The organism is Nonomuraea sp. NPDC049750 (genome assembly GCF_040659625.1).
Lineage (GTDB): Bacteria > Actinomycetota > Actinomycetes > Streptosporangiales > Streptosporangiaceae > Nonomuraea.
Window position 1 is genome coordinate 1 of sequence record NZ_JBFANB010000010.1, and the last position, 49676, is coordinate 49676.

The window sequence follows — 49676 nt, forward strand, 5'->3', positions numbered from 1 at the left end:
GGAGCATTCATCGGCTACAAGGCGGCCCGGGCCGGGATCGCCGTCATCCACGTCGACCCGGCCTTCACCTCCCAGCAATGCTCCTCATGCGGGCATGTGGACCGCAAGAACCGGCTCGATCAAGCCTGTTTCTCGTGTACGTCGTGCGGCTTCGCTGAGCACGCAGACGTCAACGCAGCCCGCAACATCGCCGCACGCGGTGAGACGGGCTGGGCGGTGAGTCACGCTGCCTGACGCGGACCGGACCGTCGAAGCCATCGACGGCGAGGAGCTGCAAGCTCAGTCGTTTACGGCCGAGAAGCTGACCGAATTCGACTACGCGGGAATCGAACGCGAACCCAGCCGTCATGTGCGGCCGTCCAGGGTGGCGGTCTCGCCCGTGGTCATGGAGTGCCGTTCGCACACGACCCTGCACATGGGCAATTCCACCCTGGTCTTCGGACGGGTGTTCCTCGCGTCAGTGCACGAGGACTACATCGTCAACGGCCGGCCCGACGCCGGGCGGCTGCGCCCGCTGACCAAGCTCGGCGGCGACGAGTGGGGGACGCTGGGCACGATCCTGCACCTGAGCCGCATCCCTTATGAAGAACCGGCGATGTGACGCGGCTGTTTCGTGGTTCTCGTCTGGGTAGGGGCCCGTAAGGTCTGACGGTTCTCATGAGGAGGAGAAATGCCTCGCGGATCGAGCCCGAAGCGGGAACGGCAATACGAGCACATCAAGGACAGCGCCAAGAAGCGGGGAGAAAGCACCAAGCGTGCGACCGAAATCGCCGCCCGTACCGTGAACAAGGAGCGGGCCAGGGCCGGTGAGTCCCGGACCGCGAGCCGTACATCCACCAAGGACATCTCGTCGAGCCGCCGGGGCGGGCTGCGCTCCCATTCCGGCGCGGGCGGCCGTACCAGGGATCAGCTGTACGCCGAAGCCAAGAGCCGCAACATCAAGGGCCGCTCGAAGATGAGCAAGGCACAGCTGGAAAAGGCCCTCGGCTGACCGGGTCGTACGGACGGCCGGGACCCCAGGGGTCCCTGCGACACAAGAGGCAAAATTATAGAATATATGTCCGTATAATCGCGTGATGACCATCGTCGCGAGCCGCTACCGACTCCTGGCACCGCTCGGTCAGGGTGGCATGGGCACGGTCTGGCGGGCCGTGGACGAGTTGCTCCGGCAGGAGGTCGCGGTCAAGGAGGTGCGCCTGCCGGCGGAGCTCGACCACGCGGCCCGAGCCGAGCTCACCGAGCGCACGCTGCGCGAGGCCAGGGCGGCGGCGCGGCTGCGCTCGCACCCCTCGATCGTCACCGTGCACGACGTGGTCATGGACGGAGGGCGGCCATGGATCGTGATGGAGCTGATCCACGGCCGCTCCCTCGATCAGATCGTGCGTACGGACGGCCCGCTGTCGCCGCGCCAGGCCGCCTGGGTGGGCCGGCACGTGCTCGACGCGCTCGGTGCCGCGCACGCGATGGGCGTGCTGCACCGCGACGTCAAGCCCGGCAACGTGCTGCTGACCGACGACGGCCGCGTACTGCTGACCGACTTCGGCATCGCCACGGTCGCCGGGGACGCCGCGCTGACCCAGACCGGCCTGCTCAACGGCTCGCCCGGCTACATCGCCCCAGAGCGGTTACGTGGCGAGGACGACGGTCCCGCCGCCGACTTATGGTCACTCGGCGCCACGCTCTACACGGCGGTGGAGGGCGGTCCCGGGTTCTCCGGCCCCAACGCGGCCGCGGTCATGGCCGCCGTGCTGATGCGCGATCCCGCCCCCGCCAGGTTGGCGGGTCCGCTCGCGCCCCTGCTCGCGGCCTTGCTGGAGAAGGATCCCCAGCGCCGGTGCACGGCCGAGCAGACGGCCCACTGGCTCCACGACATCGCCCAAGGCGACACCCCGTCCACGATCCCCGCACGCCGCGAAGCCCCCGTGAAGCGCCGCCGTACCCTCGTCGTGGCGGGCGCGCTGGCGGTGGCGGTGTGTGGCATGGCCGCCACGGCGATCTGGCTCAATCTGCCGCCCGCGACTCCTGACGCGAGCGCCGATCCGTCACCGAAATCCCCGAAGTCCGCGAAGCCGTCCCCGACGAAGAGCGTCGTGAAGCTGTTCGGCCAGGTGCCCGACGCCTGCAAGCTCCTGACCAACGTGCGGGCGCGCACGCTGCTCGGGGGCACGGCGCGACGCCAGGTCCTGTCCACCTCGCAGTGCCAGTGGCAGGGCGCCGGCAACGCCAGCGTGATGGTGACGACGTACCGTACCCCGACCGTCAAGAGTTGCGGGCTCAACCTCGATGGCATGGTCACCCGCGGGAAGGACGAGCGCGCCCGCCACCCCGACACCAAGCTGCGCTCGACGCGGGTCGTCGGCGACAGGACGGCCGCATACACCCGCCGCGACCCGGATGTGGCCGCGGGCTTCCACAACACCCAGGTGTCGTTCTGCCTGGCCAACCTGCTGGCGTACGTCAACTACCTGGGTCCACGGCCCGGCTACGGGACCGCCGACCAGGCGGCCAAGCACGTCGCCGCGGCGCTGAAGGCCCGCCGCTGAGTACCGGTCGCGGTCAGGGGACCCGGCCGACGCCGCCCAGGATGCCGCCCTTCTCCAGCCCGGGGACGATGAACGGATCGTCGTTGCGCCAGTCCTGCACCGGCACGACGCCGGGTTCGAGCAGCTCCAGCCCGTCGAAATAGCTGCGCACCATGTCGCGGTCGCGCCAGTGCAGCGCGCCGGAGGTCGTCCGCCGGTAGACGTCCTCGGTCTCGATCCGCCGGTCGCGGGTGCTCTGGCCCTGCTCCACGTACGCGTGGGAGATGATCAGGTGGCTCCCCCGAACCAGCGGCTCGCGCAGGGTCTGGACGATGCCGGCCACCTCGTCGTCACCGCTGAAGAAGTGGAACAGCGCGACGGCCAGGACCGCCACGGGCTGGCTGAAGTCGAGGTGCTGGGCGGCGGCGGCCAGCAGCCCCTTGGGGTCGTGCGCGTCGCCGTCAATGATCACCGTGTCGGGGTTGTCGGCCAGCAGCGCGCGGGCGTGGACCAGCACGATCGGGTCGTTGTCCGAGTAGACGACCTTGGCGTCGGGGATGATCCGGTGCGCGACCTGGTGCACGTTGTCCTGAGTGGGCAGACCGGTGCCGATGTCGAGGAACTGCCGGACACCGGCCCTGGCGACCGTCTCCACGGCGCGGATCAGGAAACCACGGTTCGCCCTGGCCATCTCCCGTACGTCCGCGCCGCCCGCGCGGCTCAGTTCGAGGACCCGCTCGGCCGCCTCGCGGTCAGCCGGGAAGTTGTCCTTCCCGCCGAGGAAATAGTCATACATTCGGGCGACGGTCGGGACGGTCGGATCCATCTTCCCCGTAGGCCGCTCAGGCTCGGTCACGCCACACCCTTCGTCATCTATGACGGCATCTTAGGGGGAATCTGTAGATATGTGAGCAGGACTCGTCAGGTGCCCGATATTCAAGACGATCTATCTGCGGCACACCCGGCTATCTGCGGCACACCCGGGCGTCTCGGATGTCGGCCGGGAGTACGGGCTTGCCGTCCACCGGAGGCGTGGGACCGTCCGGCTCCGGCTGGATGCCGCCGGCGGCGATGCGGTCGAGGACGGCGAGCCCGGCGGCGTCGACCGTGCCGAAGATCGTGTAGTTGGGCGCCAGCCCGGAATCACCGTAGACCAGGAAGAACTGGCTGCCGTTCGTGTTCGGGCCGGCGTTGGCCATGGCCAGCACCCCGCGCGCGTACGTCTTGCGCACCCCGGTCGAATCGCCCGGCCATGGCGGCAGGTCCGTGGGCAGCTCGTCCTTGTACTTGTAGCCTGGCCCGCCCTCACCGGTGAAACTGGGGTCGCCGCACTGCAACACCTTCAGCCGGTCGTACGCGGTGAGCCGGTGGCACGACGTGGCGTCATAGAACCGGTGCTGGATCAGGTGCACGAAGCTCTGCACGGTGCACGGCGCCTTGGCCGGGTCGAGGGCGAGCCCGATGTCGCCGTGGTTGGTCCGGAGCACCGCGGAGACCGGACGCGTGGGCGTGCGGCGCGGGTCCGGCGGCAGCGGCACGTCACGCACGGCCGGGTCATCGGGGGTTTCGGTGTACTGGCACGGCCCCTTGGTCGTTCGGGGCGGCTTGTCCAAGGCCGCCGCCGAGGCCGGCAGCGCACCGATCGCGATCAGCGAGCCTGTCGTGACCGCGGATAACGCGGCGCGGGCCGCGAGTCGTACCAATGCTCTGCCGGACATCTGTCCTCCACTGCGTGATGATCGCTGGGTTTCCTGAGGTCTAATCGATCTGACCAGCGCAGTCAAGGGTTCGGTACGAGCCTGTCCGCCCTGGGGCGTCACTCGGCGGCCGGCGTGATCGTCCCGATGCCGGTGACGGCTTGCCGTACCAGATCCGCCAGCTCGGTCCTGGAGGTGATGCCCAGCTTGGGAAAGGCGCGGTAGAGGTGGAAACCGACGGTCCGCGGGCTGAGGAAGAGCTGGGCGGCGATCTCCCGGTTGGACGATCCCTGCGCGGCGAGGAACACCACCTGCCGTTCCTGCGGCGTCAGCCCGCGCAGCGCTTCCGGCAACGGCCCCGCGGGGCTCGACTCCCCCGACGCGCTCAGCTCGGCCGCGGCGCGCTCCGCCCAGGGGGTCGCGCCCAGCTGCTCGAACGCGGCGCGCGCGGCCCGCAGATGAGAGCGGGCTTCGGACCTGCGCCGGATACGGCGGAGCCACTGCCCGTAGGCGAGCTCGGTCCTGGCCCGCTGGAAGGCGGTCAGGGACGGGCCGTGCAGGTCGAGCGCGCCGAGGAAGAGCGGCTCCGCCTCACCGTCCGGCGCGGTCAGCGCCCGGCAGCGCAGCGCCACCGCGCCCACCCAGCGCTGGCGCGTGTCCCCCGCCCACCGCTCCAGCAGGGCGAGCGGCTCGACGGTGGCGCCGGGCAGATCGGCCTGTACGGCCGCGTCCACCAGATCGGCCGCGCAGTGGACCGCGATCACCGGGTGGTGCGCGGGGCCCGCGACCACGCGCTCGAGGTGCGCCACAGCGGCGCCCGCCCGGCCCAGCCCCAGCTCCAGCAGGCCCAGCGCCCAGGTGGCCAGCGCCGCGCTGGCGGGCGCGTCGTGGTCGGCGCAGTAGTCCAGGCTCGATTCGGCGTAGGCCCGGCAGCGCTTCTCATCGCCGCTCAACGCGGCGATCAGCGCGACCAAGCCGCTCAGGTGCCCGACTCGGTGGGTCTGGCCGAGGTCACCGGCCAGCTTCAGTCCCTCGGTGGCCAGTCTGAGCGCTTCGGCGCTGCGGCCGCTCAGCATGAGGGCCTGGGCCTGGAGTTGCAGGGCGTACGGCAGGAGGCCCATCAGGTCCTGGTGGCGGCAGTCGGCCACCAGCGTGGAGGTCAGGCGCAGCGCCGAGCCCGCGTCGGCGGCCATCAGGCCCAACGAGGTGGCGGTGATGGCTTGCTGGGTCGCCAAGGCGGGCGTGTGCTCGACCAGCTCGCCGATGACGGCGAAGCCGCTGAACGGGTCACCGGCCATGATCTTCGCCAGCGTGGGCAGCGACCGGGCCAGCGGAGCGGACCAGGTGGGCTGGGCTCCTGATCGCACGACCTGCGAAGAAGCTGGTGACGAGGCTCGCGCGGAAGCTCGCGAAGAAGCCCGCGCGGAGGCTGGTGAAGACGCTTGCGTGGAAGTTCGCGCAGAACCTCGTGACGAAGCTTGCGAAGTCGCCGGCGCCGACCAGACGGCGGCGGCGATCTCGGCCGCGAGCCCCTCGTCGCCGCTGTAGCCGAACAGGCGGATCGCGTCGGCGATCATGACGATGGCCATGGCGTGGTCGTCGTCGCCGATCCTGGCCGCCGCGTCCAGCAGCATCCGCGCGGCCTTGGTCGGCGAGCCGATCTCGGACTCCACGGTGGCCAGCACGCGGGCGGCCGAGGCCAGCGTCGAGGGTTCGGCGCTCAGCTTGGTCGCGCACGTCGCCAGGTCCGCCGCGCGGCGCAGCTGACCGGCGTCGCACGCGGCGACCGCGGCGGCGGCATAGCGCCGGGCGCGGGGCTCGGGGTCGGTGGTCAGCTCGGCGGCGCGCTCCAGCGCTGACGACGTCCCGATGCCTTCCAGCTCACGCGCGATCTCCTCGTCCGGCCCCAGCACGGCGGCGGCGAGATGCCAGACCCGCCGCTCGGCCGACGTCTCAGTCAGGGCTCGGTGTGCGGCGATGCGGGCCGAGACCGGCGCGGACTGGTAGGCGGCGACCAGGATCAGCAGGTGGCGAGGGGTCAGCCTGTCCGGCCGCACCTCCACCAGCCGGGCGGTCTCGGCGGGCTCCAGATCAGTCGGAGTCGCTCCGGTGGCGGCGAGCAGTTCGGGCGGGGAGGCCGCGGGGTCGGCGGCGGCCAGCAGGAGGAGGAAGCGAGTGCGCTCAGGCAGGGCCCGTAAGCACGCGCCGTACAACTGATCGGCCCGCCGCGACCGTCCGGCCCAGCCGGTGTGCAGGCCCAGTGGCGACAGCCTGCCCTCGACCTGCGCGGGGCTGATCCCCGCGGCCAGCTCGCGCAGGGCCAGCGGATTGCCGCGGGCGTCCTCGACGATCCGCTCTCGCACCTGCGGGACGATGCCCGGCCGGCACTCGGCGACGATGTCCAGCGCCGCCTGCCTGTCGACACCGGGCAGGTCCAGCTCGTCTATCCCCTGGAGCGCGGGCACCTCGCCCTCGGCGGCCACCAGGATCACCACGCGCGCGGCGGCGAGGCGGCGGACGCAGAAGGACAGGACCGCCAGGCTCTCCCGGTCCAGCCAGTGCGCGTCGTCGATCAGGCAGAGCACCGGCCGCTTGCCCGCCAGGTGGCGCAGGAGGTTCCAGACAGGCAGGTACGGCGAGGCGGGTTCGCCGCACGATTGCGGCTCGCCCAGCTGGTCGAGGACGTCGCGCTGCTGGGCGGGCAGTTGTTTCCAGCGTGGGCGGGTGGTCGCCAGCAGCATGTGCAGCCCGCCGTACGGGAGGTGCGACTCCTCGGGGCTGCCGGAGGCGCGCAGCACGATTTGATCACTCGCGAGCTCGGCCGCGAAGGCGAGCAACGCGCTCTTGCCCGCCCCGGCTTCCCCGCGCACCATCAGCGCGCCGCTCTCACCAGCGAGAAGTCGCGTGATTCTGGCCTGCTCCGCGATGCGCCCGTGCAGCACCAGGCGAGAGTACCGGACTCGGAGTTGATCTCATACCTAACCGGGAACATTCCGACACCCTCGAACCAGGTCATCCGTACAGATGTGGTGCGGATAGGCGGCTACTACGGTCGCCGCCGGAGGTCGGCATGAGGAATCGTTGGGCCACTCGTCTTTGCTCGGCACTGACAGTGACCACCCTTGTCATCAGCATGGCAGGTCAGGGAGCCCACGCGGCTTCGAAGGAGCCGACGCTCCCCGAGCAGCGTCTGGGCTCGGCGGCGAACCGCGCGCACCAGGTGGCGGCGGAGTCGACCCGGGCGCAGACCGAGCCGCCGGAGAAGAAGGCCGCCAAGCTGCCCAAGGGGGTCGTGCCCCGGGAGGCCCAGCAGCCGCCCAAGCTGGTCTCCCATCTGTCGAACAAACCGCAGCTGGTGGGCAAGGCGACCGGCAAGCCGGGCAACGGGGAAGTGCACGGGTTCGACGCCAAGCAGAGCCGGGTGGCTCCCAAGCTGGGCGACGCGACGTCGAGGGTCTTCCAGAACCCCGATCAGACCTACACCGTGCGTACGTACTCCAGGCCAGTGAGGTACCGGACGGCCACCGGTGAGTGGGCCGACATCGACCTCAACCTGACCGGCGCCAACGGACGCTGGCGTCCGGCGGCCAACGACGTCGCGGCCGAGCTGGCCGACGACGCCGCCGACCCCAGGCTCCAGTCGCTCACCTTGGACAACGAGCACAGCCTGTCCTTCGCCCTCCAGGGGGCAAAAAGCACAAAAGCCAATATTTCGGGAAATATCGCGAAGTACGGTGAGGTGCTGCCGGAGACGGACCTCCAGGTCGAGGCCGCCTGGAACGGGATCAAGGAGTCGCTCGTCCTGACCTCGCGCCAGGCCCCGACGGGACCCTGGGACTTCCCCTTCCAGGCCAAGGGCCTGACACCGCGAAGCACGCCGCAGGGCGTGGAGTTCGTCGACGAGCGGAGCGCGGTGCGCATCACCGTCCCCGCCGGGTTCATGAGCGACGCCAAGGGCGCCCGCTCCGACGCGGTGCGCTACACCCTCGTCGGCGACGTCCTGCGGGTCAGCGCCGACCAGAAGTGGCTGCACGCCAAGGACCGCGCGTTCCCGGTGGTCATCGACCCCTCCTCCTACGTACGCACCACCAGCGGCGCCTCCTCCGACACCTACGTCGACAACCACTCCGGCGCCAATCACTCCGGCAGCGACCAGCTCCTGGTCGGCTCCCAGGACGGCACCAAGCGCAACAACGCCTACATCAACTTCAACCTCGCCTCGCAGATCCCCCACGCGTACGTGACCGGCGCCGCGCTCTTCCTCTACAACACCCTGTCGAACTCCTGCGCGGCCAACCCCGTCACGGTGAAGCAGATCACCAGCAGCTGGAACGTCGGCACGATCTCCTCCTATCCCGGCGTGAGTCTCGGCGACACCTGGGGGTCGGCCAGCTTCAGCGGCGGCGTGACCTGCGGCGGAGCCGGCTGGGCGTGGATCGGGATCAACAGCGCGGGCCTGTCGGCCCTGTCGGACTGGTCCAACGGCGCGGGCAACAACGGCCTGGCGCTGACCGCCGACAGCTTCAAGGAGTTCGCCAGCGCCAACTCGGCCAACCCGCCGTACCTGCAGGTGGACTACAGCCCCTGGCGGGCGCTGTACGCGATCGACTCCGGTGCCACGATCGACCCGCCGGTGACGGCCAACAGCTTCGGCAGGCTCCCCGTCACGGTGATCAACAACGGGATGAACTCCTGGTCTCCCGGCTCGGTGAAGCTGGGCTACAAGGTGTACACCCTTGGCGGCAGCTTCGTGGGCAGCTCCACCGCCGCCGCCACGCTGCCCGCCACGATCGGCAACAACGGCTCGGCGAAGGTGAGCGCCACGATCGACCCGCTCAACCCGGGCTCGTACCAGGTCTGCTGGGACATGGTGGCGAACGGGCAGTTCTTCTCCGACTGGGGCGTACCCGTCTGGTGCGTGAGCCTGAGCGTGGTCAACGTGCCGCCCCAGATCGACTCGATGTGGCCGGGCAGCGGCTACGTGGAGTCCACGCTGATGCCGGAGTTCACGGTCACCGGCCATGACCAGGACGAGTGGCCCGGCGGAGAGTTGAACTTCATCTTCAACATCTGCCTGGTCTCGGCCCCCAGCACGTGCCCGGCGACCGGCCTGATCAAGGGCGACTCCAACACCGGTGAGCAGACCGCGAACTGGACGGTGCCGCAGGGCAAGCTCAAATGGGGCGAGCAGTACATGTGGCAGGCCCTGGTCACCGACGGCAAGACCTCCAGCCCGGCCACCGGGTGGAGCACCTTCCGCACGGTCGTGCCGCAGCCCCTGGTCTCCTCGCACGTCTCCGACAGCGCGGGCACGGCCGCCGTCAAGGGCATCGACCCGCTGACCGGCCAGTACGCGGCCACCACCACGGACGCGAGCCTGACCACCGCCGGTCCCGCCCTGGCGATCACCCGCTCCTACAGCAGCCTGAACTCCCGCTCGGGGCTGTTCGGCGTGGGCTGGACCACCGCCTACGACATGAAGATCGTCACCGACAGCGACCTGACGGGCAACGTCGTGGTCACCTACCCGGACGGGCGGCAGGCGCGCTTCGGCCGCAACTCCGACGGCACGTTCGCGCCGCCCGAGGGCCGGTCGGTGAGCCTGGTGAAGGCCGATACGGCGTGGTTCCTGCGCGACAAGTCCGGCGGCGCGTACGTGTTCGACACGAACGGCCGGTTGACCGCGATCTACGACGACGACCAGCACGGCGAGTTCCTCACCTACAACGGCGACGGCACCCTGGCCAAGGTCGTGAACAAGGTCAGCGGCCGCGGCCTCTACTTCACCTGGAACAGCGGGGTGGTGACCTCGGTCGCCACCGATCCCGCCCAGGGAGCGCCCGCGTGGACGTACGGCTACGGCTACGGCCTGCTCGCCCAGGTCTGCCCGCCGGGCACGACGACGGCCTGCACGAAGTACACCTACAAAATGGTGTCCCACCACCGCACGGCCGTCGTGGACGCCGCCCCCGCGATGTACTACCGGCTCCACCAGAGCACGACCAACGAGACCCAGATGTTCGTCGGCCAGGACGACGCGCAGGCGGTCAACCTGACCTACGGCGCGGCGGGCGCCCCGGCCGGGACCACGGACGGCTCGGCGACGTTCAACGGCACGAGCTCCTACGTGCGCATGCCGTACAACATCACCGACGACACGACCTACGCGGCGGTCGGGATGTGGTTCAAGACCACGAAGGCCGGCGTGCTGTACGGCGCGCAGATGAACACGCTGGAGGACTCCCGGGGCCCGCTCCCCTGGGGCTTCCTGCCGATGCTCTACGTCGGGACCGATGGGAAGCTGCACGGCCAGATGGCCGACGACGGCAGCTGCGGCTCGATGACGTCGACCGCGGCGGTGAGCGACGGGGCCTGGCACCATGTGGTGCTGACCGCGAGCGGCACCTGGCAGGGCATGTACCTGGACGGCGCGATCGTGGGCAGCCGCTTCAACCAGGTCAAGGCGACCCATCTGCCGTACGCCAGCATCGGGGCGGGCTACGTGAACACCTCGGGCTGGTGCCCCGCCGCGCCCACGGACACGCGCGGCCACTTCACCGGCCAGATCGACGACCCCGCCTTCTACACCCACCCGCTCGGCCCCACGTCCGTCGCCGCCCAGTACGCGGCCGGGCAGTACACCGGCGCGCTGGAGACGGTCAAGCTGCCTTCGGGCAAGCTGCAGGCCACCCTCGCCTACGACACCCAGGGCGACCGCGTCGCCTCGACGACCGACGCCAACGGCGGGCAGTGGAAGGTCTACCCCGCCCAGACGCAGGGCAGCACGGAGTACTACCCGAACGCGGTCCTGAGCGCCCGGCCGCGCGAGTACTACCGCCTCGCCGAATTCTCCGGCACCCAGGCGGCCAGCGCGGCCTACGGCGACGGGCGCGACACCGACGCGACCTACCACAACGTCACCCTGGGTCAGAGCCCACCCATCGTCCTGGCCACCGGCGGCGACAGGGCCGCCGGGTTCAACGGCTCCAGCTCCTACCTGGAGCTGCCCGAGGGCGAGATCAAGGGCGGCGGCGACCTGTCGGCGGAGCTGTGGTTCAAGACCGCCAAGCCCGGCGTCCTGCTCGCCTACCAGGCCCAGGCCATCACCGACCCGGCCGGGCCGCAGGCGAACTACACGCCCGCGCTGTACGTCGGGACGGACGGCAAGCTGCGCGGCCAGTTCTGGGACGGCGCCGCGGTCGCGCCCATCACCACAAGCGCGGCCGTGACCGACGCGAGCTGGCACCACGCCGTCCTGACGGCCTCCGGTGACACCCAGTGGCTCTGGCTGGACGGCGCGGTGGTCGGGACCAGGTCCAAGGGCCCGGTGTCCACGATCGCGCAGAACCATGTCTACGTCGGCGCCGGTTTCATCGCGGGCAACTGGCCCGCCAAGCCCTCGGACACCCTGGGCCACTTCAACGGCACCATCGACGAGGTGGCGATCTACTGGAACAGCCTGCACACCGACGCGATCCAGGCGCACTACAAGGACGTCGCGACCTTCGGCATCCCCGCCACCACCGTGCTCGCCGCCGACCCGCGCGGCAAGGCGATGGTCTACAGCTACGACCCCCAGCACGGCGGCCGGCCGACCTCGCTGTACGACGCCTCGGGCGGCACCACGCGCTACGGCTACGACCTCAACGGCAACCTGGCCACGGTGAGCGACCCGGACGGGCACACCACGCAGCTGTACAACGACGACCGCGGCAACCCGGTCATGAAGGTGACCTGCCGCGGACCGCGCTCCTGCCAGACCTCCTACTTCACCTACTACCTGGACGCCGGCGACCCGCTGAACCCCCGCAACGACAAACTCACCGGCGCGTACGACGCCCGGGCCACCGCCGGGAACGACGCGGCGCACCGCACCAGCTACACCTACGACATCTCGGGCGATCTGCTCAGCGTCACCACGCCTCCCGTGGCCGGAGCCACCAACGGCGGCACCACCAAGTACGCCTACACCGATGGCGACGAGGCCGCCACCGACGGCGGCACCGTCCCGGACGGGCTGCTCGCCTCCACGACCACCCCCGGCGGCAAGACCACCCGCTACAGCTACCGTCAGAACGGCGACCTCGCCCAGGTGGTGGACGCCGCGGGGCTCACCACGAAGTACGACTACGACAGCGCCGGCCGCCCCATCTCCGAGACGAAGATCTCCGACACCTTCCCGAACGGCGTCAGCACCTCCATGGGCTACGACGCCCTGAACCACCTCACCGCCACCGTCGGCCCCGCGACCACGGACGTGATCAACGGCGTCAAGCACCTGCCGTGGGTCATCTACACCTACGACGTCGACGGCAACGTCTCCAAGGCCGAGCGGACGGACCCCACCGGCAAGGACGTCACCCGCACCACGAACTACACCTACGACGCCGCCGCCCGCGTCTCGTCCGTCAAGGACCCCGAGGGCAAGACCACAACCTACGGCTATGACGTCTATGGCAACCTCACCAGCACCGTGGACGCCACCGGCGCCGACTTCCGGCACACCTACGGCCCGACCGGTCTGCCGCTGACCACGAGCCTGGCCAACTGGGTGGGCAACCCGCTGGACAACGACGCCCCCAAGGAACTGGTCCTCGAATCCCGCGCCTACGACCCGGCCGGGCGCCTGGCCACGGTCACCGACGCCATGGGCCGGACCACCCGCTACCGCTACTACGACGACAACCTGCTCGAATCGGTCTGGGCCGAGGGCTTCCACAACGCCGACGGGACCACCCGGGACATCCCGCTCCAGCAGAACACCTACGACAGCGCGGGCAACCTCATCAAGCGGGTCACCGGCAACGGCAAGAGCACGACCGCCTTCACCGTGGACGCCGCCAACCGGGTCACCGAGGCGCTGCTGGACCCCGCCGGCATCAAGCGCAGGACCACGTACGGCTACGACGCCGACGGCGGCGTGGTCTCCCTGGTCCAGGCGCAGGACAGCGGCTACACCTGGACCGCGTTCGACCTCGACGAGCTGGGCCGGCCCCTGTCCCAGAAGGTCTGGGACGGCGGGAAATGGCTCACGACGTCCTGGACCAGGGACCAGCGGGGCCTGCCGAAGACGATGACCGACCCCCGTGGCGCGGTGACCGACTACACCTACGACGAGGCGGGCCGGCTCACCACGACCAAGGCGCCGACGGTGGCCATCGAGCACGGGGGCGGCACGCCGTACAACGTCAGGCCGACGACGCGGTCCGGCTACAACAGCTTCGGCGACGTCGTGACGAGCGAGGACGCCGAGGGTTACCGGACCACGATCACCTACGACGGCATGAGCCGGCCGCGCGTCCTCACCCTGCCCTCCTACCGGCAGCTCGGCGCCGGTGCCACGGTGACGGCGGGCTCCACCACGACGTACGACGCGCTGGGCCGCGTGACCCGCGTCGAGGACGCGCTCGGCCACGGCGACACCCACACCTATGACCAGCTGGGCAACCTGGTCGCCACCACCGACGCGGCGGGCAACCAGTCGCGCTCGGGCTTCGACGTGGCCGGCGAATGGCTCTGGACACGGGACCAGGCGGGCCGGGTGACCGGGGCGACGTACGACGACCTCGGCCGCCGGATCTCCAGCACCATCGTCGACCGCACACCGGCCTCGGCCGGGTACACCACGGCCTACGAGTACGACGACGCGGGGAACCTGACCTACGTCACCACACCGTCGGGCGCGCGCACCCAGTACGGCTACAACGCGGCGGGCGAGGTCGTGGTCGACGTCGACCCGCTGGCCCAGGCCCACTGGTACACCCGCGACCACGCCGGCCGGGCGACCAAGGTCGCCAACCCGGACGGCACCAGCAGCACGCTCACCTTCGACGGCGCCGGCCGGGCGACCGCGACGGCCGACTTCGACGCGGCGGGCAAGCAGCTGCGGTCCACGACGATCGGCTACGACGACGCGAGCAACCCGGTCACCGTCAGCAGGCCCGGCGGCGGAGTCACCACCTACGACTACGACGCGCTGAACCGGCTGACCGGCCAGCACGAGAAGACCACGGCGACGCACACCATCAACACGACCTTCGGCTACGACGCGGTCGGCAACCGCACCCGCTTCACCGACGGCAACGGCAACGCGACCTCCTACGCCTTCAACCCGTGGAACCTCCCGGTGGCGATGTTCGTCCCGCCGACCACCGCCTACACCACGCCCGCCGACCGCCAGACGATCACCGACTACGACGCGGCCGCCCGCCCCGTCCAGGTCACCAAGCCGGGCGGGGTCACCATCGCCCGCACCTTCGACACGCAGAACCGGCTCACCGCGGAGACCGGCGCGGGCGCCGAGACCGCCACGACCGCCCACAGCTTCGGCTACGACACCGTGGGCCGGCTGACCTCGGCCGGGGGTAACACCTTCGGCTACGACGATCGCGATCATCTCGTCAGCACGGCGGGGCCGTCCGGCACGGCGTCCTTCACCTATGACGCCGACGGCCGCATGAAGACCCGTACCGACAAGGCGGGCACGGCCGCCTACGACTACGACGCGGGCAGCCGCCTCACCACGGTCCGCGACCCGCTCACCGGCGGCACCTCGATCTACTCCTACGACACGATGGACCAGCTCAAGGGCGTGGACTACGGCGGCGCCAAGCGCTCCTTCGACTACGACGCGCTGCACCGGCCCACCTCCGACACGCTCAAGACCACGGCGGGCGCGGCGCTGGCCGGCATCACCTACGGCTACGACGACGCCGACCGGCTCACCACCAAGACCACGACCGGTACTGCGGGCGCCGCCGCCAACACCTACGGCTACGACCTGGCGGGCCGGCTGACGTCATGGAACTCGGCCGCCTACGAGTACGACGACGCGGGCAACCGCACCAAGGCAGGGACGGCCGCCTCCGTCTACGACGCGCGCAACCAGCTCGTCTCCGACGGATCGGCCGGCTACGCCTACTCGGCGCGCGGCACCCTGAAGTCCAGGACGCCGAGCGGGGGGAGCGCGAGCGCGACGAGCTACGACGCGTTCGACCGGATGATCACCGACGGCGCCTCGACCTACGCCTATGACGGGCTGGACCGGCTCGCGTCCACCGCGGGCCGCACGTTCAGCTACTCCGGCCTGGGCAACACCCCGGCCGCGGCGGGTGCCGAGCTCTACGGCAGGGACCCGGCGGGCGACATCGTCTCCGTCGCGGGCCTGTACGCCTACACCGACCGGCACGGCGACCTCACCGCCACCTTCACCGGCGCGGGTGTGCTGACCGATTCGGCAGCCTATGACCCGTACGGGAAGGTCGTCGCGAACTCGGGCACCAAGCGGGACGTCGGCTACCAGGGCGGCTGGACCGACCCGGCCACCGGCAAGGTCAACATGGCCGCCCGCTGGTACGACCCCGGAACCGGCGCGTTCCCCAGCCGGGACACGCTCGATGTGAACCCGATGCCGTCGATGAAGGGCAACCGCTTCACCTACGCGGACGGCGACCCGCTCAACCAGGTGGACCCGACCGGTCACTTCGGCTGCCCCGCCTTCGTGTGCGGCACCGCCAAGCAGGCGATCAAGGTCGTCTATCGGGACATCGCCAGGCCGGCCTGGAGCGCGGCCGACTACGTCCTCACCGGTGGCGGGGAACTCGGCGCGCTCGGGCGCGGTTCACGGTTCTGCGGTCCCGCCTGGCTCGGCTGTCTCGCGGCGGTGGCCATCGGCGCCGGCGCCGGCTACCTGGCCGGGAAGTGGTGGCAGAACAACTGGTGGAAGGGCTGGCCGGACGGCGGCGGGCCGTACATCCAGTACCCGGACGGCGGCGACTCGCCCGGCAAGGGCAAGTCCAAGGACGGGCCCGGCGATGACGGGCCCGGCGACTCGCCCCACAAGGGCACCAACGGCCCGCCCAAGGCGGATCCGCCGCCGCCTCCGCCGCCCACACCCCAGGAGCTGGCCGACATCGCCGCGAAGACGCGCGCGGCCAAGCCCGGCCCGGTCGACCACGACCAGCTGCCCGGTCCGGCGGGCATCTCGCTCGCCGACGCGCTCGACAAGGGACTCAATCACCGAGTCGACAACGCCATCGACAAGATCCTGGACAAGGTCGGCGTGGCCTTCACGCCGGTCGAGGCCAGGGCCGGCGACGGGCAGCCCAACGGCGGCCTCGACCCAGCCCCGCACGTCGTCGGCCAGTGCTCGGGGGTGTTCGGCGCGGACGCGATGCAGGACTGCCGCGTCGATCCGGGCCCGGGCGTCCCGCCGGACCCGTCGGTGCAGCTGGCTCCCTGCCGTGGCGTGACGGGCGCCGGCGCCGCCTGCTCCTCCTCCGAGGAGACGACGGCGCTGGGGAACGCGGGGTCCGGCGCCGGCTTCGGCGGTGACTTCGTGAAGCTGGCACGCAGGGGTGCTGAAAGGCCGCACTGGAGCGCCAAGCTCCCGATGAGCATGGATACGGTCCGACGGGTGGCCCAGGACTGGGACATCCGGATCGACGACCTGAAGATCAGGATCGACAAGAGCATTGACGGGCTGGCCGGGGTGACCTATCCCAATCAGCAGGTCCTGCTGCGGCGAGCGGCCTTCCGCAGCGAGGAACTGCTGGCCCGCACCCTCGCCCATGAGCGGTACCACGTGGAGGACCTGCGCCTGGGCGGCAGCTACCCGACGTCCAACGAAGAGGCGGTCCCCTGGGAAGACCGGGCCTATGCCTTCGAGGACGAGTGGTGGGCCAACCATCCACGTAACCAGTAAGGGACCATAGGTGAAACGGCTCGAGCACCGAGGTGGCCCCAGTGTCGAACACTCATGACCAGGCGCTCCGATGGGAGAGCTGGCTGCACGCTTATGAGCAGGCACGGGACGAGCTGCCCGGACCGATCACCAGGCGTTGCCCGAACTGTGGACGGGCCTGCCTGCGCCTGGTGTATCGGCTCCGGATCCCCCACCTGCTCATCGGTGACGCCCACTTCTGGTGTGACCACTGCCTGCAGGGGCCGTACCTCGGCCGTGTGGAGATCCCCGAAGCCGCCGCGGCGGCTTCGGGGGAGCAGGAGTATCAGCGGGTGAGACCCACCATCCCGAATTACGAGCTCATTCCCCCTGCGTGAGCCACTGTCAGCTGGGCTGCCACAGCTCGATCCGATTGCCCTCAGGATCGGTGACCCAGCCGAACCGGCCGACACCCTCCATGTCCTGAGTCTCCTTGGCCACGTCCGCGCCCTTGTCGCGCAGTTGCGCGAGCATCGCGTCCAGGTCGCGGACCCGGAAATTGAGCATCGTCCGCTGGGCGCGAGAGCCGAAGTATTCGGTCTCGGACTCGAAAGTCGCGAACACCGTCTCCCCGGTCTGCTGACGCCACAGGCCGTTCTCGTCGGCGTCCAGGCCCAGACAATCGCGATACCACGCGCCCAAGGCCACCGGGTCGGCGGCCCGCAGGAAATATCCGCCGATTCCAAGCACACGTTCCATGCCGTTATCTTGCCAGGACTCGCCCGTCAACCTCTGTGTAGGATGACGGCAAAGTCGCTAAACTCTGGCTGTTAAGGATCGGCACTCCGATGAGCGTTGATGAGACTCCCCGGACGCTGGCCGACAAGCTGAACCGGTTGTTCCAGACGGTTCGCCGCCAAGGTGACGCCGAATACAGCAACGTCGCGGTCGCGGAGGCCATCAGCAAGGGCCAGGACGTACAGATCTCGCACACCTACATCTGGCAGTTGCGCACGGGCCGGCGGGTCAATCCCACGATCATGCACCTGACGGCGCTGGCCACGTTCTTCGGGGTGCCGGTCGCCTACTTCCTGGACGACGCGGAGACCGCCAAGATCGACAAGGATCTGGAGCTGCTGGCCGGCATGCGAAAGGCGGGTGTCACGCACATCGCCCTGCGCAGCGCCGAGCTGACCCAGGGCAGCCGCGCCGCCATCACCGAAATGGTCAATCAGCTCTGGAAGCTGGAGAATCCCTCCGATGAATGATCTCTTGGCCGCCGATCTTCGGTGTCTCGGGGCGCGCCCATCTTGATCGGCCTGGCCGTCGCCGGCTGGATCGCGGTGGGCATCAAGCTGTTCCACCTCCGCGCCAAACCCGGCTGCCGGTCGACGCGTTGGCTGTGTGCCGCGCTGCTGGCGCTCTCGGTGTCGATCTGCTTGCAGGACCAGACCGTCCACGAGGTGATCGACGGCCACACGACGCTCAACACCGCGGGCACCCTTTCCAACTGCCTGACCTTGATCGCCGCGACATCCGGGCAGTGCGCGTTTCTCCACATGGTCTATCCGGCGGAGCAGGCCATGCGGAGCGCCCGGCTACGCCTGCGGCTGCTGATCGGCGTCCTGGCACTGATCGGCGTTCTGCACGCGACGACCCCGTCCAATTACGCGGCGGCCCTGGCCAGCCAGCGGCTGGCCGAGCAGATCCCGGTGATCTCGGCCGCCGCCTACGTCTATGTCGCCTATCTGGCGTTGACCGTCACCGAGATCGCGCGCGCCACGCACTACCGCGCGAGCGCCGCGAGAGGTTTCTCCCTCCGCAACGGCCTGCGGCTGCTGTTGCTCGGTCTCGCCTGCACCATCGCCTACGCCGGGCTGCGGTTCGCCGCCATGTCCGCCCACCTGCTCGGATGGCACGTGCCGTGGCTGTACGGCAACCTGATCGGCGATGTGTTCCGCCTGGCGATCCTTTTCGTCGTGGCCGGCATCCTGCTGCCCGTCACGGGCCCGCGACTGGGCCTGGATCATCTCGCGCGGTGGTGGTCGCTCGACCGCTCCTATCGCAAGCTCTTCCCGCTCTGGAAATTGCTGTACGACCAATTCCCGGCCATCGCCCTCGATCCACCGGGGACCCGGCACGTCGATTTCCGGGAGCCGGAGCAGGCCCTGTACCGGCGGATCGTGGAAATCTGGGACGGCCGCCTGCTGCTCCTCCCCTACTTCGACCCGCGCGTCGCCGAAACGCGCCGGGCGCGGGCCACGGGCCTGTCCGATGACGCGCGCGGAATCGCCGTCGAGGCCGCGCTGATCACCTCCGCCCTGCGCCGCAGCCGGCTCGGTGAGCGGCCGGACCCGCGCGGACCGGCGCTCCCCGACAACAGCCCGGCCCACCCTGACGCCGAACTCGACTGGCTGATCCGGTTGGCGGCGGCAGTCAGGGCCGACGAACGGCGAGCAAACCCGCTCAGCCTGCGGCCAAGTGGTCTCCTTCCAGCGCGGCGCCGAGCCCTGTGAGGCTCTCGTACACACTGACGCCTTCCGCGATGGCTTCGAGCTGGAAGACACTCACCGACGTGGGCGGGTAGCCGATGAGCTCGATGACGCGGCTCACCCGGGCGGGCCCGTCCATCGCCTCGGCGGAGTCCCAGAGGTAGACCGCCCCCCAGGTCTGGCGGGCGGGATTGGAGAACCACGCCTTCAGCCGCATCCCCTCCAGCGTGGCGTAGGCGTCGACGGCGTAGTCCCGCAGGTAGTCGCGCAGGCTCTCCACGGTCTCCGTGGACCTGCTGAGATCCCAGGCGACGATCGATACGAACATGGCCGGCCCTTCTAAGGGAAAGCGTGGGGGTACGGGTTGACGTCCTGCGGCTCCAAGGGCCGATCCCGGTATCCGAGCCGGTACGGCACCTCGTACAACCTCGGCAGACCGTCGACCCGCCGGTAGTCGTGGCCGAAGGTGACCGGCAGGGTGCCGGGGATGACGACCTTCACGCAGGCCAGGTCGGACACCTCGTGCTCAGGGGTCGTCTGATCCACCACGATGACGTCGGCACCGGTGACGAGGTAGCGGTCGACCAGCTCGATCAGGTCGTCCCGGAGATCGGCGTTGCGGAGTCGCGCCGGCGACGGAAGATCGTCGATGTGCCGCCGGTGCGGCGTCTCGGTGAGGAAGCGCAGCCGGTCGTACGTCCGGTGGTCGCCGTACAACAGGCGATGGTCCTCCATCTCCTTCACCAGCGACGAGTCGTCCACCATCCGGCCGGCCTCGTCCATGTGGTCGGGATAGCGCTTGATGAGGTCGGCGAGGAGCGGGCCGAGCTCGTTGAGCGCGTTCTCGATCGCGCGTTCCGGGACCGGGTGAGCGCCCGCCGAGCAGGCGGCCTTCGGGCGTTTCTCGTCGTCGCCGGGATCGACGGCCATCGCCCAGACGCAGGGGATGCCCTGTTCGAGGGTGGTGTCGAAGAGCATCACCTGATAGCCGCTCTCGGCCTCGATGGCTTCGATGATCAGGGGGATCATCGAGTCGCGGGCGAAGGTCACGTCGATCCGCGGGACCGGCATGCGCGCGTACCACGTCATCATGAAGGCGTCGCGCTCGGCCACTTCGAGGATCCCGTGGAAGACGGCCTCCTCCAGGCTGCCGCCCAGGGCGCAGCCGTTGGAGACCTCCTGGACGAACGGCGGGCGTTCGGCGTCATGGTGGCGGGCCCGGTAGTAGGCGTAGGTCTCGGGGACCAGCACGGGAGCACTGCGGGCGAAGGAGTACCCCCAGACCCAGCGGCACACCTGCGCCTCGTCGAACGGGCGGTACGGGAAGCCGGGGAGCCGATGCCGCTCCGCCGGATAGAGGCCGAGCGTCCGGGGGTCGATCGCGTCGTGGCGGACCTCGGCGTAACTGGCCGACACCGTGGTGCGCTTTCCCCCGGGCTCCATGCCGCCGTGCCGTTCCAGCGTCTCCAGCATGGCGGTGACCTGGCTGCCCTGGTAGTTACGGGTACGTCCGAAGCCGTACTCGGTGGAGCCCTGGCGCAGGCCCATGGGCGCCGCGGCGACCACGATGCCGCCTTCGGTGCTCTTGAGTACGGATCGGATGAGACCGCTCTCGCCGTCGACGTACCTGGCCTTGAGCATGTCCACCTCGCCGGTCATCGACCGGAGCCGGTAGACGTCCGGGGCCGGTTTGGGGCGGGACCGGAGGAAGATGTCCGCCCGCGAACGGTCGTCGGGCGGCAGCGTCCCGCAGGTGCCGCAGAGCGGGTCGGGCAGGAACGGGTGCGGCTCGACGGCCAGCGTCTCCAGATCCAGGTAGACGAAGGCGGATCTCGTGCGCGCGGTCTCCCGGTTTCCCGTGCGCGCGGTGACCACGGCCTCCCAGTTGATAGGCCGTGCGACCTCCTCGGTCACCATGGCTTCCCGGCTGACGAGCCGAGCGATCTCCTCGGTGACCAAGGTGGCGGCGAGGTCGGCCGCGAGTCCGGTGAGCCAGGCCGACGGCAGCGCGGACAGGGTGGCCCCCTGCTCTCGCCACACCGTCTCGTGCCCGTCTGGCTGGAGATGGGCCAGCCTCCGCCGGAACTCACCACAGTCCACGCAGCCGGGAAGTCCAGGCTCCTCCAGGGGGCCGAGGACGACTCGCCCCAATTCGGCCCGTACCGGCAACCAGGGCACGCCCGCCTCTGCGGCGGAGGCTCTGACCTCGGCGTAGCCGGACAGGTCCCAGCGGTCATGGGCCACGACGGCCGCGACCGCACCGGACGTCAGGAACGGCGAGACGGAGGATCCGCCGCCGGACAGTGCCGCGACGATGCTCTCCCTGAGCAGCCCTTCACCGAGGACGGCGATCTCATGCATGGGTCAGCACCACGTGGACGGTGTACGGCATGATCGAATGAACCTCACGATCGTGGTCGAGGGGCACCGCCACCGGCGAGAGACCGCGTCTGGCCAGCGCGGACACCAGACTCGCCGAGTCGGTACGGGAGGCGTCGGGCAGGCGGCGGATCGCCGAGCCGCGCAACTCGGGCGGTATGCCCGGCGGCGCGGGTGGCGCGTAGGTGGACTGGGCGTTCTGCCGCGCCTGGTAATGGAGAAGGGCCTGTTCTAGCGCGCCGGTCACGGCTTCGGCCGCCGAGGACCCACCGGCGTATCCGACAGGCGTGTCACCCAGGTAACTCATGGCGGCCGGAATCTCCGCCGGCCCGGTGAGGTCGTAGCAGGTGACCACCTCGCCCGTGGCCTGGATCATGGACCTGTACCGTTCACCGCGCGGTGGGAGCGACCCGCTGTCCAGGTCGAACCGGGGCAACGGCGTCGTCCGGTGCTCCAGATCGGCGAGCGCCAGCCGTCCCGCCTGCTCGGCCAGCGCGCCGTCGACGGCCTCCTGCCAGCTGTATCCGGCGGCGATGCCCACAGTGGTTCCTACGGCAATGCCCGCAGTGACTCCGGCAGCGACTCCCCCGGCCATGCCCCCAGTAACTCCCGCAGTCTGGGTCGGCGCCCGGCCGCCAGCCCGGCTCGTGCCGGACAGCACCGGGAAGGCGACGTCGGCGGCGACGACTAGCGTCCCGCCGTCGGCGAGCCGGTGGCCGAGGACGAACCCGCTGATCCTGCCGGCCCGCAGGTCCGCGAGCAGGGCATCGGGATCGGACTCCGGCGCGGCCAGCGGAGTGCGGCCGTCCGCCGAGAGCAGCCGGCGCGGATCCACCATCAGCGAGGCATAGACGGCGAACGCCTTCAGGGCGGCCTGGTGGCGCGCGGACTCGAAGTCGAGACCCGTGCCGACGACCCTTGAGACGGCGCCCCCGAGCAGTCCGACCGGGTCGGGCACCTCCACCTCGCTGACGTGCAGAGGGATCTGCGCGTAATCGCGCTCGGTCGGCTCCCCGAACACACCTAGGAGATCGTCGGCGCACACCACCGCCCGCCGGGAGAACGCCTCCCGACCGAGAACCGCACCGTCGCGGGCCGGGTCATCGGGTCCGGGGAGCACGGGTTCGGAGACCACGGGTTCGAGGAGCGCAGGTTCGAGGAGCGCAGGTTCGAGGAGCGCAGGTTCGGCCGACCGGGCGCAGGGGTGCGGGACGAAGGCATGTGACGTCCGGCGCAGCGTGGAAAGGTCGATCCTGGTCAGCCGAGCACGGCGGTCGTCCAGCAGGCCGTTGGCGGTCCGAAAGGCCATTTGGACCAAGGCGGCGGCGATGGCGGCGGCCCGCGTCCCAGCGACGGCTCCGACAACGGCAAGCGTCTCAGCGGCAGCCCCCGTCCCGGCAACAGCCCCAACAACAGCGAGCGTCTCAGCGGCAGCTCCCGTCCTGGCGACGGCCCCGGCAGCAGCGAGCGTCTCGGCGGGGGCGATGGGCGGGTGTGGCGCGGGCCGGGCCGCCACTCGGCGGCGGCCCGCCGTCCAGCTCGCCACCCGGCGCAGGCCGGCCGTCCAGCTCGCCGTCGATCGCGTGCCGAGGTCCTCGGGGCCGAGCCACACCTCGCCGTCCAGCATGACCGCCTGCGCCAGGGGGATCCCGCGCTCCGCGCAGAGCCGGTCGAGCAGCGGTTCATGCGCCGCGTCGCCGGAGACGTGCAGAACGAGGTCCGCGCTGTCGAGCAGGGGCAGCAACCCCTCCTCGCTGAAGTCGGCGAGGAGGTGCCGCTCGACCTTCTGGTCAGGGGTACGCCGACCGCGCTCGACCCATTCGACGCCCAAGTGCTCCAGGCTCGCCATCTTCACCAGACGTGACCCCGTCCGTACGGCGGCACGCGCCACCCACGGCACGATGTCCCCCGCCCCCAGAACGAGCACCTCTTTATCCCGATATGCCCGAAATATGCTGATAGGTGAGTCTCGGAAATGCCCGATGAAAGCCACCTCATGGCGATATTCCGGATATTCCAGGGCGGCCTCCGGACCCACAGCGCCGACGTCTCTCACGACGTCCCGCTCCGGCAGCGCGCCGACGTCTCTCACCACGTCCCGCTCCACCAACGCGGTCAGCAGGCTCTCCACGGCGGCCCGGCGCTCGGGCGGCAACTCCTCCGTCAGCTCGGCCAGCGTGTGCCGCCCGTCGAGGTAGGGCTTCAGCAGATCGAGCAGCGGACCGACGGACCGGCCTTTCAGATGGCTGGATCCCCGGTACGTGAGCAGGTACATCCCCGCCGAATCCGGGGCATGGAACGCATCCGGGCGTAGCAGTAGGCCCACGTTCGTTTACTCCTGTTCCTCGTCGGCGGCCGGTTCCTCGTCAGCGGCCGGGCTCGGCCGGCTCCCGAGCATGAACTCACCCACGCTGGCCTCGACCGCCGGATCTGCTCCCGTGGCCTCGTTGAAGGCCGGCGCGTCACCTCCGCCAAGACCGGAGGCGGCCAGCCCCATCGCGGTCGCGACCAGGTACATGGTTTGGAAGAGCACCCCGACATGCTTGAGAATCAGGGCGTACGGCATCTCCTCGTACGTCCACATCACCCGCCCGAACCTGGCCGACACCACGATCAGGACCTGCGGCCACGTGGTGGTGGCCGCCGCCCGGCTCGCGGTCGAGAGCAGCCGCCCGACCGCCGGGCCGGGGTCGCGGACGAGGCGCAACCGGTGCTCGTGCGCGTCGTAGTGGTACATGCCTGGCGCCAGGCCCGCGACATTCCGGACGACCGGGTACAACTCCAGCTCGTCGACCCCGCCGCCGGCGGGACGGGGCGTGTCGACGTACTCCACGCCCTCCCACACGTTGACCTGGCGTACCCGGGCACATCGGTAGAGCAGTTCCGCGAGCTGATCGACCGTGATCGGGCGGTCGTCGTCGTGCTCGCGGATCGAGCGCCGCTCCTCGATGGCGTCGGTCAGCCCGAGGTCGCGCACGCGGATCTCGTCCAGGTCCGGTACCCGCAGGTCGATCGCGGGTCCCGGATAGGGTTCCCGGCGCGCGGGGAGCGGCGGGAACTGCCCTTGCCCCCATTTGGTACGGCCGAATCCGGCGTCGAAGTAGCCGCCGTTCCCGTTGCGGCTGCGCGAGTGGAACCACAGGTCGTGCGGTCGCCACTGGCGCAGGCGCCACTCCGACTCCGCGTCGCTCCCGGCGGGGATCGCGATGCCGGTCCAGCGCAGATCCCGCAGCAGCCTGGCGATCAGCTCTTCGGGCAGCGGGCCCTTCAATGTGGCGGTCGAGAGCGGCCGCGCCATCTCCGTGAGCATGGCCGCGACTTCCGGGTCATGGATCAGCACCTGCGCCCACGAGGTCGGCGCCTCGGCGAGGATGTCCTCCCCCTCGCGCCGGAATACCGCGAAACCGGACAGCTTCACTTCGTGGTCGATGTCCTTCTCCACAACGTCCTGCTCCACGTCGGGGTCGGGCGCTCGGACGGGCTGCACGGTGTACAGCTGCCTGCCGAGATGGCTCAGCGTGGTCGTCACCCATCCCCCGCTCCGCAGGGCCCCGAGGAATTCCGGGTCGGACGCGCCGATCGCCGTCAGCTCCGACGGCGGGCACGGCCCCTCGGCCAGGCGACGCAGTACGGCCCGACCGCCCGCGCCCACCGGCCCGAACGAGGCCACCCTCCGCCACAGATCATGACGGAACAGGTGCAGCTCGCCGTTCGCGCCTGTCGCGCTGTAGACCCCCGGCCGCAGCCGCAGATGTTCCTCGTACGCCGGAGCCTCGCCGCTCATGATCCACTTCCTTCCAGGTACGCCTCCACGGTGTTGGCGAGCAGATGACACAGCAGAAAGCGCTCGACCGGAACGAGGCCGAGCCGGGTCATGTGCAGATAAGTGAGGTTGAGCATCAGCCTGTACAAAAGGAACTCGGGCGCGTCCCGGATCTCCGCCCACACCGGATCGGCGTAACCCGCCCGGTGAAAGGGACTCGACTCGGCCAGCTTCGACTCCTGCTCGGCGCTGACGGTCGGCACGACGAACGCGCCCTGTTCGAGGAGCCGCGCCCCCCGCCGTTGATACGGGACGAGTGCGGCCTCCCAGTCCGCCAGCAGCGCGGCGTCAACGTCGTCGCCGCCGAGCACCGCCCGCAGCTGGGCGAGGAGGGTCAGGTGGTGTTCGCGGTAGTAGCCGTCCCACATCGGCCTCATCCCGCGCGCTTCGGGAAAGGTCGACAGGAACGCCTCGGCGTGGGACCTGAAGGTGAAGTATCCCTGGGAGATGTCTGTGCCCGACAGGCGGTGCGCCGTCGCCACCATCAGCTTGAACGCCAGCTGCCGCCGTCGCGCGCCGCCCCCGGCCTCGGTCATCGCGAAGGCGAGGTCGGTGGTGTCGGCGTAGAAATCCGCCACGAGGTCGGCCATGTGCGGACCGCCCAGCACCTCCGTCCGGTCGTCGTACTCGGCGACGCGGAGGGTGTTGTCGGGGAACCACGGCGTCAGGGGGCCGGTTTCCCGTTCCAGCTCGGCCAGCCGCTGATGCGCGGAGAGCTCCAGCTGGGGGTCGAGCGGCAGCGATGAGGGGTGCTCGGCCAGGCAGCCGCCGATGATCTTTTCCGCGGCCGGCCGCACCACGTGCGTGAAGGTGTCGTGGTCGGTGTGGAAGTTGAGCCGCAGATGCGGTCCCTGGCGCCAGTGCCGGGTGTAGGAGAGCCCTGCCACCTGCCCGGCCAGCTCACGAAAGAGCGGGCGTACTCCGTGCAGGATCAACGGATCCTTGTCGTGGTCGTAGTAGCGGACGTGAATGCTGTTCCAGCGCACGGACTATCTCCCCTCCCCCGCGAGCACGGCCACCGCGTCCGCGCACAGCAGCCGGACGGCCCCCTCTTCCTGCACGGTCACGCCCAGCCGGTTGCAGACCAGGTGGGCGCAGATGTCGAGAACGGTGAGGACCTGCCGCGTCTTGACCGCGCCCTCCCCCTCCCAGCCTCGGGGCGGCGGCTCGAACCGGCCGGCGCCGGCCTCGGCGGCCAGCGCGTCACGGAGCGTGGACACCGATCGGGCCCAATCCGCCAGGGAGCCCGGCCCGGAGACGTGCTCCAGGTGCGTGGCGAGCCCTCTCATCCGGCGAGCGAGGCCGATGACGCGATCACGCTGGCGCCCTGTCGGTTGCGCGGTCGGTTGGGTGAAGCCAGCCTCAGTCGCGCCACCGGGCCGCTCGGCCGCGGATACGTCGCCGCGCCGGTCCTGGTCGACGCTGACCCACGGCGCCAGCCGGGCCACGTCCCGTTCACCGCAGAACCAGGTGAGCAGGATCATCGCGGCTCCCGCGGTGGTGCGGTCCGCCGGCCGCAGGCCGTCGCGCAGCAGGCCGAGGGCGATGCGGCTGGACTCCGCGAAGTGCCGCTCCACCGCCTCCATCGAGGCCCCGGTGCCGTAGCGGTCGTGTTCACGCCGGTACGGGATGAACGCCACGGAGTTGTTCGGAAAGAGCCGCTCGGTATGGCCGGGAAGTCCCTCCCACTGCGCCAGGGCCTCGCCTATGCCGGCATAGTCCCGCTGGCTCATGGAGCGATCCGCCGGGTTCTCGGCGAGATACTTCTCGAACCGCTCCGCGATGACCCGTTCCACCTCGGCCCGGTGCGCGGGGTCGGCAGGCAGCGCGCGGAAGCGCAGGTGCGGCCCCCCGTCCCAGTACCTCAGGAAGAACGTGGCCTCCGCGAGACCGCTGCCGGCCAGCTCGGCGATCAGCGGACCGGCCGCGTTCGTCAGCAGCGGGTCCAGGTTCTCGTGATAGAAGACGTGGGCGCTGACCCAGTCCGATTCATGCATGCCGGCCGTCCTGGTCAGAGATCTCGATGAGAAATTCGGTGACGCTGGGGTCATCGGGGTCCGGTCCCAGCGCGTCCTCGAAGTCGGGCAGCACCTCGTCGAAGATCACCATCGGCCCCGAACTCGCCAGCATCTTCTCGAAGGCCGCGACCAGGAACCAGTTGGCGAAGTCGACGTAGACGGGCTTGCGGGATTTGTCGAAAATCCACTGTGTCCAGTCCCCCGTCCCCTCGCCCGCGCCCCCGTCCGGGCGGGCGAAGCGGACGAAGGATCGCACCGGGATGTCGTGCTCGTGCAGCCACGACGCCAGGCGCAGCAGATAGGCGGCGTCGGTCTCGCCCTTGGCCCGTTCCGGAAGCGTCTCCTTCGGCACGATCCAGCGGGCGCGCTGGATCACCACGCCGCCGATCTCCACCCGGGGATAGGCCACCAACGACGAGGGGAGGTCCAGATCGGCCGGATCCGCCAGCAGCGGGATGCTGGGATGCACGTAGTGCGTCTCTCCCGAGACCTGGATCAGCAGGCGAGCCGCCGGTGGGAGCAGCAGGTCGGACATCATGCCCAGATGCAGTGCGGACAGATCGGCGCCCAGCCGCTCCGAGACCACCTTGAGCAGGCCGCCGCGCGGATCGAGGACCACCCCGAGGTCTCCCAGCGGGATGCGCTCCTCCGTGGGACGGCTGCTGACCGCGAACGGATAGTCGATCTCGTACGCCACGTGCGGCACCCGTCTGTTCAACGCCGAGGCGGCCACTCCGCCCAGTTCGGCGAGCACCCGGCCGCTCGGCCGGTGCTCCGTGGCCTGGCTCTCGCCCGTCGCCTCCGCCATCAGGGCCAGCACCCGGCTCCGTCCACGGCCGTAACCGGTGTGCGCCGCGTTGAGCACCAGGCCGATCCCGCCGTGACCGGGCACGACCTGCACGTAGCAGGCGAGGGAACGCGGCGGGACCACCCATGACGGCCAGTCGTCCGTCAGCTTCCTGATCAGCTCCGCGGGGACGCTCACGACACCGTCCCGCTCCGGCTGGGCGAGCACCGCCTGACGTGCCTCCCGCTGGATCGCGGCCAGCTCCCGCAGCCGCGGGAGCGGGCTCTCGGACAGAGCGCCGCCCGCCCCCATGGACGGGCCCATCAGCCGGGCGACCTCGCGCGCCGCGTCGCTCGGCTCGGCGGACTCGCCGTCCTGGGCGAGCACCTCCTGGAGCGCTCGGTGCAGGACGAGGAGGGGTACGTGGGCATCCGGGCCGAAGCGCTCGGAAAACCAGGCGCCGAGGGCGATCCGGAATGGCAGCGTCAGGTCGAAGGCGCCCAGCCAGCGCCGTACGACGTCCAGATCCTCCAGAGCCGGGCGCCATGCCGCCGACCCGGCCTCCGCCACCGGATCCGTGAAGACGGCGTTCTCGCGGAAGGTGTGCCGGCCCTGCCCGTCGAGCGCGGCCGGCTCGAAGCCGAGCGGTTCCGCCAGGTCGGTGAGCGCGGTTTCCAGTTCGTGCTGCCGCTTCCAGTGGCCCTCGACGTCGTCCACGACCACGGGCAGCCGCGCCTGCCGACGTACCCGCCGCAACGCCTGGACGACGTCCGCGAACTCGGCTCCCCCATGGTCGGCGACCCATTCGGCCAGGTCGCCCAGCGGATCGGCCGATTGGTCGGCGACGGGGTGCTGCTCCTCCAGGAGCCCGGCCCGCACCAACGCCTGGAGGAACGCCTCGACCGGGGACTCGTCGGCGGCGCCGCCCGCCAGGCGGGAGCGGAGCTCGGCCCGCGTGGATCCCGGGCGGCGCGCCGCCAGGTTCAGGCATGCCTCGACCGCGGCGGTGGCCGGCAGGGTCACGATGGGTTCCTCGGTGGAGCGCCCGATGAAGCTGACGGTTCCGTCCCGGAAGGTCGCGCTCGGGTTGACCCGCAGGGCCAGGTGCCGGGCCAGGCGTGGATCGCGGGTGAGCGTCTCGCCGATCCGCTGGAGGAGGAAGGTGTGGATCTCGAGCACTCCATGAACCTCGGCGGGAGTGAACCGCACGGGTGACTCGCCGTCCGCCCACGTCCCCGTGCCACTGGCCATGAAGGTGCCGTACGGGCTCGTCTTGGCGGCCGCTCTCGCCAGGTACTTCGCCAGCCGGGCCATGGACTGCCTGCGCGGTCGCCGCCGCGGGTCCGCCAGCCACTTGGCCAGTTCGCCGAACAGGGCCGGGCTGGCCTGGGACAGTGCCCGGCGGAAGCCCGGATGACCGGCCACGTCACGCAGGACGAGCTCCTTCTCCCGCAGCTCGGCGGCGAACACGTCGTCGAGCGCGCGTCGCCCCTCATCCAGGCGGTGCCTGGTGACGATCCAGGATTCGATCGCGTCGCCGATCTCGGCGGGGACGAGCGCGGCGACACGCGCGTTCCATTCGGTGTCGCGGGGCAGTCGTCGCTGGTGCAGCGCCCGGCGCAGGCCGACCAGCGCCGGCTTGGCCGTGCCGGGGTCCAGCGCTCCGATCAGGGGATACAGTGCCTGCGCCAACGCCTCGCCGTCGCGCCGTAACGTGGCCGCCTGCCGGGCCAGCTCTTCCGCCCGGCCGTACGCGCTGTCCAGGCGCAGTCGCGACAACGCCGCCACCGGCACACCCGCGACCCGCACCACGACAGACGACTCCACGTGGGCGCCGCTCGTTAAGATCACCATTTCCTCCGGAAGCGCCAGAGCCGGGCCGCCCGCGCCACGCCGACGGCCCGGCCGGGAATCAGCTGCTGCTCGAGCTCGTCGACGACGTCGAGGTGCTGCAGACGCTCGGGCAGAGGACGGACGCGCCGTTCTCCGCCATCCCGTGCCCCGCGGTCAGCGACTCGATGGCGAGGCCGCTGTCGGCGAGGTCGAAAACGTCCATCGGCAGGTTCTTGAGGTCGAAGTCGAGCTTCTGGGAAACGCTCATTCTCTTTTCAGCCTTTCTGTGGAGAAAATCGCAGGACCCATAGCCGCGAATAATCCGCCAGGAAAACATGCGGCTAGTGGCTTCCGACAGAAGGCTAATCCCGACGCACGGAGAACCGCCTTTCGCCGACCTGTCACCGACCTGTCGGCGCGCTGAAACGCTCCTTGGAAAAGGCCGCTCTCACCGGGTGGACGCGAGAACGGCCTCGATGTCGTGGGCTCGCGGGTCCGCCAGCCCGGTCATCAGGTCCAGCGCCGTCCGCAGGATGCCGCGGGCCAGCACGTCGTGTCCGGCCCCGTTGAGCGCGTGGCCGAGATCGGCGAGGGTGATCGCCTCCCAGCGCTGGTTCCTCGTACGGCGGAACAGGTCGATGGACTGGCGGAAGGCGCGGACGGCCTCGCGGGTGTCGCCCGTCATGACATAGGCGCGGGCCAGGTGGCGCAGGCACATCGCGTCGGAGGCGTACTCCCTGAGCCGCAGGTTGATCCGGTGCGCCTGCTTGAACGCCTTGACCGCGCATCGGTAATGGCCGGCCACGGTCTGCGCGATTCCGATGTTGTCCAGGGCCAGGGCGATGCCACGGGGATATTCGTTGCGCACGTGCAGATCCAGCGCGCGCATCAAATGCCGCTGGGCCTTTCCGTATTCGCCGGCCTCGCCATATGTCATGCCGAGATTGCACAGCGCCATGGCCTCGCCGTACGGGCTCTTGCTCCGCTTGAAATGAATGAGCGCCTCGCGGAAATGTCGCTCCGCCAGATCGACGTCACCCCTGTCGGAGTAGATGCAGCCCACGGAGTTGAGGGTGTAGGCCTCGCCGATGGGCTCGCTCGCGGCCCGAGCCGCGCGTACCGCCGACTTCAGGCTGTCCAGGCCGTCGGACCACGGGATGCGCGCGTCGTAGAAGCTGGTCATGGCCATGGTCGTACGCCATGAGTAGTGCGCCCACCCGTTCGTCGCCGCCCACGACATCACCGCCCGGAGGGAGTCGTATTCCAGCTCCAGCCAGGCCATCGCCTCGTCGGCGTCGGCGAACGCGAGCGGGCGCCGGCGCGGCCGCATCGGCGCGAGGAAGTCGCGGCGGCGGTAGGGCACCAGGTGCCGGTCGGCGCTGACGGCGGCGAAGAGGTAGTGATCGAGGAAGCGCCGTACGGCGGCCTGCCGCTCGCCGGGCGGCATGTGCAGCCGCGCCTGATCGACGGCGTACAACCGGATCAGGTCATGCAGCTGGTAGCGGCAGGGGCGGCGCTGTTCGAGCAGATGGGCCGCCACGAGCTGGTCCAGGCCCCGCTTGACCTCGGCGGGCGGAAGGTCGACCAGCGCCTCGACCGTCTCCAGCGCGATGTCACTGGCGGGGTGCAGGCCGAGCGCGTGGAACGTGGCGGCCGCCGCCGGGCTGAGCGCTCCGTAGGACCAGGACAGAACGGCGCGCAGGTCGATGTTCGGATCGTTCTCGCCGGTTCCCAGGTTGTCGAGGCGGGCCTTCTCGTCCGCCAGGCCGTCGACGACCTCGGCGAGCGTGGCGGCGCGCTGCGCGCGTTCGGCGATGATGGCCAGCGCGAGGGGCAGATGGTCGCACAGCTCGACCAGCCGGGAGGCCGCCGCGGGCTCGCGGGCGACCCGGGCGGGGCCGACGGCCGCCGCCAGCAGCTCGACGGCCTGGGCTTCCGGCATCGCGCCCAGCGTGACACGGTGCGCGCCGTCACGGATGGACAGAGACCGTAGCTGGTCGCGGCTGGTCACGATGACCAGGCCGCTGGCGCCCGGCAGGAGCGGGCGCACCTGGTCGGCGTTGCGGGCGTTGTCCAGCAGGATGAGCGCGTGCCGGTCGGCGAGGATGGTACGCAGCAACGCGCACCGCTCGTCCACGTCGACGGGGATGGCGTCGCTCTCCACGCCGAGACCGCGCAGCAGGCTCTCCGCCGCGGCGGCGGGGGTCATCGGCTCGCTCGGCCCGTAGCCGCGCAGGTTGAGGTAGAGCTGGGCGTCGGGGTAGTCATGGGCGACTCGGTGGGCCCAGTGCGCGGCCAGCGTCGTCTTGCCGGTCCCGGGAGCGCCGTCGATGGTCACGATGATCGGGGCGTTCGTGCCCGCACCGTTCCGGCCTGATGCCGCCACGCCTGAGGGCAGCCGGTCCAGTGCCGCCACACCTGAGCGCAGCCGGTCCAAGGCCGCCAGTTCCTCCTCCCGGCCGGTGAAGCGGGCGATGCCGTGGGGCAACTGCCGGGGGCTCGGCGTCCTTCGCCGGACGGCCGTGCTGACCGGGTGGTCGTCGGTGTCGCCCAGGAGCACCGTCTGGTGCAGCTGGACCAGCTCTTCGCTCGGGTCCAGGCCGAGCTCCTCGCGCAGCACCGTACGTACGCGCTGGTAGGCGCTCAACGCCTCCGCCCGCCTGCCGCTGCGGTGCAGCGCGGTGATCAGGCGCGTCCACAGCGGCTCGCGGGTCGGGTAACGCTTGGTCAGCTCCGTCAGCTCGGCGATGAGGCGCCCTGGCGGCTCGCTGGCCAGCTCCAGGTCGATCCGGCGCTCGGTGGCGCCGAACCACTCCTCGGTCAGGAGGGGTATCACCTCGTGTTCCAGCCAGGGGCCACTGGCGTTGCCGAAGGGCTGACCGCGCCACAACCGCAGCGACTCGCGTAACAGGGCCATCTCCTCCTGCGCGGAGCCGGCGTCGTCGGCGCGGCGCACGAGGCCGCGGAACCGGTGCAGGTCCACCGCGTCGGGCTCGACCTGGAGCTGGTAGCCGTCCGGCTCGGTCTGGATGAGGTCCGCCCCGATCAGCCGCCGCAGCCTGGTGACATAGGTGTGCACCGCGCCGCGCGGCCAGCCCGGCCCCTCGCCCGGCCACAGCCGCTCGGCGAGCGTGGGCGTCGAGACCGACTGGCCGACCGACAGCAGCAACGACGCGAGGACCGTCCGCAGTTGCCCGACGGGCACCGCCACCGCGCCCTGACCGACCCGCACCTCCCAGGGCCCCAGGACGCCGAAACTGACATCGCCGCCATGTGCTTCCACAGCCGTTCCGGATGACGCGCCTGCCAATGCCTGACCTCCCACGGGGACGAGCTACGGACCGTGTTGCCGGGATTTGCCGGGATATGGATGGTGGATAAACGGCAGTTGCCGCCCTCCCTGTCAATCTAAGCCAAGACGGGCGGCTGCGTGCTTAAACTTCTGTTGAAGCTTTGCGGGCGGCCTATGATGTGGGTGTTGTGGCCGGTACGCCCCATGAGGAGGTTCGTGAGCGGCGAACGCCTGGAAGAGATCGTCGAGCGGTTCGAGATCACGCACCCGTTCGACATCGTGGAGTTCACCCACCAGGTGGCGCGGGCCCGGGAGCGCCGCATCGAGCTCAGGCCCGTCGACACCGCCGCGGACGGCCCCAGCGGCATGTGGCTGGCCACCGACACGGTCGACTACATCTGCTATGAGCAGCGGACCAGCCGCTCCCATCAGGAACACATCATCCTGCACGAACTAGGCCACATGCTGTGCGAGCACGCGTCGGCACCGATCGCCCCCGACGACCTGCTGCGCATCCTGCTGCCGACGCTCGACCCGGCCATGGTCCGCTCGGTGCTCGGCCGGACGACATACTCCGAGCCGCAGGAACACGAGGCCGAGCGGTTCGCGATGCTGGTGCTGCGACAAGCCGGCCGTCTTCCCACGATGCGCAGGCCGCCGCTCTCGGCCGAGGCGGCCGGGATCCATGACCGTATCCAGGCGGCACTGGCCCCACGCACCAGGCCATCCTGACGTCCGCAGGACTTGGCGAGAAGGGATACCCCATGGTCGCGCCCGAGCGACGACGACGAGTGACCATTTCCGACGTGGCGAAACACGCCGGGGTCTCCAAAGCGGCGGTCTCGAAGGTCATCCGCAACGACTACGGGGTCAGCGAGGCCATGCGCGACCGCGTCCAGCGGGCCATCGAGGAGCTGGGCTACCGGCCCCAGGCCGCCGCGCGAGCGCTGCGTGGACGGGCGTACACCATCGGCGTGCTCCTGCGGCACATCGGGATCCCGTTCTACGCCGAGATCATGAGCGGCCTGGTGGAGCACCTCGCGGAGTCCGGCTATCAGGCCATCATGATCCAGGGCGGCACCCAGGACAAGACCGAGGAACGAGCGATCGACGCCCTGATAGATCGGCAGGTGGACGGCATCCTCATGATCGCTCCGCTCGCCAGGCGCACCCGGCTGGAGCAGGTCGCCCGCGAGATCCCACCGTGGTGCTCGGCAGGCACGACCGGTCGCCGGCGTACGACTCGATCGTCGATGACGACCGGACCGGCTCCGAGCTCGTCATGGAGCACCTGATCGCACTCGGCCACCGGCGCATCGGGCACATCACCTTCCAGCAGGACCAGCGGCGGCCCGCCGACCAGGTGCCGCACATCAGGGCCGAGAGCTACGAGCGCGTGATGCGTGATCACGGCCTGGCCGAGGAGATCGCCGTGGTCGCGACCTCATATTCCGAGGAGGGCGGCCATCGCGGCGCCTACGAGTTGCTGAGCCGGTCGCCACGCCCCACCGCGATCTTCGCGGGCTCCGACGAGGCGGCTCTCGGCGTCCTCGCCGCCCTCCATGAGGTCGCTCTCTCCGTCCCCGGCGATGTCTCCGTCGCCGGCTACGACAACACCCGGCTGGCCGCCCATCCCAACATCGCGCTGACCACGGTCGATCAGGACGGAGCGGTCATGGGCCGTATGGCGGGACGGCTGCTGCTGGAGCGCATCGAAGGCCGCACGGCGGCGGTGCACTTCTCCGTCACGCCGACCTTGGTCGTCCGCCGCTCCACCGCGCCTCCTGGCGGCCCGGCCCAGGACTCGGCATCCGCATCCGGTCATGGGTCACGCCCCTAGAGGCTCGGCGGTCAACCATCCGTCACCTTGCGCAGCCGTTCCAGGGCGTCCGGGTCGTTCAGCGCCGAGCCCATGGCGACACCCCGGCATCCGGCCGCGAGGAAGGCGGCGGCGTTGGACGCGTCGATGCCCCCCGTCGCGACGAAGCCGACTCCGGGGAACGGCGCTAGCTGCGCCTTGATCCAATCGGCGCCGAGCTGCGCCGCGGGGAACGCCTTCAGCCAGGTGAAGCCGCGGGCCAGCGCGGCGGCGATCTCCGTGGAGGTGGCCACACCCGGCAGGTGCGGTAGTCCGAGCCGCAGCGATTCCGTCGCGACCTCGGGATGCAGTCCGGGCGCGACCGTGAAGGCGGCGCCCAGCTCGCTGACGGCCGCCAGCTGCTCTGCCGTGGTCACCGTGCCCGCGCCGACGCTCTTCCCGTTCGCCCTGGCCGCGTCCAGCGCCGCGCGCAGCGACGGGTACGCGTCGGCCGTCTGCACGGGCACCTCGATGAGCTCGATGCCGGACTCCCAGGCGCGCTCGCACATCCGCACGGTGGCCTGAGGGTCGAGGTTGCGGAAGATGCCGAGGACCGGGTTGCGGTCGAGGTGGCTGCCGAAGAACTCAGCGGCGTCCATGTTGGTCTCCTGTCCAGCCCAGGGTCTTGGAGATCTCGTGGGCCGCGTCGCGGTATTGGTCGATGTGCGCGCGCAGCTCTTCCAGCGGCGCGACCGCTCGAAGAGCGGTGATGGAGATGCCGTGGGTGACCTTGCCGCGGGCGTCGAACACCGGCAGGGCCACGCAGTTGATGTAGTCCTCGTGCTCGCCGTCGTCCTCGGCCCAGCCCCGTCCCCTGGCGCGGGCGAGGTCGGCCTCAAGGTCTTCGGCGGTGGTGATGGTCGTGGGGGTGAAGCGGGTGAAGGTGGCGTGCGCGAGGACGCGCGCCCGGGTCTTGTCGTCCTGATAGGCGAGGATGATCTTCGCGACGGCCGCGCTGTGGAGCTGGGCGGGCAGCCCGATGCGCGAGCCCATCGCTACGCTGCCCCGGCCGTCGATCTTGTCGACGTAGACGACCTGGTCTCCGGCCAGCTCGCCGAGGTGGACCGTGTGGCCATACCTCTCGCTCAGCTCGTGCAGGATCGGGTGTGCGAGGGAACGGGCCTCCACCTGATCGAGGGCCAGTTGGCCGAGCGCGATGAGCTGGAAGCCCATGCCGTACATGCTGCCGGGGACGCGCCGCACGAAACCGCCCTCCTCCAGCGTCTGCAGCAGCCGCAGCGCGGTCGACTTGTGCACGCCCAGGTGCTCGGCGATCTCACCGAGCGAGCGATGCCGTACGGAGACGAACCCGATGATGTCAATGGCACGGGCGACGGTCTGCGACAAGGTGGTGCCCTCCTTCCGCTTCCGCGAGCAGCGAGACGACCTCGTCAGCGGGGGGAAGATCGGCCAGGTCGGCCGGGGACATCAGCACCCGGGAGGCCGCGTAGTGCCCCAGACGCAGCCGCGTGACCTCGTCGCGGCCGTCCAGGAACCCGCTCAGCCACCCGGCCGCGAACGCGTCACCCGCGCCGACCGCGTCGATGACCTCGACCGGCAGGGACGGCGCCCGGTGCACCCCCGTCGGAGTGAAGCCGACCGCCTCGATCGCGGCGTCCTTGACGATCAGGTACGTGGGCCCGCCGAGCAGCGCGCGCACGCTTTCGGCGTCCGTGGTGCCCCACAGGGCCGCCGCCTCGTCGCGGCCGACGAAGACGATGTCGGCCCGCTGCGCCAGCTCCAGCAGCACCGACGCGGCGTCGGCGCCGTCCCACAGGCGCGGCCGGTGGTTGACGTCGAAGCTCACCACGGACGGCCGCAGCGGCCGATCGAACACGATGTGCCTGGTCAGCTCCAGGCACTGCGGGGAGATCGCCGCGGTGATGCCGGAGATGTGCGTCACCCTCGCCGGCCGCGCGGCCCAGCGCGCGACGTCGGCGACGGTCATGACCGAGGCGGCCGAGCCGCGCCGGTAGTAGTAGACGGAGGTGCCCGAAGTGGTCGGGTCCTTGAAGTAAACGGCGGTGGGCCGCTCGTCGTCGCGATGGACGAGGCCGACGTCCACGCCGCGGGCGCGGAGCGAGTCGACCACGAGGTCGCCGAGCGGATCGCGGCCGACCGCGCCGGCCCAGGCCGTGGTGTGGCCGAGCTGGGCGAGCAGTGCGGCGACATTGGACTCCGCGCCGCCGGGGCGCAGGATGAAGCTGCTGTCCGCGTCGAGGCGGCCGCCGGCGGTCGGGGTGACCATCACCATGGTCTCGCCGATCGCGAGCACGTCTGCGGGTCTCATCGGCCGGTCATCCCTCATAGGCGCTGGAGTCGAAGTACATTGCGGGCTTGTTGCAATATATGCAATGACTGTGTTTCATTTGCAATGATAGTCGATGCTTCCGCCTACCACGGGTCGGGGGACCTCGAAGGAGAGGTCATCGGCGGCAGCGGGCGCTCACTTCGTCTCCAGCACGGTGCGCATGTCCACCGCGAGCACCCAGTCAGGGAATCCCCCGTAGCGAGACTCACCGTGACCCCACGGGCCGATCCGTACGACCACGTCCAGCCCGAGCTCCGCACACGTCATCACAAACCGGCGCAGGTCACGGTCGCCCGTCCAGTCGAACACACCGCGCCGCTCCTCGTGCAGGTTCCAGAACACATAGGTGGAGACAGCCGTCACTCCCCCTGCCCGCACCTTGAGCAGCTCCTCCCGCCACTCGCCCGCTGGATAACGGCCGTAGTGGAACTCGCCCATGACCGGAAACCACGGCCTGCCCCCACGGGTCAGGTGGCGCGAGTTCACCTCGATCGCGTCGGGCCCGTGCGCCGGATCGCCAAGACGCAGATGACCCCGCAGGGGCCGGGCCAACTCGCCCGGCACACTCAGTCGCCGCACAGCTGGAGCCTTCCTCGCCACTCATAACCCGCGACACGTCCGCTCGTAACCGCGACATGTCCGCTCGTACCCCGCGACATGTCCGCCTATCACTCGCGACATGTTCGCTCATCGCCTGCGGCACGTCTCGCGCGGCTCCCCTTCCAGGGCCACCGTCACGCCGGGTTCGGTGGGCACCATGTCAACGCGGCGCCCACCGGACTCCGCGTGACATGGTGCCCACCACCATGGTCGGCGCTCGATCAGTTCCAGGGACCGGCCGCGGCGGTTTCGGTGACGTAGTCCTCGAAGGGCCTGGGCCGGCGACCGAGGGCTCGTTCCACATCGCCGGAGACCTCGGCGCCCCGGCCGTCGCGGATGGCGACCAGGACGCCGGCGAGCAGCCGCGCGACCTCGGGCGGAACGCCGAAGGAGACCTGACGCTCGACGAAGACTTCGGGCGCGATGTCGACGTACCGGACCGTGCGCCCGGCGGCCTTGCCGATCAGGTCCGCCGCCTCACCGAAGCCGATCGCCCGCGGGCCGGTCAGCTGGTAGATCTGGCCGTTGTGGCGGTCTTCCGTCAGCGCCGCCGCGGCGACCGCGGCGATGTCCTCGGCGTCGATGAACGGAACGCGGCCGTCGCCGGTGGGCAGGGCCAGGGTTCCCGCCATGACCCCTGGCAGCCAGGGACCTTCGCTGAAGTTCTGCGCGAACCAGTCCGGCCGCAGGATGGTCCAGTTCACACCGGAGCCGCGCACGGCCTGCTCCGCCGCCTTGAGGGGATGATCGTCGATCTGGTCGGCGCCGGAGGCGGTCAGCAGCACCAGCCGCCGTACACCCGCGGCGACCGCTTCGGACACGAACCTGGGGATGCGCTCCCGGCCCTCGGCGCCGGTCTGCAGGCTGGGCTCCATGACGTAGGCCGCGGTGATGCCGTCGAGCGCGGGTGCCCACGTCGCCGGGTCGCCCAGGTCGAGGCGGATGTCACCGGTGGCGCGTGACGCTGTGCGTACCGGCTGGCCGGCGTCCCGGAGGCGCTGGGCGATGCGGCGGCCGGTCTTCCCGTTGCCGCCGCCCAAGATAAGGATGTTCGTCATGTGCCTAGCGAACTCTAGGGAGGCCAAGACGGTCCATGGGAGAAAGTCGGGGATACCTTTGTGATCGTCTACGGTGGGCCTCATGGACGTCCTGAGCGATCTGCTGCATCGGGCCCGCGCCGGCAACGCGACGATCAGGCAGCTGATCCAGCGGCCACCGTGGTCACTGACCTTCGCCGACGCTCCTCCGCTCACGATCGTGGCCACGCTCGGCGGCCACGCGTCGGTCCGCCTCGACGAGACCGATGCCGCACCGGCACTCCTGTCCGCGGGCGACCTCGCCCTCATCAGCGGCACCGGTCGTCACACGATCGCCGACGACCCGTCCACCCCGCCCCAGGTCATGCTGTACCAGGGCAGGAAACAGCTTCTCGACGGGAGCGAAGTGCCGCCTGGAGCCCAGCGGAGGCTGGCTCCCCGCACCTACGGCGACGGTCTGCCCGGGGCCACGACCATGATCCGGGGCGGCTACGACCTCTATGGCGACGTGGGCGACCGCCTGCTGACCATGCTCCCGCCGCTCGCGGTCATCCCCGCCGGTCCCCGTACCCGGGCAGCGCTGGATCTGCTCGCCGCCGAGATCGCCCGCGAGGAGCCCGGTCAGGACGCCGTCCTGGGCCGGCTGCTGGATCTGGTGCTCGTACTGGCGCTGCGGGCCTGGTGCGCCACCCCGCAGGCGGCATCCCCCGCCTGGTATCGGGCCCTGACCGTGCCCGCCATCGGCGACGCGCTGCGTCTGCTCCACGAGGATCCCGCGCACCGGTGGACGGTCGCCGGGCTGGCCGCCAAGGTCGGCATGTCCCGCGCCGCCTTCGCCGCCCGCTTCACCGACCTGGTCGGCGAACCCCCGCTCACCTATCTCACCGGCTGGCGGATGACCTTGGCGTCGGACCTGCTGCGCGACACCGACATGAGCATCGCCGCGGCGGCCCGTGCGGTCGGGTACGAGGACCCGTTCGCCTTCAGTGTGGCCTTCAAGCGCGCCCGCGGCGTCAGCCCGTCTCTCTGGCGCCGAGCGCGCTGATCCCAATCGACCTCCCTGGCACCGAACGCGCCGATCCCGAATCGACGCGGGCATGGTATCCCGAGCGGCTTTGCCGAAGTGGCAACACGATTCGCGGCGACCCCACGGTCTCCCGGATGATTCCCGCGAAAGCCGCCGGCCGGTGGTGGCACTCGGCCGGGCAGGATCGAAAGTCGTGGAAGATCGATGGTGCGACCGCTTCGGACACGAAGCCCACAAGCCTTGGAGGATCGATGATGCCACCCGCTTCAGTCACGGAGCTCACACATCGGCTGGTCATGACGCGCGCCGGCCGCGTCCACCTGGTGGAGCAGGGCTCCGGGCCGCTGGTGCTCTTGGTGCACGGCTTTCCTGAGTCCTGGTATTCCTGGCGCCACCAGCTGTCGGCGCTGGCCGCGGCCGGCTATCGGGCCGTCGCGATCGATGTACGTGGCTATGGCCGCTCCTCCAAGCCCGCGGACATAGCCGCGTACCGGATGCTCGACCTGGTCGAGGACAACGTCGACGTGGTGCACGCCCTGGGCGAGCGGACGGCGGTGATCGTGGGCCACGACTGGGGCGCGCCCATCGCCGCCAACTCCGCCCTGGTCAGGCCGGACGTCTTCCGCGCGGTCGGGCTGCTCAGCGTGCCGTACACCCCGCGCGGCGGGCCGCGGCCCAGCGAGATGTTCGCGCGCATGGGCGGGGAGGAGGAGTTCTATGTCGGCTACTTCCAGGCGCCCGGCCGGGCCGAGGCCGAGATCGAGCCCGACGTCCGCGGCTGGCTCGCCGGCCTCTACGCCGCCCTGTCCGCCGACACCATGCCGCCCGCTGACGCCCCCCATCCGCTTCTCGTCTCCCGGGGCGGGACGCTGCGCGAGCGCTTCCCCACCGATCGGCTGCCCGCCTGGCTCAGTGAGGACGACCTCGACGTCTACGCCGCGGAGTTCGAGCGGACCGGCATGAGCGGGGCGCTCAACCGCTACCGGAACATGGACCGGGACTGGGAAGACCTCGCCGGCTTCGACGGCGCCCCCATCCCCCAGCCGTCCCTGTTCATCGGCGGCGCGCTGGACGCCTCCACCGCCACCTGGCTGGCCGGCGCCATCAAGGCGTTCCCGACGACCCTGCCGGGCCTGGTCTCCTCACACATCCTCGACGGCTGCGGTCACTGGGTCCAGCAGGAACGCACCGCGGAGGTCAACGAGATCCTGACCGGCTGGCTCGCCGGTCTGCCGGCCTGAAGCCGCGGACCGGGAGTTCCAACAATCGTGACTTACGGCTATGAACATAAGTCAAACAGTGAGGTATGGGAGGACCGCATGGGCAAGAATCGGTAAAGACCGTATTCAAGGAGGTTTTCCGTGCGCGCAGTTCTCACCGCCGTGCTCGCGACGCTCACCATGTTGGCCACCGTGGCCAGTTCGGCCAGCGCCGCACCATCCCAGTCATCCTTGCCCGGCGGGAAGGCCAACTTTGTGGTCTCGCAGGGCTTCCTGCGCGCCGGGTCCACTCAGAACTGGGTGCGTCTGGGTACGTACCAGTTCAAGGCCGGCGGCACCGTCAGCGCGAACACCTACCTCTGGTGGCAGCGCAACCCCGAGGGCAGGCAGAAAACCGGTGTCGTCCCGGATTCGAGCTGCGCGACCAAGGCGGGCGGCTCCAGCACCCGCGTACGCGCCTGCGACGTACTGACCGCCGCCGGCTTCACCGGCGCTCCGGACGAATCCCGGACGGGGACGTACACCGTGGCGGGCGACGTACTGAGCATCAGGTGGAAGATCGCCCAGACCTGGACCGAGAAGTGGCGCGTGAAGCTGTCGCCTGACGGCAAGCTCGCCCAGCTGCAGTTCGCCGGCAGCAGCCTGGCCACCAACGGATACGGCTACGGGAGCAACGCCTCGCTCACCACTCGCCGCGCGATGAGCTCCGTGCGAGCCTTCTCCGGAACGCTCAAGCAGGACCTGGTCTCCTGGGCGGGCAACCACATCGTGAAGTCGGACGGCCAGGTCTTCAAGCAGTCCTCCTTCCGCAACTGCGCCACGACGACCTGGTGCCTGACGTACCTGCAGCCGTCGTCCCCGGGCGCCTGCCAGAAGTCCGGCGGTTGCCCCAACGTCGGCGGCGGCACCAAGGCGAACGTCAGCTCCATCCAGTACTACCTCGTCAAGGTCTCCAACCGCGATCGCCGCGACACCCTGTGGCACTGGTGCACCTGCCTGGCCATGGAAGCCAAGCAGTTCTGCTACTCGGGCAACTCCCACATCAAGCCGCTTGAGCAGATCATCGACGACAGCGGCGCCTTCCGTGGCTGGGTGGGCGCCGAGGCGTCCTTCTACTCCGGGGTCAGGACCAAGGACATGATGGCCGTGTTCCGCGTGTCCGACTTCCGCTGACGCGTGCGCGCCGGTGGCGCTCGGCCCCCGCCCAGGGGTCGGCGCCACCGACGCCCCGGCGCTATCGCGGAGCATCCCCACCCGACGCCGGGTGGGTGCGACCAAGGCCACCTTCCTTATCAATCGCCACCCGCCGCTCGATGACGGCGGACGAGCCGGCCGTGTGCGTCATCAACAAGACGACATCCAGATCGAGCGGACTTCCTCCGACGCCATCCGTCTCAGCAACCCGTCGAAGAACGGGACGACCATTGACCCCGGCGACAGCGCGATGGTGAACGGGGTGATCCGTGACGCCTACATCACCGGCTCCGGCGCGCGGGCGTCTCGCCCGGAGCGGCCCGACAACGGCGACCCGGTGGCGCGGACGCGCTGAGCCCGCGGCTATTCTCCGCTGCCAGGAATGACGAGGAGGAGGAACCACCGTGCCGCTACCCACGCGACCGCTGCGCAAGCTGGGTTTCCTGACGATCGGGCTGTTCGACGGGGACGACCCGCGCCCCGGCCACGAGTCGACGCTGCGGATCATCGAGCTGGGCGAGCGGCTGGGCTTCGACAGCGCGTGGGTGCGCCACCGTCACCTCCAGTACGGCATCTCCTCCCCCGTCGCCGTCCTGGCGGCGGCCTCCCAGCGCACCACCCGTATCGAGCTGGGCACCGCGGTCATCCCCCTCGGCTGGGAGAACCCGCTGCGGCTCGCCGAAGACCTGGCCACGGTGGACATCCTGGCCGGCGGCCGGCTCAACCCGGGCGTCAGCGTCGGCCCGCCGCTCCACTACGACCAGGTCAAGGACGCGCTCCACCCCGGCACCGCCGACCAGGAGGACTTCAGCTACGAACGGGTGCGGCGGCTGCTGTCCTTCGTCCGCGGCGAGCCGGCCACCGACTTCAGCGGCGTCGAGGGCTTCGAGGTCTTCTCCGATCGGGTCCAGCCCCACTCGCCCGGCCTGGGCGCCCGCATGTGGTACGGCGGCGCCAGCCTCCGCTCGGCCGCCTGGGCGGGTGAGCACGCCATGAACTTCCTGACCAGCAGCGTCGTGAAGGCGGAGGAGTCGGAGGACTTCGCCGAGATCCAGCTCTCCCACGTACGGGCGTTCCGCGCGCGGCACCCCGACGGCGAGCGGGCCCGCGTCTCCCAGGGCCTGGTCGTCATCCCCACGGACACGGCCACGCCGGAGCAGCGAGCCAGGTATCAGGCGTACGCCGACAAGCGCATGCCCCGCACCGCCACGCCGCAGGGGCCGGCCCGCATGATGTTCGCACCCGACCTCGTGGGCAGTTCGGCCGAGATCGCCGAGCGGCTGTACGCGCACGCCGCCTTCCGGGAGATCGACGAGGTGGCGTTCGCGCTGCCGTTCACCTTCGAGCATGAGGACTACGTGCAGATCCTCACCGACATGGCCACCCGGCTGGGCCCCGAACTCGGCTGGCGACCCGCCGTGGACCGCAGCCCGGAGTGAGGCTCGGGGCCGCGGTTCTCTCGGATTCGGTGGGAGGCTCATGACTCCGTGTCAGGCACTGACCTTCAATTGATGGACGCGCTGCTTCGACAGGCCCATGACACGTGCCGTGTCCGGCTCCGACCAGTGGCTCGTGAGAGCCTTCGCGGTCTTGACGGCCAGCTCCGCGGCGCGCTTGGCGTGGGGTTCGGCCAACTCCCGTTCATGACTGTTTTCGGCCACCAGCACGGCCACGTCCTCAGGCAAGTCGAAGACGAACTCCACGCCAGGGGTGTTCTCCGGCCAAGCCCATGCGTGGATCTCCGCCAAATCACGCTCCAGCTGCGACAAGGAGCCGGCCACACCGACTCCCTCCGTCTCCCCGGTGGGACAACGCGACACCCACCGCTCGTTCTCGCAGGTGATGACATAGATGATCGTCTTGCTCATCGGCTCATCCTTCAGCCGTGGCACCTGCAGCGGCCACTATCGCTGCCACCTCGGCAAGCTGGCGGTGGCCCTGCTCGCGCCGCCACGTCTTGAAGCCCGCTTCGGAATCGGGCACGATCCACTGGTTCGAGCAACCGGGAGTGCGCCCTGTAGATTCGAGGCATGAGCGCGGAAGACCGGCGGCCTCCGCTCTTCGAGGTCCTCCCGGACCAGGACGAGCGGCCTGAGCCGATCACTATGCACACCTCGGACGGCACCCTGAGCGTGGCGGCCGATCTGACCGCCGAGGAGTTCGAGCTCCTCGACGAGCTTCGGCGGGCGGCGGCCAAGGAATGACGGTCTCCGGTTACAACGCGCGGCCGCACGGCATCCGTCAGCACGGGAGGGCTTCCGCCGAGGAGGCCGAGCGCATCCGGGGCATCCTGCACGACGTACGCGAGGCGTTCGCGGCGGCAGGGCGGCCGATGGGGCATGACCAGTACGGCGCCCAGATGGAGAAGGATTTCCCCGGCATGCGCGACGGCGTCATCAACGCCTTCAACGACCACATCGACCGGCTTGAGGGCGTCGGCGACGATATACAGGTGACGGCTGCGAACTACCAGGTCGCAGAGCACCCCGGGACCTGACGGGCGGTGCTGCTCGACGGGGAGATACCCGGCTGGATGCGGCCGTGGATCGGCTGGGCCGTCGGCATGGACTGGCCCGAGGGCGACGAGTCCAAGCTGTTCACGCTGGCCGACGCGCTGGCGGATGCGGCCTACCGGGTCGCGGAGGGCAGTGGCGTCCCCGTTCCCGATCGAGACATCTGGGACGGCGAAGCGCTCCAGGCCTTCGTCGGGAACGCCTCGCTCAAGGTCGGCGAAAGCGAGGCCAACCTGCTGAAGCGCCTCGCGGGGATGGCGATGGCGCTGAACGACCTCGGCGTGCAGGTCCAGTACACCAAGCGGCTGATCAAGCTGTCGATCGCGTTCCTGATCTTCCAGCTGTGGACACTGGTGCCGGTCATCGCGAACCCGGCCACGGCCGGGACCGGGCTGGCGGCCGCGGGGTGGCGCGCCCGCTTCACCCGCGCGATCGTCAGGCAGCTGGCCAAGCGGCTGCTGTTCAACATCGGGCTGTTCGGCGGCCTGATGCTCGCGATGGACCTGGGTGTGCAGGCCGGCCAGGAGCGGCGCGACAAGATCGACTGGGGCCAGGCGCTGACCTCGCTGGGCACCGGCGCGCTGAACGGCGTGTTCCTGACCGGAGCGACCTGGCTCGCGCCGCCGCGAACGTTGCTGGGCTTCATGCTCGCCTCCGGCGCGGCGGGTGGCATGACCGACGCGACCCTGCAGGCGTTCGATGACGAGCCGTTCGACCTGGAACGGCTGCTCAAGGGCGTCTCCTCCGGCGCCATCGGCGCCGCGGACGCGCACTGGGCCAGCTGGAACCCACACCTCGGCAGATCAGGCGGCGACGGCCCGCCGCTCCCCGACACCCGCGGAGGCCCCGATCCCCACGGAGGCCCGGACCCTCGCGGAGGCTCCGACACCTACGGAGGCCGGGACCCTCGCGGAGGCCCCGACACCCTGCCGCCCGACCCGCGTCAGCCGCTCGATCCGCGGCACTCGTCCGACCCGCGACACGCTGAGCCCTTCTCCGCGGACAGGTCCGACGCGACCGACCTGGCCGGGTGGCGCCACGGTGCCGAGGATCCGGCGCTCTCAGGCGGACTCGATCCCGCCGGTTCCCGCCACGACCCGGTTCCGCGCCCCGGAGAGGCGGCCGCGCAGCGTCAGCAGTTCCTCACCCGCCACTTCAGGGAGGAGACCTGGTCCGGCCTGTGGTTCCGTAACCGGGAAAGCACCGACATGAGCGTCACGGGCGACATGAGACGCCGCCCGCCGCTGCCCGGCCACGTGGACATCGGCATCCGCGCCAGCTCCGACGGCTTCCTGGTCGGCGGCTTCCGCCGGCTGCCCGCCGACGTACCACCCGCTCTGCGCGAACTCGTACCGGGCCGCGGCATCCACATCGACGCCGCCGACCTGGCGAGCGTGCTGCGCGAGGACCGGCGGCTGACGGCCCAGCCGGACGCCGCGCTGCGGATGTTCGGGCCGCACGCCCGCCATGACGCCCTGCTGCTGCAGGACCTGGCCGACCGTACGGGCCGCGTCGTGGTCGCCGCCGACAACGGCATGCCGTACGGCACCGCCCAGGGGTATCGCGGCCCGTTAGAAGGCCGCTGGCAGCGCTTCGAGCCGCAGGTCACCGATGCCCCGCGCGCCGAGCCCCGCGGCCGGATCGAGAGCATGCTCAACTGGGGCCAGGACCGGTCGGCCGGCAACCCGCCGCGGCCCCAGTCCGAGTTCAGTCAGGCAGCCGCCAAAGGGACGAAGGGCCCGTGGGAGCCCGCCGGTATCGACAGCGCCAGGGTCACGCTCTCCGACGGCTCGCTCGCCATGCGCATCGACTTCCCCACCCGGGAGGCCAGAGACGCCAAGGTGCTGGTCGCCTCGCTCGGCGAGGAGTTCGGACTCAAGATGCCCTCGGTCCACCCCATCGGAGACACCCGGCTGCTGCTCGAATGGGTGTACGGCGATCCGAACCACATGAGCTGGATCGGCGAGGAGTGGAACCTGCCCGGCACCGTGGCCACTCGCGACGGCGTCCTGGCCGGGCTGCTCGGCGCCCTGTTCAAGGACGACCCCGTTCTGCTGGACGCGCTGGGCGGCGAGGCCGCCCTCATGCCGCGGCCCGCCATGGCCAAGCTGATGAGCCGGCTGTTCATCCGCGAGGTGGGCACCCTCCCGGAGGGGTGGGCGGCCAATCCGCTCTCGCCGGCGGACGTCGTCAGGATCCAGCGCAAAGTGAGAATGCTGGGGCTCGACTTCGCGGACGCGGGTCTGGCGGAGTCGCACCGGCGGATCACCGCCTCCCTGCGGATGATCGCGGACAACGCGGTCGGCACCGACTCCATCTTCAAGGTCCGTCCCGACGAGACCCTGCCCGAGATCACCACGCGGCAGCTCAACGACCGGGCCGAGCGGCTCGCCGAGCTGGCCGCCGACCTCAGGGACACCACCCCGCCAGGCGCGGGACGCCCCCTTGTGGACCCCGTACAGCGGCTGGTGGACAACCTCGACGACATCGTGGCCACGCGCGAATCCGATCTGGGGCGCGTCGTCACGTTCGGCGACGGATCGCAGGCACTGGCACTGACCGGCAGGGCCGCCGCCGACGCGCTGGAGTCCGCGCTGGCCCGGCGTGCGCTCGGTCTGGACGGCCCCGCGGTCCACCGGGCGAGCGATGGCACCGTGTACCAGACGCACGGCAGCGACCGGCTCCGCGCCGCCCTGGCCACCGGCATCCGCGAGAGCGACGTGGTGTCGCTGACCGGGAACAGGGCGGAGGTGGTGACGTTCAACGACGGAACCAGGGCCCTGCGTCACGAGTTCTCCACCATCGCCGAGGCGGACGAGTTCGAGGGGCGCGCCCATGCGGCGCACGCCACCATGGATGGCGTACAAGGCGTCTACCGGGCCGCGCCCACCGTCGTGTACGAGCACCGCATCAGCCCGTGGCACTGGAACGACGAGACGCGCGCCGTGCCGGCGTCCCTGCGGCACGAACTGAACAGGCGGGCGCTGCACGCCTGGATCACCCCCACGGACCTGTCCACAACGCATTCGATGGGCAACCCGCGCATGGAACACCTCGTGCCGGGCCAGGCGCTGCTCACCGAGGCCGACAGCGCCGCGCTCCGCGCCAGGTTCGAGGCGCTGCGACCGGAGTACGAGAGGTACGGCCTCACCGACCGGTACCAGAAGCACCTCGACCTGATCAACCAGGTGGCCCCGGACGCTCCGCTCGATCTCGGCCCGCTGCACGACCACTCGCCGCTGGTCCCCGACTTCCGGGAGACGCCGTGGCGGCCGCCCGGCAATCAGGTTCCCGCTCTGCCCCACCTCCTGGAGGGCGTCAACCTGCGCCAGGTGAACGAACTGGCCGTCGGGCGCGCGGACGACCCCGCACTTGTCCCCTCGGCCGAGGCGATGCTCGACAGGGCCGACGCCGAACTCGCCGCCAGGGCGACCACGTCGGGCCACGTCTCCGCCCGCGTTCCCGCGGACTGGCTGCCGCGCGCCGTCCGGCCGGGCGAGGAGGTCGTCTTCCACGGGCTCCTGGAGGGCGTCGACGATCCCGGCAAGCTGGGCGATCTGCCGGACAGCGTCCGGTTGACGATCAGAGCGAGCGAGTACGCCGACGTCGAGGACCTGTCGGGCAAGCCCGCCCACGCGCTGTTCAGGTCCGGGGTCAGGCTGAAGGTGCTGGCCGTGCAGGAGTCGTTCGGTGAGCGGCACCTCCTGGCCATCCAGGTCCCCCAGGGCCGCAGCGCCGACTCGATGGCGCTGCGGCTGCCGCGGATGAAACCGCCGCTCACCGCCGAGCTGAACCACCATCTCAAGCGGCACGTCGAGGAGACCGACGCGGGTGTCTGGCTGCGCGACCTCGACCACCCGCACGACGCCGGCCTGGCCTCCTCCGCACGCAAGGTGCGGCGCATCGACGGTGCCCTCTACGTGGACGGGCACGGCTCGGAGCGGGGAAACAAGATCGGCGACCAGACCCTGGACGCGGCGCAGGTCTCGGACCTCCTCCTGAACCTGCCGAAGCTGAAGCCGAGCGACGTCATCCTGCTGGCCAACTGCGACATCGGAACCGGCGGCCATCCCCTGAACGTCGCCCGGCGGACCGGCCACGTCGTGATCGCCGCCGACTCGGCGATCATCGTCACGAAGGAGGGCCACATGCGCGCGGTCTCCCCCGAGTCCGGCCACCTGGGCGGCCGCGGCCAGTTTCGCATCTACCTGCCGAGCGACCCCATCTCCGGCCGGACGTACGACACGATCAACGCCTGGTTCCAGGCGCCCTGACGATGGGGACGTACCGGCGCCAAGGGATCAGCCCCGGCGCCGCGCAATATCGGCGTGGGTTCTCCTAGTCCCTCGGCGATTACTGTTCGCAATCGCGCGATTACCTGGCACCCTGTGGCCATGGCGTGGTGGCAAGAG

The 49676-nt window shown here is 70.4% G+C and carries 38 protein-coding genes; 19 read left to right on the forward strand and 19 right to left on the reverse strand.

From position 1 onward, the window contains the following. The 4 genes from AB0J16_RS25630 to AB0J16_RS25645 form a co-directional block, all read left to right on the forward strand. Nucleotides 1-234, forward strand: a 234-nt coding sequence (locus AB0J16_RS25630; RefSeq protein ID WP_358543950.1) for a transposase, incomplete at its 5' end; no start/stop codon positions are given. Between the two features lie 181 nt (nucleotides 235-415). After that, entirely contained in the window at nucleotides 416-601 is a 186-nt protein-coding gene (locus AB0J16_RS25635) for a hypothetical protein (protein WP_358543953.1), read from the forward strand. A 69-nt stretch (nucleotides 602-670) separates the two neighbouring features. Continuing rightward, nucleotides 671-991: a plasmid stabilization protein gene (locus AB0J16_RS25640; RefSeq protein WP_358440160.1), complete on the forward strand. Its 321-nt coding sequence runs from the start codon at nucleotides 671-673 to the stop codon at nucleotides 989-991. Nucleotides 992-1076: 85 nt separating this feature from the next. Further along, the gene (locus tag AB0J16_RS25645) at nucleotides 1077-2543 is read left to right on the forward strand and encodes a protein kinase (protein WP_358543956.1); all 1467 of its coding nucleotides are present in this window, start codon (nucleotides 1077-1079) and stop codon (nucleotides 2541-2543) included. A gap of 13 nt (nucleotides 2544-2556) precedes the next feature. On the opposite strand, the gene AB0J16_RS25650 is transcribed toward AB0J16_RS25645, so the two are convergent. From AB0J16_RS25650 to AB0J16_RS25660, 3 genes are all read right to left on the reverse strand, one after another. After that, entirely contained in the window at nucleotides 2557-3348 is a 792-nt protein-coding gene (locus tag AB0J16_RS25650) for an SAM-dependent methyltransferase (protein ID WP_358544467.1), read from the reverse strand. 139 nt (nucleotides 3349-3487) lie between these two features. Then, nucleotides 3488-4240 (reverse strand): peptidylprolyl isomerase, encoded by a 753-nt coding sequence (locus tag AB0J16_RS25655; RefSeq protein WP_357952477.1) that lies wholly within the window; start codon nucleotides 4238-4240, stop codon nucleotides 3488-3490. A gap of 98 nt (nucleotides 4241-4338) precedes the next feature. Further along, nucleotides 4339-7161, reverse strand: coding sequence for a LuxR family transcriptional regulator (locus tag AB0J16_RS25660; RefSeq protein WP_358543959.1), 2823 nt, complete (start codon nucleotides 7159-7161; stop codon nucleotides 4339-4341). A 191-nt stretch (nucleotides 7162-7352) separates the two neighbouring features. On the opposite strand from AB0J16_RS25660, the gene AB0J16_RS25665 reads away from it, so the two are divergent. Together AB0J16_RS25665 and AB0J16_RS25670 are read left to right on the forward strand one after the other, a co-directional pair. Beyond that, on the forward strand, nucleotides 7353-16922 hold the full coding sequence (locus AB0J16_RS25665; protein ID WP_358543962.1) for a LamG-like jellyroll fold domain-containing protein: 9570 nt from the start codon (nucleotides 7353-7355) through the stop codon (nucleotides 16920-16922). 41 nt (nucleotides 16923-16963) lie between these two features. Further along, entirely contained in the window at nucleotides 16964-17278 is a 315-nt protein-coding gene (locus AB0J16_RS25670; protein WP_358543965.1) for a hypothetical protein, read from the forward strand. A 7-nt stretch (nucleotides 17279-17285) separates the two neighbouring features. Here AB0J16_RS25670 and AB0J16_RS25675 read toward each other — a convergent pair whose 3' ends face one another. Then, a complete protein-coding gene (locus tag AB0J16_RS25675; protein WP_358543968.1) occupies nucleotides 17286-17639 on the reverse strand; it encodes a VOC family protein in 354 nt (117 codons plus the stop codon). 89 nt (nucleotides 17640-17728) lie between these two features. Between AB0J16_RS25675 and AB0J16_RS25680 the strand changes: the two genes are divergently transcribed. Continuing rightward, nucleotides 17729-18148: a helix-turn-helix domain-containing protein gene (locus tag AB0J16_RS25680; protein WP_358543971.1), complete on the forward strand. Its 420-nt coding sequence runs from the start codon at nucleotides 17729-17731 to the stop codon at nucleotides 18146-18148. Nucleotides 18149-18190: 42 nt separating this feature from the next. Then, complete coding sequence (locus tag AB0J16_RS25685) at nucleotides 18191-19396, forward strand: MAB_1171c family putative transporter (RefSeq protein ID WP_358543974.1); 1206 nt, start codon at nucleotides 18191-18193, stop codon at nucleotides 19394-19396. Here AB0J16_RS25685 and AB0J16_RS25690 read toward each other — a convergent pair. From AB0J16_RS25690 to AB0J16_RS25730, 9 genes are all read right to left on the reverse strand, one after another. After that, entirely contained in the window at nucleotides 19347-19700 is a 354-nt protein-coding gene (locus AB0J16_RS25690; RefSeq protein ID WP_358543977.1) for a hypothetical protein, read from the reverse strand. The two genes, AB0J16_RS25685 and AB0J16_RS25690, sit on opposite strands and share 50 nt — an antisense overlap. 11 nt (nucleotides 19701-19711) lie before the next feature. Beyond that, entirely contained in the window at nucleotides 19712-21733 is a 2022-nt protein-coding gene (locus AB0J16_RS25695; RefSeq protein WP_358543978.1) for a TOMM precursor leader peptide-binding protein, read from the reverse strand. Continuing rightward, nucleotides 21726-24077, reverse strand: coding sequence for a YcaO-like family protein (locus AB0J16_RS25700; RefSeq protein ID WP_358543981.1), 2352 nt, complete (start codon nucleotides 24075-24077; stop codon nucleotides 21726-21728). The genes AB0J16_RS25695 and AB0J16_RS25700 overlap by 8 nt, the downstream gene beginning before the upstream one ends. Before the next feature lie 6 nt (nucleotides 24078-24083). After that, the gene (locus tag AB0J16_RS25705; RefSeq protein ID WP_358543984.1) at nucleotides 24084-25535 is read right to left on the reverse strand and encodes a SagB family peptide dehydrogenase; all 1452 of its coding nucleotides are present in this window, start codon (nucleotides 25533-25535) and stop codon (nucleotides 24084-24086) included. After that, the gene (locus AB0J16_RS25710) at nucleotides 25532-26560 is read right to left on the reverse strand and encodes a thiopeptide maturation pyridine synthase (protein ID WP_358543986.1); all 1029 of its coding nucleotides are present in this window, start codon (nucleotides 26558-26560) and stop codon (nucleotides 25532-25534) included. The genes AB0J16_RS25705 and AB0J16_RS25710 overlap by 4 nt, the downstream gene beginning before the upstream one ends. A gap of 3 nt (nucleotides 26561-26563) precedes the next feature. Then, nucleotides 26564-27571: a lantibiotic dehydratase C-terminal domain-containing protein gene (locus AB0J16_RS25715; protein ID WP_358543989.1), complete on the reverse strand. Its 1008-nt coding sequence runs from the start codon at nucleotides 27569-27571 to the stop codon at nucleotides 26564-26566. Continuing rightward, nucleotides 27564-30233 (reverse strand): lantibiotic dehydratase, encoded by a 2670-nt coding sequence (locus AB0J16_RS25720; protein WP_358543992.1) that lies wholly within the window; start codon nucleotides 30231-30233, stop codon nucleotides 27564-27566. Before AB0J16_RS25720 ends, AB0J16_RS25715 begins: the two co-directional genes overlap by 8 nt. Before the next feature lie 58 nt (nucleotides 30234-30291). Continuing rightward, nucleotides 30292-30480 (reverse strand): thiomuracin/GE37468 family thiazolyl RiPP peptide, encoded by a 189-nt coding sequence (locus AB0J16_RS25725; RefSeq protein WP_355448036.1) that lies wholly within the window; start codon nucleotides 30478-30480, stop codon nucleotides 30292-30294. 180 nt (nucleotides 30481-30660) lie between these two features. After that, on the reverse strand, nucleotides 30661-33495 hold the full coding sequence (locus tag AB0J16_RS25730) for a BTAD domain-containing putative transcriptional regulator (protein ID WP_358543995.1): 2835 nt from the start codon (nucleotides 33493-33495) through the stop codon (nucleotides 30661-30663). A gap of 225 nt (nucleotides 33496-33720) precedes the next feature. Between AB0J16_RS25730 and AB0J16_RS25735 the strand changes: the two genes are divergently transcribed. From AB0J16_RS25735 to AB0J16_RS25745, 3 genes are all read left to right on the forward strand, one after another. Beyond that, the gene (locus tag AB0J16_RS25735; protein WP_358543997.1) at nucleotides 33721-34236 is read left to right on the forward strand and encodes a hypothetical protein; all 516 of its coding nucleotides are present in this window, start codon (nucleotides 33721-33723) and stop codon (nucleotides 34234-34236) included. Between the two features lie 74 nt (nucleotides 34237-34310). Next, on the forward strand, nucleotides 34311-34799 hold the full coding sequence (locus AB0J16_RS25740; RefSeq protein WP_358543999.1) for a LacI family DNA-binding transcriptional regulator: 489 nt from the start codon (nucleotides 34311-34313) through the stop codon (nucleotides 34797-34799). Then, the gene (locus AB0J16_RS25745) at nucleotides 34709-35344 is read left to right on the forward strand and encodes a substrate-binding domain-containing protein (protein ID WP_358544001.1); all 636 of its coding nucleotides are present in this window, start codon (nucleotides 34709-34711) and stop codon (nucleotides 35342-35344) included. The genes AB0J16_RS25740 and AB0J16_RS25745 overlap by 91 nt, the downstream gene beginning before the upstream one ends. 11 nt (nucleotides 35345-35355) lie before the next feature. On the opposite strand, the gene AB0J16_RS25750 is transcribed toward AB0J16_RS25745, so the two are convergent. From AB0J16_RS25750 to AB0J16_RS25770, 5 genes are all read right to left on the reverse strand, one after another. Further along, the gene (locus AB0J16_RS25750; RefSeq protein WP_358544004.1) at nucleotides 35356-35961 is read right to left on the reverse strand and encodes a bifunctional 4-hydroxy-2-oxoglutarate aldolase/2-dehydro-3-deoxy-phosphogluconate aldolase; all 606 of its coding nucleotides are present in this window, start codon (nucleotides 35959-35961) and stop codon (nucleotides 35356-35358) included. After that, nucleotides 35948-36709, reverse strand: coding sequence for an IclR family transcriptional regulator (locus AB0J16_RS25755; RefSeq protein WP_358544006.1), 762 nt, complete (start codon nucleotides 36707-36709; stop codon nucleotides 35948-35950). The genes AB0J16_RS25750 and AB0J16_RS25755 overlap by 14 nt, the downstream gene beginning before the upstream one ends. Continuing rightward, nucleotides 36681-37652, reverse strand: a complete 972-nt coding sequence (locus tag AB0J16_RS25760; RefSeq protein ID WP_358544009.1) for a sugar kinase — start codon at nucleotides 37650-37652, stop codon at nucleotides 36681-36683. The genes AB0J16_RS25755 and AB0J16_RS25760 overlap by 29 nt, the downstream gene beginning before the upstream one ends. Nucleotides 37653-37808: 156 nt before the next feature. Further along, nucleotides 37809-38252: a beta-galactosidase gene (locus AB0J16_RS25765; protein WP_358544011.1), complete on the reverse strand. Its 444-nt coding sequence runs from the start codon at nucleotides 38250-38252 to the stop codon at nucleotides 37809-37811. A 242-nt stretch (nucleotides 38253-38494) separates the two neighbouring features. Further along, entirely contained in the window at nucleotides 38495-39331 is an 837-nt protein-coding gene (locus AB0J16_RS25770) for an NAD(P)H-binding protein (RefSeq protein ID WP_358544013.1), read from the reverse strand. An 82-nt stretch (nucleotides 39332-39413) separates the two neighbouring features. Between AB0J16_RS25770 and AB0J16_RS25775 the strand changes: the two genes are divergently transcribed. The 5 genes from AB0J16_RS25775 to AB0J16_RS25795 all read left to right on the forward strand — a co-directional run bounded on the left by AB0J16_RS25775 (nucleotide 39414) and on the right by AB0J16_RS25795 (nucleotide 44190). Then, nucleotides 39414-40355: an AraC family transcriptional regulator gene (locus AB0J16_RS25775; protein ID WP_358544015.1), complete on the forward strand. Its 942-nt coding sequence runs from the start codon at nucleotides 39414-39416 to the stop codon at nucleotides 40353-40355. A 278-nt stretch (nucleotides 40356-40633) separates the two neighbouring features. Then, nucleotides 40634-41578, forward strand: coding sequence for an alpha/beta hydrolase (locus AB0J16_RS25780; RefSeq protein ID WP_358544017.1), 945 nt, complete (start codon nucleotides 40634-40636; stop codon nucleotides 41576-41578). 120 nt (nucleotides 41579-41698) lie between these two features. Beyond that, complete coding sequence (locus AB0J16_RS25785) at nucleotides 41699-42730, forward strand: hypothetical protein (RefSeq protein WP_358544019.1); 1032 nt, start codon at nucleotides 41699-41701, stop codon at nucleotides 42728-42730. Between the two features lie 91 nt (nucleotides 42731-42821). Then, nucleotides 42822-43106, forward strand: a complete 285-nt coding sequence (locus AB0J16_RS25790; protein ID WP_358544021.1) for a hypothetical protein — start codon at nucleotides 42822-42824, stop codon at nucleotides 43104-43106. Nucleotides 43107-43155: 49 nt separating this feature from the next. Beyond that, a complete protein-coding gene (locus AB0J16_RS25795; protein ID WP_358544023.1) occupies nucleotides 43156-44190 on the forward strand; it encodes an LLM class flavin-dependent oxidoreductase in 1035 nt (344 codons plus the stop codon). A gap of 51 nt (nucleotides 44191-44241) precedes the next feature. Here AB0J16_RS25795 and AB0J16_RS25800 read toward each other — a convergent pair whose 3' ends face one another. Further along, nucleotides 44242-44619 (reverse strand): hypothetical protein, encoded by a 378-nt coding sequence (locus AB0J16_RS25800; RefSeq protein ID WP_358544026.1) that lies wholly within the window; start codon nucleotides 44617-44619, stop codon nucleotides 44242-44244. 162 nt (nucleotides 44620-44781) lie between these two features. Between AB0J16_RS25800 and AB0J16_RS25805 the strand changes: the two genes are divergently transcribed. Genes AB0J16_RS25805 through AB0J16_RS25815 form a run of 3 tightly spaced genes read left to right on the forward strand, consistent with a single transcriptional unit; the run spans nucleotide 44782 to nucleotide 49538 of the window. After that, nucleotides 44782-44955: a hypothetical protein gene (locus AB0J16_RS25805; RefSeq protein ID WP_358544028.1), complete on the forward strand. Its 174-nt coding sequence runs from the start codon at nucleotides 44782-44784 to the stop codon at nucleotides 44953-44955. After that, on the forward strand, nucleotides 44952-45248 hold the full coding sequence (locus AB0J16_RS25810) for a hypothetical protein (protein ID WP_358544030.1): 297 nt from the start codon (nucleotides 44952-44954) through the stop codon (nucleotides 45246-45248). Before AB0J16_RS25805 ends, AB0J16_RS25810 begins: the two co-directional genes overlap by 4 nt. Before the next feature lie 6 nt (nucleotides 45249-45254). After that, on the forward strand, nucleotides 45255-49538 hold the full coding sequence (locus AB0J16_RS25815) for a hypothetical protein (protein ID WP_358544032.1): 4284 nt from the start codon (nucleotides 45255-45257) through the stop codon (nucleotides 49536-49538). Nucleotides 49539-49676: the final 138 nt, after the last annotated feature.

Coding starts and splice junctions, on each gene's coding strand:
- AB0J16_RS25680 (WP_358543971.1), top strand. CDS start 17,729: ATGAGCGTTGATGAGACTCCCCGGACGCTGGCCGACAAGCTGAACCGG.
- AB0J16_RS25695 (WP_358543978.1), bottom strand. CDS start 21,733: ATGCATGAGATCGCCGTCCTCGGTGAAGGGCTGCTCAGGGAGAGCATC.
- AB0J16_RS25650 (WP_358544467.1), bottom strand. CDS start 3,348: ATGGATCCGACCGTCCCGACCGTCGCCCGAATGTATGACTATTTCCTC.
- AB0J16_RS25675 (WP_358543968.1), bottom strand. CDS start 17,639: ATGGAACGTGTGCTTGGAATCGGCGGATATTTCCTGCGGGCCGCCGAC.
- AB0J16_RS25655 (WP_357952477.1), bottom strand. CDS start 4,240: ATGTCCGGCAGAGCATTGGTACGACTCGCGGCCCGCGCCGCGTTATCC.
- AB0J16_RS25720 (WP_358543992.1), bottom strand. CDS start 30,233: ATGGTGATCTTAACGAGCGGCGCCCACGTGGAGTCGTCTGTCGTGGTG.
- AB0J16_RS25665 (WP_358543962.1), top strand. CDS start 7,353: ATGGCAGGTCAGGGAGCCCACGCGGCTTCGAAGGAGCCGACGCTCCCC.
- AB0J16_RS25640 (WP_358440160.1), top strand. CDS start 671: ATGCCTCGCGGATCGAGCCCGAAGCGGGAACGGCAATACGAGCACATC.
- AB0J16_RS25690 (WP_358543977.1), bottom strand. CDS start 19,700: ATGTTCGTATCGATCGTCGCCTGGGATCTCAGCAGGTCCACGGAGACC.
- AB0J16_RS25760 (WP_358544009.1), bottom strand. CDS start 37,652: ATGAGACCCGCAGACGTGCTCGCGATCGGCGAGACCATGGTGATGGTC.
- AB0J16_RS25750 (WP_358544004.1), bottom strand. CDS start 35,961: ATGGACGCCGCTGAGTTCTTCGGCAGCCACCTCGACCGCAACCCGGTC.
- AB0J16_RS25805 (WP_358544028.1), top strand. CDS start 44,782: ATGAGCGCGGAAGACCGGCGGCCTCCGCTCTTCGAGGTCCTCCCGGAC.
- AB0J16_RS25635 (WP_358543953.1), top strand. CDS start 416: ATGGGCAATTCCACCCTGGTCTTCGGACGGGTGTTCCTCGCGTCAGTG.
- AB0J16_RS25775 (WP_358544015.1), top strand. CDS start 39,414: ATGGACGTCCTGAGCGATCTGCTGCATCGGGCCCGCGCCGGCAACGCG.
- AB0J16_RS25810 (WP_358544030.1), top strand. CDS start 44,952: ATGACGGTCTCCGGTTACAACGCGCGGCCGCACGGCATCCGTCAGCAC.
- AB0J16_RS25770 (WP_358544013.1), bottom strand. CDS start 39,331: ATGACGAACATCCTTATCTTGGGCGGCGGCAACGGGAAGACCGGCCGC.
- AB0J16_RS25645 (WP_358543956.1), top strand. CDS start 1,077: ATGACCATCGTCGCGAGCCGCTACCGACTCCTGGCACCGCTCGGTCAG.
- AB0J16_RS25725 (WP_355448036.1), bottom strand. CDS start 30,480: ATGAGCGTTTCCCAGAAGCTCGACTTCGACCTCAAGAACCTGCCGATG.
- AB0J16_RS25705 (WP_358543984.1), bottom strand. CDS start 25,535: ATGAGCGGCGAGGCTCCGGCGTACGAGGAACATCTGCGGCTGCGGCCG.
- AB0J16_RS25800 (WP_358544026.1), bottom strand. CDS start 44,619: ATGAGCAAGACGATCATCTATGTCATCACCTGCGAGAACGAGCGGTGG.
- AB0J16_RS25780 (WP_358544017.1), top strand. CDS start 40,634: ATGACGCGCGCCGGCCGCGTCCACCTGGTGGAGCAGGGCTCCGGGCCG.
- AB0J16_RS25715 (WP_358543989.1), bottom strand. CDS start 27,571: ATGCATGAATCGGACTGGGTCAGCGCCCACGTCTTCTATCACGAGAAC.